Origin of the sequence: Ancylobacter mangrovi (assembly GCF_024752355.1) — a bacterium.
Taxonomy (GTDB): Bacteria; Pseudomonadota; Alphaproteobacteria; order Rhizobiales; family Xanthobacteraceae; genus Ancylobacter; species Ancylobacter mangrovi.
Map to the genome: position 1 here is coordinate 281,506 of NZ_JANTHZ010000003.1, position 52,541 is coordinate 334,046.

Annotated in this window: 46 protein-coding genes (1 of these 46 running past the window's edge); 30 read left to right on the forward strand and 16 right to left on the reverse strand. The window is 70.8% G+C overall.

The window, feature by feature from the left end; translation table 11 throughout:
* Nucleotides 1-813, reverse strand: partial view of an ABC transporter substrate-binding protein gene (locus NVS89_RS10530; RefSeq protein ID WP_258732651.1) — the 5' portion only. Its footprint begins 780 nt before the window's first position; 813 of the gene's 1,593 nt are visible here — the first part of the coding sequence; its start codon is at nt 811-813; its stop codon lies off the left edge, out of view.
* Nucleotides 814-1,207: 394 nt separating this feature from the next.
* On the opposite strand from NVS89_RS10530, the gene NVS89_RS10535 reads away from it, so the two are divergent.
* From NVS89_RS10535 to NVS89_RS10550, 4 genes are all read left to right on the forward strand, one after another.
* A complete protein-coding gene (locus NVS89_RS10535; RefSeq protein ID WP_258732652.1) occupies nt 1,208-2,386 on the forward strand; it encodes an NADH:flavin oxidoreductase/NADH oxidase in 1,179 nt (392 codons plus the stop codon).
* Between the two features lie 84 nt (nt 2,387-2,470).
* Entirely contained in the window at nt 2,471-3,796 is a 1,326-nt protein-coding gene (locus NVS89_RS10540) for an LLM class flavin-dependent oxidoreductase (protein ID WP_258732653.1), read from the forward strand.
* Between the two features lie 74 nt (nt 3,797-3,870).
* Nucleotides 3,871-4,263 (forward strand): GFA family protein, encoded by a 393-nt coding sequence (locus NVS89_RS10545; RefSeq protein WP_258732654.1) that lies wholly within the window; start codon nt 3,871-3,873, stop codon nt 4,261-4,263.
* A 163-nt stretch (nt 4,264-4,426) separates the two neighbouring features.
* Nucleotides 4,427-5,614 (forward strand): arabinose transporter, encoded by a 1,188-nt coding sequence (locus tag NVS89_RS10550; RefSeq protein ID WP_258732656.1) that lies wholly within the window; start codon nt 4,427-4,429, stop codon nt 5,612-5,614.
* Nucleotides 5,615-5,633: 19 nt separating this feature from the next.
* Here NVS89_RS10550 and NVS89_RS10555 read toward each other — a convergent pair whose 3' ends face one another.
* Entirely contained in the window at nt 5,634-6,530 is an 897-nt protein-coding gene (locus NVS89_RS10555; RefSeq protein WP_258732657.1) for a LysR family transcriptional regulator, read from the reverse strand.
* A 114-nt stretch (nt 6,531-6,644) separates the two neighbouring features.
* Here NVS89_RS10555 and NVS89_RS10560 point away from each other — a divergent pair, with 114 nt between their 5' ends.
* Complete coding sequence (locus tag NVS89_RS10560; protein WP_258732658.1) at nt 6,645-7,679, forward strand: aldo/keto reductase; 1,035 nt, start codon at nt 6,645-6,647, stop codon at nt 7,677-7,679.
* Nucleotides 7,680-7,721: 42 nt separating this feature from the next.
* Nucleotides 7,722-8,894 (forward strand): MFS transporter, encoded by a 1,173-nt coding sequence (locus tag NVS89_RS10565; RefSeq protein ID WP_258732660.1) that lies wholly within the window; start codon nt 7,722-7,724, stop codon nt 8,892-8,894.
* Between the two features lie 53 nt (nt 8,895-8,947).
* On the opposite strand, the gene NVS89_RS10570 is transcribed toward NVS89_RS10565, so the two are convergent.
* On the reverse strand, nt 8,948-9,388 hold the full coding sequence (locus tag NVS89_RS10570; protein ID WP_258732661.1) for an SRPBCC family protein: 441 nt from the start codon (nt 9,386-9,388) through the stop codon (nt 8,948-8,950).
* 318 nt (nt 9,389-9,706) lie between these two features.
* Between NVS89_RS10570 and NVS89_RS10575 the strand changes: the two genes are divergently transcribed.
* The 6 genes from NVS89_RS10575 (at nt 9,707) to NVS89_RS10600 (ending at nt 16,889) form a co-directional block, all read left to right on the forward strand.
* A complete protein-coding gene (locus NVS89_RS10575; RefSeq protein WP_258732662.1) occupies nt 9,707-10,183 on the forward strand; it encodes a MarR family winged helix-turn-helix transcriptional regulator in 477 nt (158 codons plus the stop codon).
* Nucleotides 10,184-10,335: 152 nt separating this feature from the next.
* Nucleotides 10,336-11,733 (forward strand): UbiD family decarboxylase, encoded by a 1,398-nt coding sequence (locus tag NVS89_RS10580; RefSeq protein ID WP_258732730.1) that lies wholly within the window; start codon nt 10,336-10,338, stop codon nt 11,731-11,733.
* 52 nt (nt 11,734-11,785) lie between these two features.
* The gene (locus NVS89_RS10585) at nt 11,786-12,781 is read left to right on the forward strand and encodes a TAXI family TRAP transporter solute-binding subunit (RefSeq protein WP_258732663.1); all 996 of its coding nucleotides are present in this window, start codon (nt 11,786-11,788) and stop codon (nt 12,779-12,781) included.
* Nucleotides 12,782-12,824: 43 nt separating this feature from the next.
* Nucleotides 12,825-14,750, forward strand: a complete 1,926-nt coding sequence (locus NVS89_RS10590; protein WP_258732664.1) for a TRAP transporter permease — start codon at nt 12,825-12,827, stop codon at nt 14,748-14,750.
* Between the two features lie 23 nt (nt 14,751-14,773).
* Nucleotides 14,774-16,279, forward strand: a complete 1,506-nt coding sequence (locus NVS89_RS10595) for a chlorohydrolase family protein (protein ID WP_258732665.1) — start codon at nt 14,774-14,776, stop codon at nt 16,277-16,279.
* A gap of 13 nt (nt 16,280-16,292) precedes the next feature.
* Nucleotides 16,293-16,889, forward strand: a complete 597-nt coding sequence (locus NVS89_RS10600; protein ID WP_258732667.1) for a UbiX family flavin prenyltransferase — start codon at nt 16,293-16,295, stop codon at nt 16,887-16,889.
* Between the two features lie 16 nt (nt 16,890-16,905).
* Here NVS89_RS10600 and NVS89_RS10605 read toward each other — a convergent pair whose 3' ends face one another.
* Entirely contained in the window at nt 16,906-17,544 is a 639-nt protein-coding gene (locus NVS89_RS10605) for a TetR/AcrR family transcriptional regulator (RefSeq protein ID WP_258732669.1), read from the reverse strand.
* A gap of 93 nt (nt 17,545-17,637) precedes the next feature.
* On the opposite strand from NVS89_RS10605, the gene NVS89_RS10610 reads away from it, so the two are divergent.
* The 3 genes from NVS89_RS10610 (at nt 17,638) to NVS89_RS10620 (ending at nt 20,274) form a co-directional block, all read left to right on the forward strand.
* Nucleotides 17,638-18,312 carry an O-methyltransferase gene (locus tag NVS89_RS10610; RefSeq protein ID WP_258732671.1) on the forward strand — a complete coding sequence of 225 codons (675 nt, stop codon included), beginning with the start codon at nt 17,638-17,640 and terminating at the stop codon, nt 18,310-18,312.
* A 51-nt stretch (nt 18,313-18,363) separates the two neighbouring features.
* Nucleotides 18,364-19,101 carry an SDR family oxidoreductase gene (locus NVS89_RS10615; RefSeq protein ID WP_258732673.1) on the forward strand — a complete coding sequence of 246 codons (738 nt, stop codon included), beginning with the start codon at nt 18,364-18,366 and terminating at the stop codon, nt 19,099-19,101.
* A gap of 114 nt (nt 19,102-19,215) precedes the next feature.
* Nucleotides 19,216-20,274, forward strand: a complete 1,059-nt coding sequence (locus NVS89_RS10620; RefSeq protein WP_258732675.1) for an AI-2E family transporter — start codon at nt 19,216-19,218, stop codon at nt 20,272-20,274.
* Nucleotides 20,275-20,303: 29 nt separating this feature from the next.
* Here NVS89_RS10620 and NVS89_RS10625 read toward each other — a convergent pair whose 3' ends face one another.
* Complete coding sequence (locus tag NVS89_RS10625) at nt 20,304-23,345, reverse strand: efflux RND transporter permease subunit (RefSeq protein ID WP_258732731.1); 3,042 nt, start codon at nt 23,343-23,345, stop codon at nt 20,304-20,306.
* Complete coding sequence (locus tag NVS89_RS10630) at nt 23,345-24,433, reverse strand: efflux RND transporter periplasmic adaptor subunit (protein ID WP_258732676.1); 1,089 nt, start codon at nt 24,431-24,433, stop codon at nt 23,345-23,347. Before NVS89_RS10630 ends, NVS89_RS10625 begins: the two co-directional genes overlap by 1 nt.
* A gap of 318 nt (nt 24,434-24,751) precedes the next feature.
* Between NVS89_RS10630 and NVS89_RS10635 the strand changes: the two genes are divergently transcribed.
* From NVS89_RS10635 to NVS89_RS10670, 8 genes are all read left to right on the forward strand, one after another.
* Nucleotides 24,752-25,255, forward strand: a complete 504-nt coding sequence (locus NVS89_RS10635) for a Na+/H+ antiporter subunit E (protein ID WP_258732677.1) — start codon at nt 24,752-24,754, stop codon at nt 25,253-25,255.
* Nucleotides 25,248-25,508: a monovalent cation/H+ antiporter complex subunit F gene (locus NVS89_RS10640; protein ID WP_258732678.1), complete on the forward strand. Its 261-nt coding sequence runs from the start codon at nt 25,248-25,250 to the stop codon at nt 25,506-25,508. Before NVS89_RS10635 ends, NVS89_RS10640 begins: the two co-directional genes overlap by 8 nt.
* Entirely contained in the window at nt 25,505-25,819 is a 315-nt protein-coding gene (locus tag NVS89_RS10645) for a monovalent cation/H(+) antiporter subunit G (RefSeq protein ID WP_258732679.1), read from the forward strand. The genes NVS89_RS10640 and NVS89_RS10645 overlap by 4 nt, the downstream gene beginning before the upstream one ends.
* A complete protein-coding gene (locus tag NVS89_RS10650; RefSeq protein ID WP_258732680.1) occupies nt 25,816-26,742 on the forward strand; it encodes a hydrogenase subunit MbhD domain-containing protein in 927 nt (308 codons plus the stop codon). The genes NVS89_RS10645 and NVS89_RS10650 overlap by 4 nt, the downstream gene beginning before the upstream one ends.
* The gene (locus NVS89_RS10655) at nt 26,739-27,086 is read left to right on the forward strand and encodes an NADH-quinone oxidoreductase subunit K (protein WP_258732681.1); all 348 of its coding nucleotides are present in this window, start codon (nt 26,739-26,741) and stop codon (nt 27,084-27,086) included. Before NVS89_RS10650 ends, NVS89_RS10655 begins: the two co-directional genes overlap by 4 nt.
* A gap of 1 nt (nt 27,087) precedes the next feature.
* Nucleotides 27,088-28,605: a complex I subunit 5 family protein gene (locus tag NVS89_RS10660; protein WP_258732682.1), complete on the forward strand. Its 1,518-nt coding sequence runs from the start codon at nt 27,088-27,090 to the stop codon at nt 28,603-28,605.
* 10 nt (nt 28,606-28,615) lie between these two features.
* Nucleotides 28,616-30,244, forward strand: coding sequence for a complex I subunit 5 family protein (locus tag NVS89_RS10665; RefSeq protein WP_258732684.1), 1,629 nt, complete (start codon nt 28,616-28,618; stop codon nt 30,242-30,244).
* Between the two features lie 131 nt (nt 30,245-30,375).
* Nucleotides 30,376-31,593 carry an alpha/beta hydrolase gene (locus tag NVS89_RS10670; RefSeq protein WP_258732685.1) on the forward strand — a complete coding sequence of 406 codons (1,218 nt, stop codon included), beginning with the start codon at nt 30,376-30,378 and terminating at the stop codon, nt 31,591-31,593.
* A 19-nt stretch (nt 31,594-31,612) separates the two neighbouring features.
* Here NVS89_RS10670 and NVS89_RS10675 read toward each other — a convergent pair whose 3' ends face one another.
* The 3 genes from NVS89_RS10675 to NVS89_RS10685 form a co-directional block, all read right to left on the reverse strand.
* Nucleotides 31,613-31,933 (reverse strand): hypothetical protein, encoded by a 321-nt coding sequence (locus NVS89_RS10675; protein ID WP_258732686.1) that lies wholly within the window; start codon nt 31,931-31,933, stop codon nt 31,613-31,615.
* Nucleotides 31,934-32,060: 127 nt separating this feature from the next.
* Nucleotides 32,061-33,512 (reverse strand): GntP family permease, encoded by a 1,452-nt coding sequence (locus NVS89_RS10680; RefSeq protein ID WP_258732688.1) that lies wholly within the window; start codon nt 33,510-33,512, stop codon nt 32,061-32,063.
* A gap of 3 nt (nt 33,513-33,515) precedes the next feature.
* Nucleotides 33,516-34,691, reverse strand: a complete 1,176-nt coding sequence (locus NVS89_RS10685) for a patatin-like phospholipase family protein (RefSeq protein ID WP_258732689.1) — start codon at nt 34,689-34,691, stop codon at nt 33,516-33,518.
* 410 nt (nt 34,692-35,101) lie between these two features.
* On the opposite strand from NVS89_RS10685, the gene NVS89_RS10690 reads away from it, so the two are divergent.
* The gene (locus NVS89_RS10690; RefSeq protein WP_258732690.1) at nt 35,102-36,436 is read left to right on the forward strand and encodes an MFS transporter; all 1,335 of its coding nucleotides are present in this window, start codon (nt 35,102-35,104) and stop codon (nt 36,434-36,436) included.
* A 15-nt stretch (nt 36,437-36,451) separates the two neighbouring features.
* Here NVS89_RS10690 and NVS89_RS10695 read toward each other — a convergent pair whose 3' ends face one another.
* Nucleotides 36,452-37,456: a helix-turn-helix transcriptional regulator gene (locus NVS89_RS10695; protein ID WP_258732691.1), complete on the reverse strand. Its 1,005-nt coding sequence runs from the start codon at nt 37,454-37,456 to the stop codon at nt 36,452-36,454.
* 214 nt (nt 37,457-37,670) lie between these two features.
* On the opposite strand from NVS89_RS10695, the gene NVS89_RS10700 reads away from it, so the two are divergent.
* The 4 genes from NVS89_RS10700 to NVS89_RS10715 all read left to right on the forward strand — a co-directional run bounded on the left by NVS89_RS10700 (nt 37,671) and on the right by NVS89_RS10715 (nt 43,272).
* Complete coding sequence (locus tag NVS89_RS10700) at nt 37,671-38,681, forward strand: helix-turn-helix transcriptional regulator (protein ID WP_258732692.1); 1,011 nt, start codon at nt 37,671-37,673, stop codon at nt 38,679-38,681.
* Nucleotides 38,682-38,944: 263 nt separating this feature from the next.
* Nucleotides 38,945-40,378 (forward strand): basic amino acid/polyamine antiporter, encoded by a 1,434-nt coding sequence (locus NVS89_RS10705; protein WP_258732693.1) that lies wholly within the window; start codon nt 38,945-38,947, stop codon nt 40,376-40,378.
* 27 nt (nt 40,379-40,405) lie between these two features.
* Entirely contained in the window at nt 40,406-41,641 is a 1,236-nt protein-coding gene (locus tag NVS89_RS10710; protein ID WP_258732694.1) for an arginine deiminase, read from the forward strand.
* Between the two features lie 200 nt (nt 41,642-41,841).
* On the forward strand, nt 41,842-43,272 hold the full coding sequence (locus NVS89_RS10715) for a basic amino acid/polyamine antiporter (protein WP_258732695.1): 1,431 nt from the start codon (nt 41,842-41,844) through the stop codon (nt 43,270-43,272).
* Between the two features lie 9 nt (nt 43,273-43,281).
* Here NVS89_RS10715 and NVS89_RS10720 read toward each other — a convergent pair whose 3' ends face one another.
* On the reverse strand, nt 43,282-44,196 hold the full coding sequence (locus NVS89_RS10720; protein WP_258732696.1) for a LysR family transcriptional regulator: 915 nt from the start codon (nt 44,194-44,196) through the stop codon (nt 43,282-43,284).
* Between the two features lie 117 nt (nt 44,197-44,313).
* Here NVS89_RS10720 and NVS89_RS10725 point away from each other — a divergent pair, with 117 nt between their 5' ends.
* Both NVS89_RS10725 and NVS89_RS10730 read left to right on the forward strand, forming a co-directional pair.
* Nucleotides 44,314-45,051: an SDR family oxidoreductase gene (locus tag NVS89_RS10725; protein ID WP_258732697.1), complete on the forward strand. Its 738-nt coding sequence runs from the start codon at nt 44,314-44,316 to the stop codon at nt 45,049-45,051.
* Nucleotides 45,052-45,111: 60 nt separating this feature from the next.
* Nucleotides 45,112-46,005 carry an SDR family NAD(P)-dependent oxidoreductase gene (locus NVS89_RS10730; protein WP_258732698.1) on the forward strand — a complete coding sequence of 298 codons (894 nt, stop codon included), beginning with the start codon at nt 45,112-45,114 and terminating at the stop codon, nt 46,003-46,005.
* A 22-nt stretch (nt 46,006-46,027) separates the two neighbouring features.
* Here NVS89_RS10730 and NVS89_RS10735 read toward each other — a convergent pair whose 3' ends face one another.
* The 5 genes from NVS89_RS10735 to NVS89_RS10755 all read right to left on the reverse strand — a co-directional run.
* Entirely contained in the window at nt 46,028-49,144 is a 3,117-nt protein-coding gene (locus tag NVS89_RS10735; RefSeq protein WP_258732699.1) for a multidrug efflux RND transporter permease subunit, read from the reverse strand.
* A gap of 10 nt (nt 49,145-49,154) precedes the next feature.
* On the reverse strand, nt 49,155-50,360 hold the full coding sequence (locus tag NVS89_RS10740; protein ID WP_258732701.1) for an efflux RND transporter periplasmic adaptor subunit: 1,206 nt from the start codon (nt 50,358-50,360) through the stop codon (nt 49,155-49,157).
* A gap of 138 nt (nt 50,361-50,498) precedes the next feature.
* The gene (locus tag NVS89_RS10745) at nt 50,499-51,131 is read right to left on the reverse strand and encodes an O-methyltransferase (protein ID WP_258732702.1); all 633 of its coding nucleotides are present in this window, start codon (nt 51,129-51,131) and stop codon (nt 50,499-50,501) included.
* Nucleotides 51,131-51,817, reverse strand: coding sequence for a PadR family transcriptional regulator (locus tag NVS89_RS10750; RefSeq protein ID WP_258732703.1), 687 nt, complete (start codon nt 51,815-51,817; stop codon nt 51,131-51,133). The genes NVS89_RS10745 and NVS89_RS10750 overlap by 1 nt, the downstream gene beginning before the upstream one ends.
* Before the next feature lie 203 nt (nt 51,818-52,020).
* Nucleotides 52,021-52,541 (reverse strand): NAD-binding protein (locus tag NVS89_RS10755; protein WP_258732704.1); only part of this gene is annotated, 521 nt, incomplete at its 5' end.

The following is a 52,541-nucleotide window of genomic DNA, read 5'->3' on the forward strand; positions in this document are numbered from 1 at the left end:
CTGCAGGTTGGGATCGGCCTTGGCCTCGGCGACGCGGCTCACCGGGAAGAAGTAGAAGTAGGAATAGTCGACCTCGCCGGCCTTCATCGCCAGCACGCGGGTGCCGCCGTCCGGGATGATCTTCAGGATCACCTCGTCGAGATAGGGCTTGCCCTCGCGCCAGTAGTCCTTGTTCTTCTCGAGCGTGACGTGGTCGCCATGCGCCCAGTCCTTCATCTTGAAGGGGCCGGTGCCCACGGGCTTGTCGATCGAGGCCGGGTTGCTGAGCGGGTCGGTGCCTTCGAAGATGTGCTTGGGCAGCATCGCCGCGCCGCCATAGGCGGTGAGCGAGACCAGCATCGGGCCGTAGGAGGAGGTGAGGGTGATCACCAGCGTCTCGGGATCGGGCGCCTCGATGGACTTGATCTTGGAGGCGGCGGCCTTGAAGCGGCTGCCATACTTGGCGCTCACTTCCTCCAGCGAATACTTGGCATCGGCGGAGGTGAAGTCCTTGCCGTCGTGCCACTTCGCCTTGGCGAGCTTGAAGGTATAGATCAGCCCGTCATCCGAGATGGTCCAGGAAGAGGCGAGGTTGGGGCCGGCGGTGAAGTCGGATTCGATGCGCGTCAGGCCCTCATAGATGAAGGAGCCGAGGGTCGATTCCGGCACGCTGGTGGTGAGGCTGGTGTTGCAGGAGGAGGGGTCGGCGGAGATCACCACCACGAAGCTGCCGCCCGACTTCGGCGTGCCCTCGTCGCTGGCCTGAGCGAGCGCTTCGGCATGGCCGGAGATCAGCGGCGCGGCATAGGGCGCGAGCGCTGCAGCGGCGCTCATCGTCACAAAGCCACGGCGAGTAATCAGCCCATCCTTCTTCATTCGACCCGAGTCCCCTTTGTCCGGCTTTTGTGGAAGGTTCAGTATTCGTTGATTATGGGCGCCCGGAAGGGCGCAAAAATTCCCGCGCCTTTACGCAAAGGCGTGAAATTACGTATTTACATCATCATTTTGTAGGGTATTTACGGGCTTCGGGCGGGTAAAATACATAAAACGTTGATGCTGATTTAAAAAAACCGAAGTCGATCATCATTGACATGACACCCCTATTTGGCGGCCGATAGACGGCGCGCGAGGCCCCTCGCGCGGGAGCCGGCACAGGGTCGCCGGCGCGTCGTTTCCGGCCGGTGCGCCGGGGGAGCGGTGCGAAGAAAGTAGCGGTGCGAACGACGTCATGCCTCTGCCGCGACTGTTCCAGCCGATCGCCCTGAAGGGGGTCACCGCCCGCAACCCGATCGTCGCCTCGCCGATGTGCCAATACAGATCGGTCGAGGGCAGCCCGACCGACTGGCATTTCCTGCATATGGGCCGCTACGCGCTCGGCGGCGCGGGCATCGTCTTCTACGAGGAGACGGCGGTGGAGGACCGCGGGCGCAAGACCCATGGCTGTGCCGGGCTCTACCGCGACGACCAGATCCCCGCCTTCCGGCAGGTGACCGAGCTGGTGCGCGGCCTCGGCGCGGTGCCGGCGATCCAGCTTGGCCATGCCGGCGGCAAGGCGTCCGCGCACGGCCCGCTGGCCGATCGCGCGCCGCTCACCCAGGACGACGCGCGTACCGGCCGCCCACCCTGGCGGCGCATCTCGGCGAGCGCGGTCGCCGCCGGGCGCGACCTTCCGGTGCCCGACGAGATGTCGAAGGGCGACATCGCCGACGTCGCCGCGGCCTGGGCCGAGGCGGCGCGGCGCAGCCTCGAAGCCGGGTTCGACATCCTCGAGATCCACGGCGCGCACGGCTACCTGATCCAGCAGTTCCTCTCGCCGCTGATCAACCACCGCACCGACGAATATGGCGGCGAGCGCGCCGGGCGGATGCGCTTCGCGCTGGAGGTCACGCGCGCGGTGCGCGAGGTGTGGCCCGACGACAAGCCGCTGTTCTTCCGGGTCTCCAGCATCGACGGCAAGGGCGGCGTGTGGTCGCTCGACGACACGGTGGCGCTGGCGCGCGAGCTCGTCGCCTGCGGGGTCGATGTGATCGACTGCTCGTCCGGCGGGCTCGAGGGGCCGACCGACATGCCGCTGGTACCGCGTGTTCCCGGCTTCCACCTTCCCTATGCCGGCCGCATCAAGGCCGAGCTCGGCGCGCTCACCATGGCGCCGGGGCTGATCACCACCGCCCCGCAGGCCGAGGCGATCCTCGAGAGCGGCGTGGTCGACCTGATCGGCATGGCGCGCGAGCTGATGTTCAACTCCGACTGGCCGGTGCATGCCGCGCGCGAGCTGGGCGTTCAGGACTATCTCGACCTGTTTCCGCGCGACTTCTCGTTCCGGCTCAAGGCGCGGATCGAGCAGGGCCGGATGCCGGTCAACCAGCCCGCTGCGGGCGCCGAGGGACGGGCGGCGGCGGGAGGCTGACGCAACGGGCGAAGGCGGCGGACAGGCAGGCGGCGGCGACGGGCCGCGCATCGGGCAGCAGAAGACAATCCGGCAGAAGAGAGAATGACGAAGGCACGGCACATCAAGTTCGGCACATTCCTTTCGGTCGGCGGCGAGCACGTCGCCGCCTGGCGCCATCCCGACACCGCCCCGCATCTGCATGGCAGCTTCGCCGCCAATCTGGAGCTCGCCCGCGCCGCCGAGGAGGCGCTGCTCGACCTGATCCTGGTCGCCGATGTGGGGCCGCCGATCCTGGCGCCGATGGAATCGCTGAGCACCGACCCGGTGATCGAGCGGCTCGACCCGCTGGTGACGGTGTCGGCGCTGGCGGTCTCGACCCGGCATATCGGGCTGATCTCGACCGCCTCGACCACCTTCGAGCAGCCCTACCATGTCGCGCGCCGCATCGCCTCGCTCGACCATGTGAGCGGCGGGCGCGCCGGCTGGAACTGCGTGACCAGCTCCAACGTCGCCATGGCGCTCAACTTCAGCAACCGGGAGCACCTCGCCCCGGCCGAGCGCTACGCCCGGGCGGAGGAGTTCGTCGACGTGGTGCGCGGGCTGTGGAACAGCTGGGACGACGACGCCTTCGTGCTCGACCGGGACGGGCCGCGCTATTTCGAGCCCGCCGGGCTGCACGTGCTGAACCATGCCGGGAAGTACTTCTCCGTGCGCGGCCCGCTCGACGTGGCGCGCTGCCCGCAGGGGCAGCCGGTGATCGTGCAGGCGGGCTCCTCCGAGCCCGGGCGGGCGCTGGCGGCGCGGGTGGCGGACGTGGTGTTCACCACCCACACCACCACCGAGGCGGCCTGCGCCTTCTATGCCGACATCAAGGCGCGGGCGGCTTCCTATGGGCGCGACCCGGATTCGGTGCTGGTGCTGCTGGCGCTGATGCCCTCGATCGGCCCTACCGAGGCCGAGGCGAAGGAGCGGCTCGAGGCACTTGACCGGCTGATCCCGGCGCCGATCGCGCTGGCGCGCCTGTCGGCCAAGCTCGGCAGCATCGACCTGTCGGGCTACGACCCGAACGCGCCCCTGCCCGAGGACCTGCCGGCCGGCACCGGCATGCTGAGCCGGCGCCAGCCCTTCATCGACCTCGCCAAACGCGAGGGGCTGACCATGATGGAACTCGCCGCCCGCACCGCCGGCAATCGCGGGCACTGGACCGTGGCGGGCACCGGCGTCCAGATCGCCGACGCGATCCAGCAGCGCTTCGAGGTTGGCGCGGCGGACGGCTTCCTGCTGGTGCCGCCGCTCTCGCCCTCCGGGCTCGGCGACTTCGGGCGCGAGGTGGTGCCGGTTCTGCAGGAACGCGGGCTCTACCGCACCGGCTATGACGGGGCGATGCTGCGCGAGATGCTCGGCCTGCCGCGCCCGGCCATGGCGTAGGGCCGCCGGGCCGGCCGCTTGCGGTCGCGGCCACGGCGGACGACCATGGCGCGAGCGAGCGGGGAGAGACGCAGATGGACCAGGTCACCGGCGGGTGCCTGTGCGGCAATGTGCGGATCGTGGCGCGGGGGCGCCCGTACCGGGTCGGCCTGTGCCACTGCCTCGACTGCCGCAAGCATCACGGCGCGCTGTTCCACGCCTCGGCGATCTTCCCCGAGGAGGCGGTGACGGTCGTGGGCGAGACGCGCGACTATGACGGGCGGTTCTTCTGCCCGCGCTGCGGCTCCTCCGTGTTCGGGCGCAGCGGCGACGAGATCGAGGTCAATCTCGGCGCGCTCGATGCGCCCGACCGGTTCGTGCCGACCTACGAGCTCTGGACGATACGCCGCGAATCCTGGCTGCCGCCGTTCCCGCTTGCGCACCGCTACGCGCGCGACCGCGAGGGCACGGGCCGATCCGAGGAATAGGCGCGGGTGCATTGACACCGGCGGCCCGGCCGCCTAGGGAAATTCATCCGCCAGCCCGGCTGGCCGTAAGCGTTTAACGTCAAGCAACGCACTCAACGATCCTCGTCGATCGGAGTGCGTTTTTTTGCGTCCGCTCGACCGAGGTTGTACCTCGGGACCTTCGATGCCCTTCCAGTCCATCCGCGATCCGGCGCAGGCGCGCCTGCTGCTGCTCACCTTCATTCTCTTCCTTTCCTATCTGTGCGTCGGCATGGCGCTTCCCGTCGTGCCGGTGTTCGTCACCCGCCAGCTCGGCCTCGACAATGTCTGGGCCGGGCTCGGCGTGGGCATCGCCTTCCTCGCCACCATCCTCACGCGCGGCTATGCCGGCGAGCTCGCCGACCGGCGCGGGGCGAGGCTAGCGGCGGCGCGCGGGCTCGGCTTCTACGTGGCGGGTGCGCTGACCTCGCTCGGTGCGGGGCTGCTGACCCCGGCGCCGTGGACGGCGTTCGCGATCCTGCTCGCCGGCCGGCTGCTGCTCGGGCTGGGCGAGAGCCTGGTCGCGGTCGGCGTGATCGCCTGGGGCATCGGGCTCGTCGGCCCGGCGCGCTCGGGCCGGGTGCTGGCGCTGATCGGCGCGGCGATCTACGGCGCGCTGGCGCTCGGCGGGCCGGTCGGCCTCGTGCTGCTCGACCGGTTCGGCTTTTCAGGGGCGATGGCCGCGAGCGCGGTGCTGCCCTGCCTCGGCCTCGCCGCGATCGCGCGGCTGCCCGGCGTCGCCACGGTGCCGGCGGGGGCGCGCCCGTCCTTCTGGAGCGTGGTCGGCCGGATCTGGCCGCACGGGGCGATCGTGTGCCTGCAGGGCATCGGCTTCGCCGCCATCGGGTCGTTCTTCACGCTCTATTTCCTCGACCGCGGCTGGAGCTATGCCGGGCTCGGGCTCACCGCCTTCGGCGCCGGCTTCGTGCTGGTGCGCCTGCTGCTCGGCCACCTGCCGGACCGCATCGGCGGCCTGCCCGTGGCGACCGGCTCGCTGGCGGTGGAGGCGCTCGGCCAGGCGTTGATCTGGAGCGCGCCGGGCCCGCTCACCGCCCTCGCCGGAGCGTTCCTGACCGGGCTCGGCTGCTCGATGATCTTTCCTTCCATGGGGCGGGAGGTGGTGCGGCTCGTCGCGCCGCATCTGCGCGGCACGGCGCTCGGCGGGTTCTCCGCCTTCCAGGACCTCGCCTACGGGCTGACCGGGCCGCTGGCCGGGCTGCTCGCGGACCACGCCGGCTATGGCCGCGTGTTCCTGATCGGCGCCGGCGCGGCGGCGGCCGGCCTGGTGATCGCGCTGGCGCTGCGGCGGGCGCGGTCGATGGCGTTCGAGTGAGCGGGCCGAGTGCCCGCGTTCAGCGCAGGCGCTCGGCCAGGAAGTCGACGAACACCCGTACCCGCGCCGGCATGTTGGCGCCGCCGACGAAGACGGCGTGGATCGGCTCGACGTCGCCCGGGTTGAACGCCTCGAGCAGGGGCACGAGCCGGCCGGCGGCGAGATCGTCGACCACGCCGAAATTGCCGACACGGGTGATGCCGACGCCGTCGAGCGCGAGCTGGCCCAGTGTCTCGCCATTATTGGCCTCGATGTTACCGGTCACGGTGAGCGCGTAGTCGCGCCCCTCGCGCCGGAACGGCCAGACCGGCTCGGCGCGGCGGAAGTTGAAGTTCAGGCAGTTGTGCCCGTGCAGGTCCTCGGGCACGCGCGGCGTGCCGTGCCGCGCCAGATAGGCGGGCGAGGCGACGATGCTGCGGCCGGTCTCGCCGATCCGGCGCGCGGTCAGCGCGCTGTCGGCCAGCGGGCCGAAGCGGATCGCCACGTCCGCCTGCCCGCCCGCCACGTCCACCACCGTGTCGGTCAGGCTGATGTCGACCAGTATGTGCGGGTAGCGCCGGGCGAAGTCGCCCAGCAGCGGCACCACGCACAGGCGCCCATGCGAGAACGCGGCGCTGACCCGCAGCCGCCCGCGCGGCGCGCCCTGGTCGGCGATCACGCGCTCGGCCTCGTCGAGATCGGCGAGGATGCGCCGCGCCGCGCCGAGATAGCCGAGCCCTTCCGCCGTCAGCGTCAGCGCCCGGGTGGAGCGGATCAGCAGCCGCACGCCGAGCCGCGCCTCGATGCGGTCGATGGTGCGGCTGATCGCCGAGGGGGTGAGTTGCAGCGCCCGGCCGGCGGCCGAGAAGCTGCCCGTGCGCGCCACCGCCGAGAACACTTCCAGCTCGCGCGCGCGATCCGCGCCTTCCATTCGCATCTTTGCGTCCAGATCAAAAATGTTTGGCCTCGGCCACGTCTACTGCGCCGCGGAGGCGTCGTCCATCTTTGCCGAAACGTCATCATCGACATCATCTCACTTCTGGAGGCGAGCTTGGAATATCGTCAGTTGGGTTCCTCCGGCCTGCGCGTTCCCGTCCTCAGCTTCGGCGCCGGGACCTTCGGCGGCAGCGGGCCGCTGTTCAGCGCCTGGGGCCGCACCGACGCCGCCGAGGCGCGGCGGCTGGTGGACATCTGCCTCGAGGCCGGCGTCAACCTGTTCGACACCGCCGACGTCTATTCGGACGGGGCGTCGGAGCAGGTACTGGGCGAGGCCATCAAGGGGCGCCGCGACGCGGTGCTGATCTCCACCAAGACCGGCCTGCCGGCCGGCGACGGTCCCCATGACTGGGGCGTCTCGCGCAGCCGGCTGATCCGTCAGGTCGAGGCGGCGCTGCGCCGGCTCGGCACCGACCATATCGACCTGCTGCAGCTTCACGCACTCGACGCCTCGACCCCGGTCGAGGAGGTGCTCGGCACGCTCGACACCCTCGTCGCCGCGGGCAAGGTCCGCTACACCGGCGTGTCCAACTATCCCGGCTGGCAGCTCATGAAGGCGCTCGCCGCCGCCGACCGCGACGCGCGCCCGCGCTATGTCGCGCACCAGGTCTATTACTCGCTGATCGGGCGCGCCTACGAGGCCGACCTGATGCCGCTCGGCGCCGACCAGGGCGTCGGCGCGCTGGTGTGGAGCCCGCTCGGCTGGGGCCGGCTGACCGGAAAGATCCGGCGCGGCGCGCCGATCCCCGAGGGCAGCCGCCTGCACGAGACCGCGATCTTCGCCCCGCCGGTCGAGGACGAGCATCTCTACCGCGTCGTCGACGCGCTGGAGGCGGTGGCGGGCGAGACCGGCCGGAGCGTGCCGCAGATCGCCATCAACTGGCTGCTGCAGCGCCCGACCGTCGCCTCGGTCATCATCGGCGCCCGCAATGAGGAGCAGCTTCGCCAGAATCTCGGCGCCGTCGGCTGGTCGCTGACGCCCGAGCAGATGGCGCTGCTCAATGGTGCGAGCGACGTGCTGCCGCCCTATCCGCACACGCCCTACCGCCAGCAGGAAGGCTTCGCCCGCCTCAACCCGCCGCTGGTCTGACCGCAGGCTCCTGCTGCGCCCGTCTCCTCGAAGGCTTCGTTCATGAAACTCAATCCTCCCCTTCTCGCGCTGTCCGCCGGCGCCTTCGGCATCGGCGTCACCGAGTTCGCGCCGATGGGCCTGTTGCCGGTCATCGCCGGCGATCTCGGCGTGTCGATCCCGACCGCCGGGCTGCTCATCAGCGCCTATGCCCTCGGCGTCATGCTGGGGGCGCCGCTGATGACGCTCACCACCGGCCGGGTTCCGCGCCGGACGCTGCTGATCGGCCTGATGGCGATCTTCACCCTCGGCAATCTGATGGCGGCGCTGTCGGACAGCTACGGCATGCTGCTGGCGGCGCGGCTCATCACCTCGCTGAACCACGGCGCCTTCTTCGGCGTCGGCTCGATCGTCGCCGCCGGCCTGGTGCCGGAGAACCGGCGCGCCGGCGCGGTCGCGGCGATGTTCATGGGGCTCACCATCGCCAATGTGGTCGGCGTGCCGCTGGCGACCTGGGTCGGCGACCTGATCGGCTGGCGCGCGGCCTTCTGGGGCATTGCCGGGCTCGGCGTCCTCGCCATGGCCTCGCTGCGCCTGACGCTGCCCTATGTGCCGGCCGAGGCGGGCGGGGACATGGTGTCCGAGCTCAGGGTGCTGGGGCGCGGGCCGGTGCTGCTGGCGCTCGCGCTCACCGTGCTGAGCGCCACCGCCATGTTCACCGTGTTCACCTATATCGCGCCGATCCTGCAGCAGGAGACCCATGCATCGATCTCCTTCGTCACGGCGATGCTGGTGACCTATGGCGTCGGGCTGACGGTCGGCAACTGGCTCGGCGGGCGCTTCGCCGACCGCTCGGTCGACCGCACGCTGATCGTCACGCTGACCTCGCTCGCCGCGCTGCTGGTGGCGTTCGCGCTGGCGATGCCGTTCGCCGGGCCGAGCGCGGTGCTGATCTTCCTGTGGGGGGTGGCGAGCTTCGCGCTGGTGCCGCCGCTGCAGGTGCGGGTGATGACGGCCGCTTCGGCGGCGCCGAACCTCGCCTCCTCGATGAATATCGGCGCCTTCAACCTCGGCAATGCCGCTGGCGCGGCGCTGGGCGGGGCGGTGATCGGCGGCGGGCTGGGCTATCCGGCGGTCGCGCTTGCCGGCGCGGTGGCGGCCGCCTCCGGCCTCGTGCTGGTGCTGGCCATGACGCAGCGCCAGGGCCGGCGCGTCGCCGCCTGCCCCGCGCGCTGAGCGGAAACGCGGGCCCCATCCCGGCGCGCAGTTCGCGCCGGGAGACCGGGCTCCTAGCGGATGTCCGGCTCGACCAGGCTGGCGAGGTTGCGCAGCGAATCCTGCCAGCCGAGATAGCACGCCTCGGGCGGGATGGCGTCCGGGATGCCGGCCTGCTCGATCTCGATCTCGGTGCCGACCGAGACCTTCTTCAGCGTGACGCTGACCCGCATCTCGCCGGGCAGGTTCGGGTCGTCGAAGCGGTCCGTGTAGCGCAGGCGCTCGCCCGGCACGAGCTCGTCATAAGTACCGCCGAAGGCGTGGCTGTCGCCGGTGGTGAAGTTGCGGAACGACATGCGGAAGCTGCCGCCGACCTTGGGCTCGAAATGGTGCACGGTGCAGGCGAAGCCGGCGGGCGGAAGCCATTTCGCCAGCGCATCCGGCTCGAGGAACGCACGGTAGACCTTATCCGGGCTGGTGGCCAGGACGCGATGCAGATGGATCGTGCTGGGCATTCCCGCTCCTCCTCACGACGTGGTGGCGCGGCTTCCCGGGCGCCCCGGGGCCGGCGCGGCGCAGAATGAGCGCCGCAGGTGTAAAACGCCACTCCCCAGCGTCACGTCCCGCGCGCGCCGCCGACCGGGAATCGGCCCGCGCGACGCCTCGATCCAGCGTGGCGAGCGGGCGCCGACGAGAGGGGCTGCACATTTATCGGGCCGCGGGTTCCGTTGCGTCGTCTCCGCCTCGAGGCGCGCCGGGCGCATGAAAACGCTTGGATTCCGCGCCCTTTTCGGCGAATGCGGAGGATCGGCCGGGTCCAGCGGAGCAAGCGCGTGTCGGATGATGTGAAGATCGAGGGCGAGAGCCTGTTCCGGCGTCCCGGCTTCCTGGTGCGCCGGCTCCACCAGATCTATGTCGCGATCTACCTGAAGGAGTGCGAGCGCTTCGGCACCACGCCGGTGCAGACCAGCGTCATGCAGGTGCTGCGGATGAAGCCCGGCCTCGACCAGGCGGCGCTTGCCGCCGAGATCGGCATGGACCGCACCACCACCTCCAACGTGCTGACGCGGCTGGAGAAGCGGGGCGTGGTCCGGCGCGAGGAATCGCCCAAGGACCGGCGCCTGCGGCTCGCCTTCCTGACGCCGGAGGGCGCCGCCATGCTGGCCGAGATGCAGACCGCGCTCGATGCCGCGCATACGCGGCTGATCGCCCCGCTTCCGGCCGCCGAGCGGGCGCAGTTCATCCGCCACCTGTCGCTGCTGGTGGAGTCGAATAACGGCATGGGACGGACGGTCCTGCGCAATCTCTAGGCGCCTTCTGCCGAATGTTTGGCATTGAAAGCACCTGAGTCGTCAGCAAACTGATGATCTCTGACGGCCGGCCCGGCGCTCCGGATCAAGGTGGCGCGCATGGATGGCGGCAAGAACGTCAGTATACTGACGAGTTGACGAGGTGCTTGAGCGTGACCGACCGGGTGGATGATCAGAGCCTTCGCGGCTTCCTCGCGATGGTGCAGGAGCGCTTCCCCGAGGAATTCCTGCGGGTGAGCGAGCGGGTGGATTCGCGCCTCGTGCCGACGGCGATGGTGCTGGAGCTCGACCGCGCCGGGCAGAGCCCGGTGGTGATGTTCGACCGGCTGGGCGATTTCGACATGCCCTGCGTCACCAATGTCGCCGCCAACCGCCGGCTGCTGGCCGCCTGCCTCGGCGTCGAGCCCTCGGCGCTGCCGACCGCCTTCCGCGACCGCAGCCAGAACCCGATCCCCTGCGAGGTGGTGGAGCGGGCCGCGTGGGACGAGGTGGTGCTGGAGGGCGACGCGCTCGACCTGACGAAGCTGCCCATCCCCTACCAGTTCACGGTCGACGCGGCGCCCTACATCACCGCCGGCCAGGTCACGGCGCGCGACCCGCTCACCGGCGTCGACACGACCGGGTTCCACCGCCTGATGCTGAAGGACAAGAACCGGCTCGGCGTCTCGCTGCATTCGCGCCGGCGCATGTACGAGTATCACCGCCGGGCCGAGGAGCGCGGTGAATCGCTGCCCGCCGCCATCACCATCGGCGTGCACCCGCTCCACTATATGGGCTCGATGACCTACGCCTACGGCGCGGACGTGCGCAAATACGAGATCATCGGCGCGCTGTTCGGCGAGCCCTACCGGCTCGCCCGCTGCGGGGTCGGCGATCTCGAGGCGCCGGCCGGGGCGGAGATGGTGATCGAGGGCGAGATCCTCGCCGGCGTGCACGAGCCGGAAGGGCCGTTCGGCGAGTTCACCGGCTACGCCTCGTACCGCAGCACGCAGAACGTGTTCGTCGCCCACCGCCTGCGCATGCGCCGCGACGCCTTCTTCCACAGCGTCACCTCCGGCATGTCGAAGGACCACATCCTCATCTCCTGCGTCACCCGCGAGGGCGAGATCCTCAACGCGCTGCGCCGCAACCTGCCGAACGTGACCGGGGTGCACGTGCCGCACTCGACCTGCGGCGCGTTCCTCGCGGTGATCGCGATGAAGAAGACCGCCGAGGGCGAGCCGCAGATGGCGGCCATGGCGGCGCTCGCCACCGAGCTCTACACAAAATACGTGATCGTGGTGGACGACGACGTCGACATCTTCGACCTCAACGACGTGTTCTGGGCCATCGCCACCCGCGTCCACGCGGAGAAGGACATCTTCTTCGTGCCCGGCGCCAAGGGCGCGATCATCGACCCGAGTTCCGACCCGAAGGACTTCACCCTCACCAAGATGGGCATCGACGCCACCCGTCCCTCCGGGCGGGAATTCGCCGAGCGCCTGGTCGTTCCGGACGAGGCGCGCGAGCGCGCCCGTTCGATCCTCCGCGGAGCGGGAATCACCCTCTGACCCCGCATCGCCTCGCGCAACTGGCCAGTTCCGGCCGCCACAGGAGAAGACGATGAACAGACTGAGCGTTTTCTGCATGAGCCTGGCATTCGCGGCCACGACGGCCCTCAGCGCCGCGGTCGCGGACGAGCCCGTGAAGCTGCGCTTCGGCACGGTGGGCGTCGGCTCGGCCTGGTACAATTACGGCGCCGGCATCGCGGACCTCGTCGGTCCCAAGCTGCCCAAGGGCTCCACCATCGACGTGCTGCCGATCGCCGGCGGCGTGGGCAACATCAAGCTGATCCAGAACGGTGAGGCCGAGCTCGGCATCAGCTTCGCGGTCACCTCGGCGGAGGCCTGCGGCGGCTTCGGCACCTTCCCCGAGAAGCAGGACAAGGTGATGGGCCTGATCGGCGGGCTCGACACCTATTACTTCGGCACCTTCGTCACCAAGTCGTCCGGCGTCACCTCGTGGCAGGACATCGTCGACGGCAAGAACAAGTTCCACCTGCTGACCACCAAGGCCGGCGGCACCGGCGAGCAGGCGGTGCGCCAGGTGCTCTCGCTGATGGGCTCCAGCAAGGACGACGTCGCGGCCAAGGGCGGCATGATCGAGCCCTCCACGCGCTCGGGCACCGCCGAGATCATCAAGGACGGGCAGGCCGACGGCTGGGCCCATGTGGTGACCAAGGGCCACCCCGCCGCCACCCAGATCACCACCGTCAATGACATGATCATGATCCCGCTGCCGGACGACGTGATCAAGGGCATGGTGGAGAAGTACGGCTGGTCGGCCGTGACCGTGCCGCCGAACACCTTCAAGGGCCAGACCGAGCCGGTGAAGACGGTGCGCGCGGCCTCCAACATCCTGATCGCCAAGAGCGTGCCGGACGACGTCGCCTACACCTTCGCCAAAATGCTGGTGGAGAACGCCGCCGCGCTGCCGAAGATCCACGCCGCGCTGTCCGACTTCGATCCCAAGATGGCCGCCGACCCGGCGCTGAACGGCAATTGCCCGATCCATCCCGGCGCGGCCAAGTACTACCGCGAAGCCGGCCTGATGAAGTAGGCGCGCCAGGCGCCGGAATGAAGCTCAGCGGAGGCCAGTAGCCATGGTTCTGTCTCCCCGCCACGCGAGGCTGCTGCTGGGCGCGATCGCCCTCGGCCTCGCCGCCGTGCAGTTCATTCCGGTCTTCATGGGCCGGGCGCTCTACGAGATCTCGCTGCTCTCGGCCCATGTCGGCGCGACCACCGCCATCGTCTACCTGATGGTCGGCCAGTCCGGCCGGCGCAAGGAAGGCGAGGGGGTGCCGGTGCTCGACCTCGTCTGCGCCCTGCTCGCGCTCGCCTGCGCGGTCTATTTCTTCCGCCAGGGCGGGCGCGTGGCGGAGCGGATCGAGGGCGTCGATCCGGTCTATACCTCCGACTATGTGTTCGGCATTGTGCTGATCCTGCTGCTGGTCGAGGCCGCGCGGCGGATCGCCGGCATCGTGCTCGCCGCGCTCGCGGTACTGTTCATCGTCTATGTCTTCGCCGGCCCGTATCTGCCGGGACCGCTCGCCCATAGCGGCATGTCGCTGAAGCGCTTCATCGACCTGCAGGTGCTGTCCGACCAGGGCATCTTCGGCACGCCGATCTCGGCCTCGGCCAACATGGTGTTCTACTTCGTCATCGTCGGCGCGTTCCTGGAGCGCTCCGGGGCGGGGCGGCTGTTCGTCGATCTCGCCTATTGCGCCACCGGCCGCGCCTGGGGCGGGGCGGCGAAGGCGGGCGTGGTCTCCTCCGGCCTGTTCGGCACGGTGTCGGGCAGCGCGGTCGCCAACGTCCTGATGAGCGGGGTCGTCACCATCCCGCTGATGCGGCGCACCGGCTTCAAGGCCAATTTCGCCGGCGCGGTGGAGGCCACCGCCTCGACCGGCGGCCAGCTTGCCCCGCCGGTGATGGGGGCGGCGGCCTTCATCCTCGCCGACATCGTCGGCGTCAGCTACGGCACGGTGGCCTATGCCGCGATCGTGCCGGCGGCGCTGTTCTATCTCTCGCTCTACGTGCTGGTCGACAGCCATGCGCGCCGCCACGGCCTGGCGCCGAACAAGGACCTGCCGCTCGCCGAATCCTGGCGCGGCTTCCGCGAGCGCTGGCACGTGTTGCTTCCGCTGGTGCTGATGGTCTACCTGCTCACCTCGCAATATTCGCTGATGCGGGTCGGCGCCGTGACCATGGTGGCGATCATCGTGGTGAGCTGGCTGCGTCCCGTCACCCGGCTCGGCCTCAAGGACATCTATGCCGCGCTGGTCTCGGGCGCGCGCAGCGCGGCGGAGGTGGCGGTGCCCTCGGCGGTCGCCGGCATCATCGTCGGCGCGCTGGTGCACACCGGCATGGCGTTGCATCTCGAACGCTGGCTGCTCGACGTCGCCGGCAGCTCGCTGTTCGTCTCGCTGCTGGGGGCGATGTTCCTGACGCTGGTGTTCGGCATGGGTATGCCGACCGCCGCCGCCTATCTGGTCGCCGCCATCCTGGTCGGCCCGGCGCTGCAGAATCTCGGCGTGCCGCCGCTGGAGGCGCACCTGTTCATCTTCTACTTCTCGGTGCTGTCGATGGTGACGCCGCCGGTGGCGCTCGCCGCCTATGCCGCGGCGGGGGTGAGCGGGGGCTCGCTGTGGACCACCGGGCTGATCTCGTTCGGCCTCGCCATTCCCGGCTTCATCATCCCCTTCGCCTTCGTGTCCGATCCTTCGCTGCTGCTGCAGGGCGACGCGCTCGACATCGTGCGCACGGTCGGCACCGCGGTGGTCGGAGTGTGCGCGACCGCCGCCGCCTCGGGCGGGTTCGCGCTCGGCCGGCTGTCGACGCCCGCGCGCGCGGCGCTGTTCGCCGGCGGCGTGCTGCTGATCGTGCCGGACAACGCCTCCGAGATCGCCGGCCTCGTCCTGCTCGTGCTGGTGATGGGCTGGCAGCTGCGCTTCGCCCGCGGGCAGGCGGGCGCGGCGGGCGGCGGGGCGGCAAAGCCCGACGCCTGCTCCGAGACATCCACCTCCTGAAGAGTCCGAGGATCGCTCGTCCGATGCGTACGAAAATCGAAGCCGGCTGGATCGTCGGCCATGAGAAGGGCCACCACACGCTGCTGCGCGACGGGGTGGTGGTGTTCGAGGGCAACCGGATCATCCATGTCGGCCCGTCCTTCGAGGGCGAGGTGGACCGCACGATCGACGCCCGGGGCAAGCTCGTCACGCCCGGCTTCATCGACACCCACGTGCATTCGGGCCACCGCGCCTCGCACCGGCTGATCTCCGACACCGGCCGGCCGATCTATTACGGCCAGCCCTTCCTTGAGATCAGCGTGCCGAAGGAAGGCGCGACGGTGAGCGGGGATGCGCGCTACCTCAAGCACGGCGATCCCGGCGCGGAGGCGGCGTTCGCGCGCAACGCCACCTTCACCGTGGCCGAGCTGCTGCGCAACGGCGTGACCACCTTCATCGAGTTCGGCAGCCAGCTAAAGGTGCAGGACGCGCTGCTGGCGGAGGTCTCCCGGCTCGGCACCCGCGCCTATCTGGCGCCGGGCTATGATTGCGGGCGCTGGGTGGGCGACGAGCAGGGCCGGCTGAAGCGCGTGCGCGACGACAAGCTCGGCCTCGACGGGCTCGAAGTGGCGCTCGACTGGATCGCTCGCAATGACGGCGCCGCCGGCGGGCGGGTGCGCGGCATATTGGTGCCGCGCGAGGTGGAGACGGCGAGCCTCGAGCTGCTGCGCCGTACCCGCGAGGCGGCGGACGAGCTCGGCCTGCCGATGGCGACCCACGCTGCCTACAGCGTGATCGAGTTCTACGAGACCGTGCGCGAATACATGATGACGCCGATCGAGGTGCTGGACAGCCTCGGCATGCTGCGCCCGACGCTGAACATCGGGCACGGCAACTTCATCTCCGACAACCCGAACCTGAATTTCGCGCGCAAGGACGATCTGCGCCTGATGGGCGAGGCGGGCGTCAGCATCTCGCACTGCCCGATCAACATCGTGCGGCGCTCGCGCACGCTGGACAGCTGGGAGAGCTACCGCGCGGCGGGGGTGAACATCTCGATCGGCTCGGACACCTATCCGCGCGACATGATCATGAACATGCGCACCGCCTCCTATCTCGGCAAGGTGATGAGCCACACCTACCTCGCCGCCACGGCCGGGCAGGCGCTGGAGGCGGCGACGCTGGGCGGCGCCCGATCGGTGGGGCGCGACGACCTCGGGCGCCTCGCGCCGGGCGCGCTCGCCGACATCGTCATCATCGACCAGTCGGGCCGCAACTCGCTGCGCTACGGGCCGGTGCGCGACCCGGTCAAGAGCCTCGTCGAATGCGGCGTGGGCGACGATGTGGACACGGTGATCGTCGACGGCGAGATCCGCATGGAAAACGGCATCATCCCCGGCGTCGACTTCGGAGAGCTGAACGCCTGGGCGCAGCAGGCGGGCGAGGCGGTGTGGGACAGCCTTGCGCAATGGGACCCGCTCGGGCGCAGCGCCGAGGAGGCCTGCCCCTGGTGCTACCCCGCCGCCGGCTTCGCCTGTGAGCCGGTGTGAGGGACGCGCGCGGATGAGCGGTGGGACGAAGCCGATCGTCGTCGGCATCAGCGGCGCCTCGGGGGCGGTGCTCGGGGTGCGGCTGCTCGACGTGCTGGCGGGCCTCGGCATCGAGAGCCATCTGGTGATGACGCGCTCGGCGCAGGTGACGCTGGCGCACGAGACCGACCTGAAGGTGGCCGACGTGCATGCGCGCGCCAGCGTGGTCCATTCGGTGGACAATATCGGCGCGGCGATCTCGAGCGGCTCGTTCCCGACCGCCGGGATGATCGTCGCCCCATGCTCGATCCGCTCGATGTCGGAGATCGCCACCGGCGTGACCTCCAACCTGCTGACCCGGGCCGCCGACGTGGTGCTGAAGGAGCGCCGGCGGCTGGTGCTGCTGGTGCGCGAGACGCCGCTCCATCTCGGCCATCTGCGCTCGATGACGCAAGTGACCGAGATGGGCGCCATCGTCATGCCGCCGGTGCCCGGCTTCTATGTGCGCCCTGAGAGCGTCGACGACATCGTCGACCACACGATCGGGCGCGCGCTCGACCTGTTCGGCATCGACGCCGGCATCTTCCGGCGCTGGACCGGCGCCCGCATGCCCTCGCCGGGGCGGGACTGACGGCCGGGGGGCCTCGCTATGCCGGGCGGCGCTCGATCTCCCTCAGATAGGCGCAGAACATGTCGGCCATCGCCCCCGCATAGGCGGTGATCTCGGCCGGGCTGCGCGGGCTTTCCGAGAATTCCTTGGCGGCCGCGCCGAGCGTGGTGATGATCACCTCGCCCGCGAGTTCGCGCGTCGCCTCGCCGACGCCCGGCAGCGCCTCGCGCATGAAGCGGTGGAACAACAGGTCGCCGGAGGCCATCACCTCCTGCACCTCGGGCGCGTCGCGGTAGAGCGGGGCGGCGTCGTCGAGCGCGCCGCGCATCGGCGCCTCGTCGCATTCCGAGCGCACGAAGGCCTCGACCAGGCGTCGCAGCCGGTCGAGCGGCGGCGTGCCGCCATCCTCGAGGATGGTGCGCATCAGTTCGATGGTCTGGTGCCATTCCTCGCTCTGCAGGCGGAACAGGATCGCCGCCTTGTTGGGGAAGTACTGGTAGAGCGAGCCGATGCTCACACCCGCCTTCTCCGCCACCCGCGCGGTGGTGAAACGCGCCGCCCCCTCGCTCGCCAGAACCTGAGTCGCTGCATCCAGAATCGCCGCAACGAGTGCCTCCGAGCGCGCCTGCTGGGGACGTTTTCGAAACGATATCAGAGGCTTCGGGTGGTCGGCCACGGGGCGCTCCGGGAATGCGAATAGAGAACGCGAGTAATTCGTCGTATTTCTAACCCAACACGACATCGCATTCCTTTGCAACCGGAGACACCCATGACCACCCTGACCACGGCGCCGGTGGCGCCGCTCATCGCCGACCTGTTCGCGCAGGCCGAGAATGCCTGGTCGGCGACGCCCTCGGTCGCCACCTACTGGTCGGCGCTGACCGTGCCCGAGCGCGACCGCCTCATGCGCAGCACCACGGACTACGCCGACCTCTACGCCCGCCTGAAGGACCTGCCGCTCGCCGTCTCGCCGCAGACCGGGACGCTGCTCTACATGCTGGCGCGGGCGACGCGGGCCCGCAGCATCGTCGAGTTCGGCACCTCGTTCGGCGTCTCGACCCTGCACCTCGCGGCGGCGCTGAGGGACAATGGCGGCGGCCGGCTGATCACCGGCGAGTTCGAGCCCTCCAAGGTGGCGCGGGCGCGCGCGAACCTCGCGGCCGGCGGCCTCGACGACCTCGTCGAATTCCGGCTGGGCGACGCACTCGAGACGCTCGCCGCCGACCTTCCCGAGAGCGTCGACCTGCTGCTGCTTGACGGCGCCAAGGGCCTCTATGCCGCGGTGCTGAAGCTCGTCGAGGACCGGCTGCGGCCCGGCGCGCTGGTGGTCGCCGACAACGCCGATTTCTGCCCGGACTATCTCGAGCGCGTGCGCTCGCCCGAGCAGGGCTACCTGTCGGTGCCGTTTGGCGGCGACGTCGAGGTCTCGATGCGGATCGCCTGAACCGCTCCCCGCCGCCCGCCCCATGCCCGATGCAAGACGAGGTCATCCATCATGTCCGACACCCTTCGAACCGCGATCGTCACCGGCGCCTCAAGGGGCATCGGCGCGGCGCTCGCCCGCCGCCTCGCCGTCGACGGCTTCCGCACGGTGGTCAACTACGCTTCCAGCGCCAGTGAGGCGGAGGCGGTGGTCGCCGCCATCGAAGCGGCCGGCGGGAGCGCCATCGCCCTGCGCGCCGACGTCGCCGATCCTTCGGCCGTGGCCGATCTGTTCGACCGCGCGGAGGCCGTCTTCGGCCCGGTCGACGTGCTGGTGAACAATGCCGGCATCAGCGCGATCGCGCCGCTCGCGGCGGTCACCGACGACGACTTCCAGCGCGTCGTCGCGGTCAACCTCACCGGCGCGTTCAACGGCATGCGCGAGGGCGCGCGGCGCGTGCGCGACGGCGGGCGCATCATCAACCTCTCGACCAGCCTGATCGGCGCCTATCTTCCCGCCCACGGCGTCTATGTGGCGACCAAGGCGGCGGTGGAGGGGCTGACCCATGTGCTGGCAAAGGAGCTCGGCTCCCGCCGGGTGACGGTCAACGCGGTGGCGCCGGGCCCGGTCGGCACCGAGCTGTTCTATGCCGGCCGCTCGCCGGAGATGGTCCAGCGCCTCGTCGCCGACATCCCGCTCGGCCGGCTGGGCGAGCCCGACGACATCGCCCGCGTGGTCTCCTTCCTCGCCGGGCCGGACGGCGGCTGGGTGAGCGGACAGGTCATCAAGGCGAATGGCGGGCGCAACTGACGCCCGCGGGCGCTGATGCGCGCGCCGCCTTGTGGGCAAGTCGACCTCGGGGCGATTATCCGTGCCGCCGCTTCCCTTATCCGGCTATGGTGAGGCAATGGCCGATAGGTGTCCATGAGCGTGCGTGCCACTTCCATTCTGCTCGGTATCTGCGCCGCGGTCCTTGCCGGCGGCGCGTGCTATTTCGCCCGCGGGCTGATCGCGCCGGTGGCGTTCGCGCTGTTCGTCATCGCCCTCGTCTGGCCGCTCCAGGCCCGGTTGCAGGCGCGCATGGCGAAGCTGCCGGCGATGGCGGTCAGCCTCTCGGTGACCATCCTCGTCATCGGGGCGCTGGGCTACGCCACCGTGTGGGGGCTGAGCCAGACCGGGCGCTGGCTGATCGTCAACGCCGCCCGCTTCCAGGCCATCTACACCGAGACCACCACCTGGCTCGAGGGCCATGGCCTGTACTCCGCCGGCATGCTGGCGGACACCTTCAACGTCGGCTGGCTGATCGGCATGTTCCAGGGTCTGGCCGGGCGGCTGAACGCCATGCTCGGCTTCGCGGTGGTGACGCTGGTCTATGTGATGCTCGGCCTGCTCGAGGTCGACATCATGCGCGCCAAGCTCGCCGGCGAAGCGGGCGAGGCGGGGCGCCGGCTGCTGCGCGCGAGCGCGGCGGTGGCGGCGAAGTTCCGCACCTACATGATGGTGCGCACGGTGATGAGCGTGCTCACCGGCCTGTTCGTGTGGGCGGTGACGGCGGCGCTCGGGCTCGACCTCGCGCCAGCCTTCGGCGTGATCGCCTTCGCGCTGAACTACATCCCCTTCATCGGGCCGCTGGTGGCGACGCTGCTGCCGACCTTCTTCTCGCTGGCGCAGTTCGGCTCGTGGGAGACGGCGGTGCTGGTGTTCGTCGCCATGAACGTGATCCAGTTCTTCTCCGGCAGCTATATCGAGCCGCGCGTGGCGGGCCGGGCGCTCGCCATGTCGCCGTTCCTGGTGCTGCTGTCGGTGTTCTTCTGGTCGTTCATGTGGGGCATGGCCGGGGCCTTCATCGGCGTGCCGCTGGTGATCGCCGCGCTCACCTTCTGCGAGGAGGGCGAGGAGACGCGCTGGATCGCGCGGCTGCTGTCGGGCCGCGAGGAGCCGCCGGCCTCACCTCCCGCCGACGCGGTGGCGGGGCCGCTCTAGGCGGACGACTTCGGCGGCGCGTGGTGCGCTCAGGGCGTCGCCGGTGGGCGCCGTTCGCGGCTGGTGGCGAGATAGAGCGCCGGCAGGAACAGCAGCGTCAGCAGGGTGGCGACCAGCAGCCCGCCCATGATGGCGAACGCCATCGGCCCCCAGAACACGGTCGGCGCGATGGGGATCATGCCGAGCACGGTGGAGACGGCGGTCAGCATGATCGGCGTGAAGCGGGCGCAGGAGGCGTCGACCACCGCCTCGCGCACGGCCTTGCCGGCGGCGCGCTCGGCCTCGATCTGGCCGATCAGGATGACGGCGTTCTTGATGATCATGCCGATCAGCGCCAGCACGCCGAGAATGGCGACGAAGCCGAGCGGGCGGTTGGAGACCAGCAGCGCCAGCACCACGCCGATAAGCCCCAGCGGGGCGACGCTGAGCACGATGAAGGTGAGCGAGAAGCGGCGGAGCTGGAACATCAGCACGGTGAGCATGATGAGCAGCATCAGCGGCACCACCGCCTGCACCGAGGCGAGCGAGGAGGCGCTCTCCTCGACCGTGCCGCCGGTCTCGATGCGGTAGCCGGCCGGCAGGGTCTTGGCGAGCTCGGCGATCCTGGGGCCGAGCTGGTCCACCACCGTCTCGGGCAGCACGCCCTCGACGATGTCGGACTGGACGGTAAGGGTGGGCAGCCGGTCGCGGCGCCAGACCAGCGGCTGGGTCTGGGCGTAGTCGAAGGTGGCGAACTGGCTCAGCGGCACGGTGCGCCCGCCGGGCAGCGGCACCTGCAGCGTGCGCAGCGTGTCGAGCGAGACGCGCTGCTCGTCGGTCGCGCGCAGCACCACGTTGACGAGGTAGATGTCGTCGCGCACCTGTGTCACCGGCGCGCCGGTCACCACCGTGTTCAGCACCGCGCCGATGGCGGCGGTGGAGAGGCCGAGCAGCCGGGCCTGGTCCTGGTTCACATGGACGCGGATCTCGCGCGCGGGCTCGATCCAGTCATAGTTGACGGTGCGCGTCAGCGGGTCGGCGGCGATGACCTCGGCAAGCTTCAGCGCGATGTCGCGCACTTGGGTGAGGTCGGTGCCGACCACGCGGTACTGGATCGGCCAGCCCACCGGTGGGCCGAGCTCGAGCGGCGAGACGCGGCTCACCACCGAGGGGAAGTCCTCCGCCAGCAGCTTGACGAGGCGCGCGTGCAGGCGCTCGCGCGCCTCGACGTCCTTCGCCACCACCACCGCCTGGCCGAAGAAGTCGTTGGGGAGATGGGCGTTGAGCGGCAGGTAGAAGCGGATGGCGCCGCGCCCGACATAGCCGCTCCAGCGGTCGACGTCGGGATCGCCCTTCAGCGCGGCGTCGAGCCGCTCCATCGCCCGCTCGGTGGCGTAGATGGAGGCGTTCTGCGGGAGCTGGAGGTCGACCAGCAGCTCGGGCCGGTCGGAGGAGGGGAAGAACTGGCGCGGGATCAGCGGCATCAGCAGCACCGCGGCGACGAACAGGGCCAGCGTGATCGCCACCGTGACCCAGCGCGCGGCGAGCGCGGCCGAGAGCAGGCCGCGATAGACCCGCATCACCCGTCCCGGCTCGCCGCCGGCGCTCTTCGGCGGCTTCAGGATGACGAGGCCGATCAGTGGCGCGAACAGCACCGCCACCAGCCACGACACCAGCAGCGCGACCGCCACCACCGCGAACAGGGTGAAGGTGTATTCGCCCGCCGAGGAGGCGGCGAAGCCCACCGGCACGAAGCCGGCGATGGTCACCAGCGTGCCGGCCAGCATGGCGAAGGCATAGGTCCTGAACGCGTAGACCGCCGCCACCTCCTTGCGCTCGCCGGCCGCGAGGCGCCCGAGCGTGGCGTCGGTGGTGGTCATGGCGTCGTCCACCATCAGCGCCAGGGCGATGATGAGCGCGCCGAGCGAGATGCGCTGCATGTCGATGTTGAGCAGCCACATGACGGCGAACACGCCGGCCAGCGTCAGCGGGATGGTGAGCGCCACCATCAGCCCGGCGCGCAGGCCGAGGGCGATGAAGCTCACTACCAGGATGATGAGGATCGCCTGCCAGAGCGAGGTCATGAACTCGGTGATGGCGCTGCGCACCGTCACCGCCTGGTCGGCGACGAGGTGCGGCTCGATGCCGATCGGCAGCTCGGCCGTGATCTCGGCCATGGCCTGCTCGACATTGTGCCCGAGCTGGAGGATGTCGCCGCCCTCGCGCATCGAGATGGCGAGGCCGATCGCCGGCTCGCCATTGACGCGGAACATCGGCCGCGGCGGGTCGACATAGCCGCGCCGCACGGTGGCGATGTCGGACAGGCGCAGCATCCGCCCGCCGACGGCGAAATTGATGTTGGCGATGTCCTGCTCGGAGCCGAAGGCGCCGGTGACGTCGATCGCCAGCTTCTCGTCGCCAGTCTGGATGGTGCCGGCGGGCTGCACCACGTTCTGCGCCTGCAGCGCGGCGACCAGCGCGCTGCGGTCGATGCCGAGCGTCGCCAGCTCGCGCATCGAGAACTCGACGAAGATCTGCTCGTCCTGCTCGCCCAGCAGCTCGATCTTGGCGACGTCCGGCACGTTGAGCAGCCGCGAGCGCGCCCGCTCGACATAGTCGCGCAGCTCGCGATGGGTGAAGCCGTCGGCGGTGAAGCCGTAGATCAGGCCGAACGTGTCGCCGAACTCGTCGTTGAAGCCGGGGCCCACCACCCCCGCCGGCAGGGTGTGGCGCATGTCGCCGACGCTCTTGCGCACATGGTACCAGACGTCCGGCACCTCGGCGGCGGTGGTGCTGTCCTTGAGGTCGACGAAGATGGTGGTGACGCCGGGCCGGGTGTAGCTGCGGATATGGTCGAGATTCGGCGTCTCCTGCAGCGTGCGCTCGAGCCGCTCGGTCACCTGCTGCAGCGTGTCCTCGATGCTCGCGCCCGGCCAGGCGGCCTGCACCACCATGGTCTTGATGACGAAGGAGGGGTCCTCGGCGCGGCCGAGCCGGGAATAGGCGAACAGGCCGGCGCCGACGACCGCGATCATGAAGTAGATGACCAGCGAGCGCTCGCGCACCGCCCATTCGGAAAGGTTGAAGCGCATCACGACCCCGCGCCGAGCAGGCGGACCTTCTGCCCGGGATGCAGCGCCTGCACCCCGGCCGTGACCACCACCTCGCCGGCCGACAGGCCCGAGGCGACGCCGACCTCGGCCGGCGAGAAGCTGCCCACCTCGATATTGCGCAGCGCGACCGTCTGGCTGGATGTATCGACCACCCAGACCGCCGGCTTGCCGTTGGCCGCGGTGAGGGCGGAGGCGGGGATCTCGATCATCGGGTCGTTGGAAAGCCGCACCCGGCCGTCGACGGTGGCGCCGAGCCGCATCGCCTCGGGCGGGTTGTCGAGGCCGACGCGCACGCGGAAGGTGCGGGTCACCGGGTCGGCCTGCGGCGCCACCTCGCGCACGCGGCCGGTGGCGGTCACGCCCGGGTCGTCGCTGAGCGAGACGGTGATGACCGCGTCGGCCGGCGACGAGCGAAGCATCTGCGCGGGAACGTCGAACACCGCGTCGCGCCCGCCCTTGCGGGCGAGCTGGAGGATCATCTGCCCGGCCTGCACCACCTCGCCGGGCTCGGCGCCGCGGGCGGTCACGGTGCCCGGCGCGTCGGCGACGAGGTCGGTGTAGCCGACATTGTCCTCGGCGATCTTGAGCTGCGCCTCGGCATCGTCCACCGCGGACTGCGCCGCCTGCTGGGCGGTGCGCGCGGCGTCGTGATTGGCGCGGGTGGTGAAGCCGTTTGCGATCAGCCGGTCCTGCCGCTCGAAGGTGTTGGCCGCGGTGACGAGCTGGCTCTCGGCGGCGGTGAGCGCCGCGCGCGCCGAGCGCAGCGTGTTGAGCGCGTTCTGCGGGTCGAGGCGGGCGACCACCTGGCCCGCCTTCACCTGGTCGCCGACATTGGCGCTGCGCTCGATCATCCGTCCGCCGACGCGGAAGGAGAGCGCGGCCTGGTCCTGCGCCTCGACCTGGCCGGTGAAGGTGACGAGCTGGCCGCCCTGGCCCTTGTCGACCGTGATCACGCGGACCGGGCGCGGGGGCGGCGCCTCCGCTTCCGTCTGCTCGCCGCAGCCCGCGAGAAGAAGAGACGCGACGAGTGCAACGACACTCGCCCAGGGCCCCGCCGCCGTCGTCATGCCGTTCCGTCCTCTCGCCATGCCTCGCCCCGGGGATATGACGATCCGCCGGTTCGGCACCCGGAATCGCGGGCGCGTCCTCGCGCCTCGACGGCCGGCTGCCGCAACTGAGCGGCGCCATTATACACGGGTGAAAGGCGAAGAAAGCCGCGTTCCGTCCCGATCCTGTGCGCGATGTCCCGCCAGGCGGAGAATTCGCGTGCGGCGCACAAGACGATGGGTCGGCACTATTGCCACGGGCCGGCCTCGTTCGGCACAGTAGCTCACACCGGCGGCCGGGCGACGGTCGCCGCCGCCCCTGCGGGAGCCCGTGCCAAGGTGCCACGTCCCTCGCCCCTGTCTTCGCTCCGGCACGGCGCGCTGCGCGCCGCGGCCTTCCTCGCGCTCTGGCTGGTGCTGCACGGCGGCGGCGCGGGGGCGATGACGGTCGGCGTGCTGACCGCGCTGGCGGCGGCCCGGCTCAGCCTCGCCCTGCTGCCGTCCGGCCCCGGGCGGATCGCGTGGGGGCGGCTCGCAGGGCTCGTCGCGCGCTTTCCCGGGCAGTCGCTGCGCGCGGGGATTGAGGTCGCACGGCTCGCGCTCGCCCCCGCCTCGCGCCTGCGGCCCGGCCTCGTCGCCTGCCCGGCACGGCTTCCCGCCGGCACCGCGCGCGACGTGTTCCACGCCTATCTGAGCCTCCAGCCGGGCACGCTGCCGGTGGGAATGCGCGACGCGCGCACCGTGCTCATCCATGCGCTCGACCTCGACCGGCCGGTGACGCGCGAGGTCGCCGCCGCCGAGGCCGGTCTCGCCCGCATCCGGGAGCCGCGCGCCGATGGCTGAATTCCTGACCGCGGCCGCGCTCGTGCTGGTCGTGCTGGCGGCGGTCGGCCTCATATGGCTGCTGCGCGCGCCGAGCGTCGCCGAGCGCATGATGGCGGTGCAGCTCGCCGGCACGGCGGGCACGGGCGTCGCGCTGCTGCTCGCTATCGCTCAGGGCATGGATGCGATCGTCGACGTCGCGCTGGTGCTGGCGGTGCTCGCCGCCTTCGGCGCGGCCGCGCTCGCAAGCGCCGCCGGGACGCGCTCGTCATGAGCCTGCTGGCGGACATCTTCACCATTGTCGCGGTGACGGCAGGGCTCGGCTTCTTCCTCGCCGGTACGGCCGGGCTGCTGCGCTTTCCCGATGCTCTCTCGCGCCTGCACGCGCTGACCAAGGCCGACAATCTCGGCCTCGGCCTGATCGTGCTGGGGCTGGTGCCGCAGGCCGGAAGCCTCGGCGGCGCGCTGAAGCTGGTCGCGGTCTGGCTGCTGGCGCTCGGCGCCGGCGGCATCGCCGGGCAGATGATCGCACAGATCGTGAACGGCCGCGGGAAGCGCGCCGTTAATGGCGGGCGGGAGGGATGAACGCGACCCTCGACGCGGTGCTCGCCCTGATGCTGCCGGTGATGGCGCTGTTCAGCCTGAACGCGCGTGACGAGCGCTCGGCGGTGATCGGCTTCATGGCGCTCGGCCTGCTGCTGGCGCTCGCCTGGGTGCGGCTCGGCGCGGTCGACGTCGCGCTTACCGAGGCGGCGATCGGCGCGCTGACGGGCGTGCTGCTGCTCGGTGCCGCCTCTGCCGCCGTGTCCGTCGCCGTGCCGCGCACCGGCTCTCCGCTCCTGCGGGGGCTGCTCGCCCTCGCGGCGGCGCTGGTCGCCGCCGGCGTCGCCGTGATCGTCGCCGGCGCGCCCGACCCGGCGCCGAGCCTCGCCGCGGCGGCGGTGGCCCATCTCGGCGCGCTCGAACTCGGCAACCCGGTGACGGCGGTGCTGCTCGCCTATCGGGCCCTCGACACGCTGCTGGAGACGGTCGTCGTGCTGCTGGCGTTGATCGGCGTCTGGTCGCTGGCGGGCGAGGGGGAATGGCGCGGCGCGCCCGCCGCGCCGGGCGGCACGGCGAGCCGGCCGGTGGTGCTGCTCGCCCGGCTGCTGCCGCCGGTCGGGCTGGTGGTCGCGGTCCACCTGCTGTGGGTGGGGGCGGACGCGCCGGGCGGCAAGTTCCAGGCGGCGACGCTGATCGCCGCCATGTGGCTGCTGGTGCTGATGGCCGGGCTGCGGGCACCGCCCGAGCTCGGCGGGGCGAGGCTGCGCGGGTTGATCGCCGCCGGGCCAGCGGTGTTCATCGCCATCGGTCTCGCCGGCTTCCTCGTGCCGGGGCAGTTCCTCGCCTATCCCGAAGGCTGGGCCAAGGCGGCGATCATCGTCATCGAGGTCGCGCTCACCGCCTCGCTCGCCGCCATGCTGGCGCTGATCGTGCTGGGGCCGGGCACCGGGGAGCGGCGGACATGAGCGGGCCGCTGCTCTACGGCCTCGCCGCCGCGGCGCTGATCGGGCTCGGGCTCCACGGCGTGCTCGCCCATGCCGCGCCGCTGCGCCGGGTGCTGGCGTTCAACCTTGTGGGGGCCGGCGTCTTCCTGCTGTTCGGCGTCGGGGCGCGGCGCGGGGCGGCGGCCGGGCTGCCGGGCGATCCGGTGCCGCAGGCGCTGGTCATCACCGGGATCGTGGTCGCCTTCGCCGCCACCGCGCTCGCCATGGCGCTGATCCGGCGCCTCGCCATCCTGCGCGCGGCCGCTGCCGGCACGCCGGAGGAGGGGGCCGCGCCGGCCGCCGCCCCGCCGCGGGAGACGCGCTGAGATGGTCGGCGACGCGCTGGCGTCCTCCCCCGGCGGCTATCTGCTGGTGCTCGCCGTCCTCGTGCCGGTGATCGGCATGCTGGCGATGCCGGTGATGGGGCTGCTGCGGGTGCGGCACGCGGCGAGCCTCGCCTTCGCGACCATCGCCGTCGGGGTCGCGGTCGTCGGCGCGGTGGGATGGCGCGTCGTGGGCTCGGGCGAGGCGCTGGTCTACGGGATCGGCGGCTGGAGCCCGCCGCTCGGGCTGGCGCTGCGCGCGGACGGGCTCTCGGCGGTGATGATGGCGATGGCGGCGCTGGTGATCGCCCTCGTCGCCCTCTATGCGCGCCCGCAATTCGCGGCGGCGGAGACGGCGCCGGGCGGACGGCGCGCCTTCGGGTTCTGGGCGCTGCTGATGGGGCTGTGGAGCGCGCTGAACCTCGCCTTCGTCGGCGAGGACCTGTTCAACCTGTTCGTGGCGCTGGAGCTGCTGACCTTCGCCGCCGTGCCGCTGGTCTGCCTCGACGGCACCGCGGCGACGCTGGAGGCGGCGCTGCGCTACCTCGTCTTCGCGCTGGTCGGCTCGGTGCTCTACCTGCTCGGCGTGGCGGTGCTCTATGCGCGCTACGGCACGCTCGACATCGGCCTGCTGCACGAGCTGGCCTACCCCGATTTCGCCACCCACGCCGCGATCGCGCTGATGATCGGCGGGCTGATGGCGAAGGCGGCGCTGTTCCCGCTGCATCTGTGGCTGCCGCCGGCCCATGCCGGGGCGCCGGCGCCGGCGAGCGCGGTGCTGTCCGCGCTGGTGGTGAAGGCGCCGTTCTTCATCATCGTGCGGCTGTGGTTCGACGTGCTGCCCGGCGCCTCGCACGAGGCGGCGGCGCGCGCGCTCGCCATGCTTGGGGCGGCGGCGATCCTGGTGTGCAGCGTGGTGGCGCTGCGCCAAGCACGGCTGAAGCTGATGATCGCCTATTCGACCGTGGCGCAGGTCGGCTACCTGTTCCTGATGTTCCAGCTCACCATCGAGCCCGGCGTGCCGGCCTGGGCGACCATCGGCTGGACCGGGGGCATGCTGCAGCTTGTCTCGCATGCGCTCGCCAAGGCGGCGATGTTCCTCGCCGCCGGGCTGATCGCCGAGGCGCTCGGCCATGACCGCATCGACGAGCTCGCCGGCGCCGGGCGCGCCGTGCCGGTGAGCCTGTTCGCCTTCGGCCTCGCCGGCCTGTCGCTGATGGGGCTTCCGCCGAGCGGCGGGTTCATCGCCAAGCTGCTGCTGCTCAGCGCCGCGACGCTCAGCGGGGCGTGGTGGATCGCGGTGGTGATCAGCGTCGGCGGGCTGCTCGCCGCCGCCTATGTCACGCGGGTGCTCAAGCGCGCCATGGCGCCGCCGCCGGAAGGCATCGTCACCTCGCCGGTGGCGCGCTCGCGCGAGCTGGCGGCGCTCGCCCTTGCGCTGTGCGCGGTCGCGCTCGGCCTGGTGCCGCTCCAGCCCTTCGACCTGCTCGCCATCGGCCGGGCGGGCGTGGCGCTGCCGTGAGGGGGAGGCGATGACGCTGTCCGGGGCCCTGCTCGCCGCCACGCTCGCGACGCCGCTCGCCTTTGCCGCGCTCTGCCTGCTGGCGCCGTTCCGCCGCCGCGTCTTCGCGCTCCTCCCGCTGGCGCCACTGCCGGGGCTGGCGACCGCGCTGCTTGCGCCCGGCGGATCGCTGCTGCTGGCGCCGGCGCCGCTGCGCCTCGTGCTGGCGCTCGACGCGCCGGGCGCGATGCTGCTCGGCGGCGCGTCGCTGCTGTGGAGCTGCGCCGGCCTCTATGCCGGAAGCTATATGGGCGCGCGGGCCGGACACACCGGCTTCGCGGTGTGGTGGCTGCTGACGCTCGCCGGCAGCCTCGGCGTCTTCATCGTCGCCGACATGACGAGCTTCTACCTGATGTTCTCGCTGGTCAGCCTCGCCGCCTACGGGCTGGTGGCGCATGAGGGCACGCCGGCGGCCGAGCGGGCGGGGCTCGCCTATATGGCGCTGGCGCTGCTCGGCGAGGCGTTCCTGCTGTTCGGTTTCGTGCTGCTGGCGACCGCCGGGCCGAATGGCAACCCGCTGATCGCCGACGCGGTGGCGATGCTCGACGGCTCGCCCTGGCGGGCGGCGACGCTCACCCTCCTGATCCTCGGCTTCGGCCTGAAGATGGGGCTGGTGCCGCTGCACATATGGATGCCGCTGGCGCATCCGGTGGCGCCGATGCCGGCCTCGGCGGTGCTGAGCGGCATCGTCGTCAAGGCCGGCGTGATCGGGCTGATCCGGTTTCTGCCTTTCGACCGGGCGGCGCCGGACTGGGGCACGGCGCTGGCCGCGCTCGGCCTCTTCACCGCCTATTACGGGGTGGGCGTCGGCATCACCCAGCGCAACCCCAAGACCGTGCTGGCCTATTCCACCGTCAGCCAGATGGGGCTCGTCGCCGCCATCATCGGCGCCGGCATGGCGGCCGGCGCTGCGGATGCGACCCGGCTCGCCGCCTATTACGGGCTGCACCACCTGCTGGTGAAGGGCGCGCTGTTCATGGGCGTGGGCGTCGTCGCCGCCACCGGGGCGCGCCGGCGCCCGCTCGTGCTCGGCGTGATGGCGGTGATGGCGTTCAGCCTCGCCGGGCTGCCCTTCACCAGCGGCGCGCTCGCCAAATACGCCGCCAAGGCTGTGCTGGGCGAAGGCGCGACGGGCACGCTCGCCACCCTCTCCGCCGCCGGCAGCACGCTGCTGATGCTGCATTTCCTGCGGCTGCTGGCGGGCATCTCGAAGGCGCGCCCGCAGGACCGCGCACCCGCCGGCATGGTGGTGCCGTGGCTGGTCGCCGCGTTCGCCTCGTTCGCCGTCGCCTGGGCGCTGTTCCCGCAGGCGACCGGCGGCGGCCTCGCCGGCGTGCTGGCGCCCGCGGCGCTGTGGAAGGCGACATGGCCGATCCTGCTCGGCCTTTTGCTGGCGCCCGGCCTCGCCCGCTGGGGCGCGCGGCTGCCGGCGATCCCGGAAGGCGATATCGCCGTGCTGGCCGAGCGCGCCGGGCCGGCGGTGCGCCGGTTCGGCCATGGCGTCGAGTGGTTCGACGCCGCGATGCGGGCATGGCCGGTGGCGGGGCTGGCGCTGCTCGCCATCGTGCTGGCGCTGGGCGCGCTGCTCGCCCTGCCCTGAGCCGCCCCGTTCCATATCAGGGCACCGCCGTGACGCGCGGGCAGGGGATATGCGGCGTCGTCGCCCTCTGGTCAGGGCGCGGCGGGCACGATATTGCTCACCTTTGCTCGTGCGTGGCCGGCGGAGGCGGAATGCGTCTGGTCGTTGTCCTGTTGGCCGGCCTGTTGTGCGCCGGATGTTCCGGGCGCCCGGTCGGGGTGCTCACCCCGGTCGAGGCGTCGGTGCCGGAGGCGACGAAGGTCGACATGCTGGTCGCGACCACCCGCGCGCCCTCGACCGACAAGGCGATCCGCTACACCGGCGAGCGCGGCAAGGGGATTTCGCTCAGCGCCTTCACCATCTCGATCCCGCCGGACAGCCGGCGCGAGGTCGGCCAGGTGCAGTGGCCGCGCAGCCTGCCGGCCAACCCGCAGACCGACTTCGCCACCCTCGCGGTGAAGCCGCTCGACGGGGAGAAGGCGGCGCGGAGCTGGCTCGACGGCCACCTGCCGCCCAGCCGGCGGGTGATGATCTTCGTGCACGGCTTCAACAACCGTTTCGAGGACGCGGTCTACCGCTTCGCGCAGATCGTCCACGATTCCGGCTCGGAAGTGGCGCCGGTGCTGTTCACCTGGCCCTCGCGCGCCCGGGTGTTCGACTATCTGTTCGACCGCGAGAGCACCATCTTCTCGCGCGATGCGTTCGAGGAGACGGTCTGGCAGGTCGCGAGCGATCCGCGCGTCGAGGACGTGACCATCATGGCCCATTCCATGGGCGCGTGGCTCGCCATGGAGGGGCTGCGGCAGATGGCGATCCGGCGCGGCAAGCTGCCGGCGAAGATCAGCAACGTCATCCTCGCCTCGCCCGATGTCGACGTCGACGTGTTCGCCACCCAGTGGCAGGCGCTCAACACGCCGAAGGCTCATTTCACCCTGTTCGTCTCGCGCGACGACCGCGCGCTCCGGGTGTCGCGCCGCATCGCCGGCGGCGTCGACCGGCTGGGGCTGATCGACGCCGACCAGTATTACCGGGAACTGGAGAAGTCCGGCATCGTGGTGATCGACCTCACCGCCATGCGCAGCGGCGACGCGCTCAACCATGGCCGCTTCGCCTCCTCGCCGGAGGTGGTGCGGCTGATCGGCGAGCGGCTGGTGAACGGCCAGACGGTGACGGATTCGCAGATAAGCCTGGGCGACCGCATCGGCGCGGCGGCGATGGGCGTCGGCCAGACCGTCGGCGGGGCGGCCGGGCTGGCGCTGAGCGCGCCGATCGCCGTCATCGACCCGGCCACGCGCCGCACCTATCAGGGACAGGTGGAGCAGTTCGGCCGGGTGGTGACCGAGAACGCCGACGACCCCGCCGCCGAGTGAGCGCGGGACGGCCCGCCCGCTACCAGCTCCGCACCCAGCGGCCGGGCTCGAACACCCACTGGCCGCGCCGCAGCACCCAGCGCGGACCGGCATAGGTGAAGCCGCGCCGGTTCTCCTCCCAGTGGCCGGGCTCCCAGACCCAGTTGCGGCGCGCGGTCCAGTTCCAGTGGCCGGGCACCCAAGTGTAGCCCCGGCGCGGCGCCGGGCGCGGCTCGCGGCGCGGCGGGGGAGGGGCCGAGCGCGGCGCGGGAACGCCCTGCGCCTCGGCGCCGGCGAGCGGGAGGACGGCCGCCGGCAGGGCGGTGGCGAGGTGTCCGAGCAGCGAGCGGCGTGAGAGCATCGCACGTGTCCTTGAGGGGGGAACGGTGTCCGTAAGCGGCGGCGAGCGGCATGGCGGCCGTCGCCGAAGATGCCGGGGCGGCGTTCGCGTCCCGGGCCGGGCGGGGAAGGCGCCGTCGCGGCGGCGTTCAGAAGCTCCCCGCCACCGAGCCGATGGCGATGACCGCCACCAGCGCCAGTATGGCGCCGACGATGGCGACCATGACGATGTCGAGATAGCTCTGGCGCGGCGTCGCCCCGCAGACCGCGAGCAGCGTGACCACCGCGCCGCTGTGCGGCAGGCTGTCGAGCGTGCCGGCGCTCATCACCGCCACGCGGTGCAGGAGCGCGGGGTCGATGCCGAGTTCGCCGGCCCGCTGCAGGTAGGTCGACCCGAGCGCGTCGAGCGCGATGGTGAGCCCGCCCGAGGCCGAGCCGGTGAGGGCGGCGAGGATGTTGGTCGCGACCGCCAGCGAGACCAGCGGCCCGCCGCCGATCGAGAGCACCCAGTCGCGCACCAGCGCGAAGGCGGGCAGGGCGGCGACCACCGCGCCGAAGCCGACCAGGCTCGCCACGCTGAAGATCGGCAGCACCGAGGCGTTGGCGCCCGCATCCATGGTCTCGCGCAGCTTCGGCAGGCGGTGGCGGTTGATCGCCAGCGTGGCGAGGATGGCGACGATGAGCGCCACCGCCACCGACCACACGCCGCTGACCGCCGAGAAGGTGATGCCTCCCCAGCGCTCCTCGCCGAGGAAGGCGAAGTCGAGCCGCGGCAGGATGACGAAGGACATCAGCAGGTTGACCACGATCACCAGCGCCAGCGGCAGGGCGGCGAGGGCGATGGAGGGCCGCTCGGCGCTGAGATGGCCGTGGGCGATCTCGGCCGGGTCGAACTCGCGCGCCGTGGTGGCGCGCTCGCGCAGCACCGTGTCGTCCAGCGCCGCGTTCACCGAGGCCGCGCTCGCGCCGAATCCCTCGCCGGCGCGGCGCGCGCCCGCCTCGGCACGCGAGAGCCACCACAGGCCGAAGCCGAGCATGATCGCCGAGGCGATGATGCCGAGCCCCGGCGCGGCGAAGGGCGTGGTGCCGAAGAACGGCATCGGGATGGCGTTCTGGATCGCCGGCGTGCCGGGCAGCGCCATCATGGTGAAGGTGAAGGTGCCGAGCGCGATCGCCGGCGGCATCAGCCGGCGCGGAATGTCGGCGGCGCGGAACAGCGCCTCGGCCATCGGCGCCAGCACGAACAGGGCGACGAACAGGCTGACGCCGCCATAGGTGACGATGGCGCCGGCCAGCACCACGGCGAGGATGGCGCGCTGCGCGCCGAGCGTGCCGGTCATGAACTCGGCGATGGCGGTGACCGAGCCGCTGTCCTCCATCAGCTTGCCGAACAGCGCGCCGAGCAGGAACAGCGGGAAGAACTGTCCGACGAAGCTCGCCGCGCTGCCCATGAAGGTCTGGGTCCAGTTGGCGAGCAGCGGCTCGCCGGACAGGAAGGCGGCGATCAGCGCCGCCAGCGGCGCCAGCAGCAGGACGCTCCAGCCGCGATAGGCGAACCAGATGAGCAGGCCGAGGCCGAGGAGGATGCCGAGGAGCCCCATCGCTCACACCCCTTCCAGCAAGATGTCGAGATCGACCGAGGAGCGCCTGCCGATATTGTCGGCGTCGGCCGCGAGGAAGGCGTCGGCGGCCTTGCGTCCCTCGTCGCGCAGCATGGAGAGGAACTCCCATTCGGCGTTGAGCTTGGAGGAGTAGCCGAGCGTGCCCATGATGTCGTTGCGCACCAGATGGATGCGCATGCGCGCCCATTGCGCGCCCTCGCTATTGCCCGGATCGGCCACCTGGCGCAGCAGCGCGATCATGCGCAGCTCCTTGAGCAGCGCCGAGTTGAACGAGACCTCGTTGAGCCGGTTGAGGATCTCGGCCGCGGTGCGCGGCGTGCCGGCGCGCTCGATCGGGTTGATCGGCACCAGGATGGTGTCGTCCGATTCCAGGTCGCGCACCAGCGGGGTCATGGTCGGGTTGCCGGCATAGCCGCCGTCCCAGTAGCTCTCGCCGTCGATCTCCACCGCCTGGAACAGGGTCGGCAGGCAGGCTGAGGCCAGCAGCACGTCGGGCGTGATCTCGGCGTTGCGGAACACCCGGCCGCGCCCGGTGCGCACATTGGTGGCGGTGATGAAGAGCTTGACCGGAGAGGTCTTCAGCCGCTCGAAGTCGATCGCCTTCTCCAGCACCGCGCGCAGCGGGTTGGTGCCGGCGGGGTTGAGGTCGTAGGGCGAATAGAGCCGCGACATCAGGTCCATGGCGAGGAACAGCGGCGAGTGGTCGAGCGTCCAGCGCCCAAGCAACACGTCGAGCGGCCCGCGCCGGAACGGGCTGAAGCGGGCGGCGTCGGCGACGTGGCGCCAGTAGGCGTCGAGCGCGGCGCGCGCGCCCGGCGCGCCCCCGGCGGCATAGCCGTCGGCCATCACCGCCGCGTTCATCGCCCCGGCCGAGGTGCCGGAGACGCCGTCGATACGCAGCCATTCCTCCTCCAGCAGGCGGTCGATCACGCCCCAGGTGAAGGCGCCATGCGCGCCCCCGCCCTGCAGCGCGAGGTCGACCAGCACCGGCGCGCGCGGCCCCTTGCCGGCGGGCGAAGGCGTGTCCTGCGCGCTCGCGCCTGGCGCGGCCGGGATCGAGGCGGCGGGCGGCGCGGCTTCGGCGGTCGCTGTTCTGGATGGGGAGCGGCCGGCCCGGGAGGGGCGGCGCGGCGGGGTCGCAGGCGTCTGGCGCGGCATCGGATCGGCCTCCCGACAGGGTTGCGCCACGGTATCGCCGCGCATGCTGCATCGCAACATGATTCAAGCAACGGGCGCTTCGCGTCGTCGTCCTCGCCGCCCGTCCGCCCACGCCGATCGCGTGCGACCAGTCGAACCGCGAGATTCCATCATGAAACACCGCAGGGTTTGCAACATTCATGACGGTCGCCGCCAGCGCGTTATCGCGTAGAACCGGCACTTTGGGATGCCCGGCACAGGATCAGGATTTCATGACAACTTGGGAAAGCTGGCAGGTGGCCGGGAGCCGCGCGGCGCTTCTTCGCCCGTGCGCGCCGCCCGGGCGGGGCGAGCCGCGCCGCTCGCTCCCTTTTCCACCTGCCGCGCGTGTGGTTCAATAAAACCGGCACACTCTTTCCGATCGGGGCGCCATGCCGGTAACGCCGCAGGCACTCCCGCCTGACAGTTCCACGACGCTGGACGCGCCCGGTGCGCACGCGGATGAAGCGCATACGGCCGCCGCGCGGCGCAGGCGGGCGCTGGCCGGCGTCATGCTGTGCAACGTGCTGGAGTGGTACGACTTCGTCATCTACGGGCTGCTCGCGCTCTACCTGTCGCGCGCCTTCTTCCCCGAGGAATCGCCGCACACCGCGCTGCTCGCGACGCTGGCGGTGTTCGGCGTCAGCTTCGTGATGCGCCCGCTCGGCGGCCTCGTGCTCGGCGGGTTCGGCGACAGCCGGGGGCGCAAGCCGGCGCTGTTGCTGGCGGCGGGGCTGATGGCGGCCGGCACGCTGGCGATCGGCCTCATCCCCTCCCATGAGCGGATCGGGCCGCTGGCGCCGGTGCTGCTGCTGGCGGCGCGGATGGTGCAGGGCTTCTCGGCCGGCGGGGAGTGGGGCATTGCCAACGCCTTCCTGCTCGAATCCGCGCCCGAGGGCCGCCGCGGCTTCTCCACCAGCTTCCTGTCGGTGTCGGTGGCGCTCGGCAGCGGGCTCGCCAGCGCCGTCGCCGCGCTGCTGGCGGGGACGCTGCCGGCGGAGAGCCTGGCGGCGGGCGGGTGGAGGTTCGCCTTCGTGCTCGGCGGCGCGCTGGGCGTGGTCGCGCTGTGGCTGCGCACCGGCATCGACGAGACCCCGGCCTATCGCCGGGCGAGGGCGCCGGCGGCGGCGCCGCTGCTGCAGCGGGTCGGCCGGCCGGGCTTGACGCTGCTCGGCTTCACCATGCACTGGACGGTCTGCTACTATATCTTCCTCGTCTACATGCCGCTGTTTACCCAGCAGCATGCCGGGCTGAGCGCGGCCGAGGCCACCTGGTCGAACACGATCTGCACCGCCGCCATCGTCCTGCTGGTGCCGCTGGTCGGCCGGCTGTCGGACCGCTACGGGCGGCGCCCGTTCCTCGCCGCCTCGTGCCTTCTGGTGCTGGTGGCGGTGGTGCCGGCGCTGTGGAGCGTCCTCGCCTTTCCGAGCTTCGCGCTGGTGGTCGGCGTCCAGCTTCTGTTCGGCATCGCCATCGCGCTCTATTCGGGGCCGGGGCCCGCCGTCGCCGCCGAGCTCTTCGCCACTTCCGACCGCTCGCGCTGGTCGTCGGTCGCCTATGCGGTGGCGGCGGCGCTGTTCGGCGGCTTCGCCCCGTTCATCGCCGTGTGGCTGACGCAGGCGGTGGACGACCCGCTGGCGCCGGCCGGCTATGTGATCGCCGCCGCGCTGACCAGCCTCGCGGTGATCCGACACATGCCGGAGACGGCGCATATGCCGATCCGCTGATCCCCGTCCGCTGCCTCAGGGGCGCTCGTCGCCTCTCGCGCGGCGGCGGGGCGGGGCGTCGGCGGGCGCGGCGGCGCGGCCGTAATGGGCCTGATAGGCGCGCGCGAAGCTGGAATAGCCTTCATAGCCCACCCGCCGGGCGACCTCGCTGATGGAGAGCGCGCCCTCGTGCAGCAGCTCCTGCGCCCGTTCCATGCGGCGCATCTGCGCATAGGCGTGGGGCGTGACGCCAAACAGCGCGCGAAAGCCGGAGGTGAGCTCGTTGCGGTTCAGCCCGACCCGCAGGGCGAGCTGCTCGATGGTCGGCGGCGCGCCGATCTCACGGCGGTAGATCTCGGCCGCGCTCTCGATCGCCTCGGCGCGCGCCCGCTCGCCCAGCAGGCGCGGCGCCGCGCGCGGCTGGAGCCGGTTGAGCTGGGCGACCACGTCGCAGATGATCTCCACCGTCTTGGCGCCGACGAAGATGCCGCGCAGCGGCTCCCCATAGCGGCAGGAGAGAAGCTGGTCGACGAGGCCGATGCCGAGCGGGGAGAGCGGCAGGGTCAGCACCTCCGGCGTTCCCTCGCGCGACAGGAAGATCGGCCGGTAGGCGGGCGGCACGCGCTCGAGATTCAGCCGGTAGTGCTCGACGAAATGCCGGCGCTCGCAGACGATGAGCACGCCGCGCAGCCGCGCCCCTTCCTCGGTGTCGGAGACCGAGAGCGGCGTATTGCTGATGTGCATCAGATGCGGGCTGACGAGGTCCATGCGCTGGCCGATCCAGCGATTGTAGCGCCCGGCGATGGTGGCCTGGATGCAGACGAGGTCCGCCCGCTCCATGCGCAGGCTGTAGGGCTGCCCGGCCTCGAAGTTCAGCAGGTGCAGGAGCGTGAAGTCGTCGATGCGGCGGTAGCCGTGCTCGCGGGCGCGGAACACGTCCTCCACCGGGCCGAGCACCTCGGCCGAGCGCACGAACTCGCCGACCCCGAGCCCGGAGCGCACGGCGCGGAAGTCCAGTTCCAGCCTGCGTCGCTCGTCCATCGGCCCCTGCGTCGCCTTCCGCACCGCCCTGCCGCCGCGCGGCTGCGCAGGGCGTGCATCCGCCCGTCGCGCGGTGCCCGGCATTATTGCGCTTCTTCACCGGCTATATCCAGTCGTCACGCCCCTCTGGAACCCGGCGCGGGCGCGTGCGAGCGCGTATGTACGACGAAGGTCCGATCCGGCCTTCGCGGCAGCCAGCGGTCGAACGAAGCTCGTGCATCCGATCCTGTTCGCAACCACGGACCTGCGCCCGGACGACCAGTTCGAGGCGTTCCGCGCCGCCTATGAGCCGATCAAGGACATACGGCCGGTCGCCGGCGACGATGGCGCGTTCGACGTCTCGCAGCGGATCTGGCCGCTCGGCAAGCTCGTCCTCACCAGCACCACCCTGCCGGGCCGGGGGCACGCGCTGCGCTGGCAGCACTGGGAGCGGGCGGTTCTCGACCACTGGTACGTGATCCTGCCCTGCCGCTTCGTCGACGGCCAGGCGGTGCACCGGGAGCCGGCGATGCGCCCGCGCATCCATTCGCTGGCGCGCCCGCTCGCCGCGCAGATGCCCGACGACGGCGCGCTCGCGCTCTACATTCCGCGCGACCTGTTCGCCTCCTCCATGCTCGACGAGATGCTGGACGTGCCGCTCGAGGGCGCCGCCGGGGCGCTGCTCGCCGACATGATGCTGGCGCTCGACCGGCGGCTGCCCGAGCTCGACCCGGCCGGGCTCGACCATGTGGTGGAGGCGCTGCGCTGCTTCGTCGCCGCCTGCGCGAGCCCGTCCGCCGACCGGCGTGCAGCGGCGCAGGCGCCGATCGACCTCGCCCTGCTGGAGCGGGCGCGGCGGCTGATCCGCCGCCGGCTGGCCGAGCTCGACCTCTCCCCGGACGCGATCTGCCGCGAGCTCGGCGTATCGCGCTCGCGGCTCTACCGGCTGTTCGAGCCGCTCGGCGGCATATCGAGCTATGTGCGCCGCCAGCGCCTCATGCAGACCCGCCACGCCCTGCTCGACACGGCGGACGGGCGGCCGATCAACCGCATCGCCGAGCAGTGGGGCTTCGCCGACGCCTCGGTGTTCAGCCGCTCGTTCCGGCAGGAGTTCGGGCTGTCGCCGAAGGCGGCGCGCGAGGCGGGGCGGATCGGCATACTGCCGCCGGGCGGGGGGCGCGGTGCCGGCCTCGCCAGCGCCGACATGCCGAGCCTCGCCGACCTGCTGCGCATGCTCGCCGCCTAGGCGACGACGTGAATTTCCGGGCGTGGCCTGATAATTACGCAGGGTAATTATCAGAATCGAACTAATCGGCCATATGTTGATTGCATGCGATCTCTGATACTAATTATTCCAGATCTTCTCGCAATTGCAGCATGAAGAACGGCGTGACAATGACGTAAATTGGGATTACAGGCAAACAATTGGGATGCGTTACCCATTTCTTGTGATTGCCGCTGGTCTATAGGTGGACCGACCACGCTCCTTCCTTGCCGAACGAGGCGCACATGGCCGATCCTTCGGCGGACAAGCTGCCGCTCCCCACCCTCACCGCCATGGTCGTCGGCTCGATGGTCGGGGCCGGTATCTTCAACCTGCCGGGCCGCTTCGCCACCGCGACGGGCCCGTTCGGCGCCATCATCGCCTGGGCGATCGCGGGCACCGGCATGTACATGCTGGCGCGGGTGTTCCAGGCGCTGGCGGAGAAACGGCCGGACATCGATTCCGGCGTGTTCGCCTACGCCAAGGCCGGCTTCGGCGACTATATGGGCTTCCTGTCGGCCTTCGGCTACTGGCTGGGAAGCTGCCTCGGCAACGTCTTCTACTGGGTGCTGATCTCCTCGACACTGGGCCGCTTCTTCCCGGGCCTGTTCGGCGACGGCACCTCGGCGACAGCGATCATCGTCTCGCTGGCGGGCATCTGGGCCTTCCATTTCATGATCCTGCGCGGGGTCGAGCAGGCGACCTTCATCAACACCATCGTCACCATCGCCAAGATCGTGCCGATCATTGTGGCGATCCTCGCCTTCATCTATTTCTTCAACTACGCCCAGTTCTCCGAGAACTTCTTCGGCGGCGTCGGCATGCCGGAGAAGACGCTGGTGGCGCAGGTGCGCGACACCATGCTGATCACGGTGTTCGTGTTCCTCGGCATCGAGGGAGCGAGCGTGTATTCGCGCTACGCCAAGCGGCGCGCCGACGTCGGCACCGCCACCATCCTCGGCTTCGTCGCCGTCACCGGGCTGATGGTGGCGATCACGCTGCTGCCCTACGCGACCGCCCCGCGCGCCGACATCGCCGGCGTCGCCAACCCCTCGCTCGCCGGCGCGCTGGAGCTGGTGGTCGGCCACTGGGGCGCGGTGTTCATCTCGATCGGCGTGCTTGTCTCGGTGCTCGGAGCCTATCTCGCCTGGTCGCTGATCTGCGCCGAGGTGCTGTTCGCCGCCGCGCGGTCCAACGACATGCCGCGGCTGTTCGCGGCCCAGAACGGCAACCGCGTGCCGGCCAACGCGCTGTGGCTGACCAACATCGTGGTCTCGCTGTTCGTGATCTCGACCTACTGGTCGCGCGACGCCTTCAACGTCATGCTCGACATGACGAGCGTCACCGCGCTGCTGCCCTATCTGCTCGTCGCCGGCTATGGCGTGCTGCTGGCGCGCAGCGGCGTCGGCTACGAGACGACGCCGGGCGAGCGCGGTCGCGACCAGGTCTTCGCCTGGATCGCGGTGGTCTACACGCTGTTCATGTTCGTCGCCGCCGGCCTGAAATACGTGCTGCTGGTGACCGTGCTCTTCGTGCCCGGAACGGTGCTCTATTTCTGGGCCCGTCGCGAGCAGCGGGCGCGGCTGTTCACGCCGGTCGAACTCGCCGTGTTCGCCGTCACCCTGCTCGGCGGCGCCATCGGCGCCTATGGCCTCGCGACCGGCCTCATCACTCCCTGACATCAGGACGGATCAGGAGCCTTCACTATGGAAACCCCCTTCGGCGTGCATTCGGAGGTCGGCCAGCTCCGCAAGGTCATGGTCTGCGCCCCCGGCCGCGCCCACCAGCGCCTGACCCCGAGCAATTGCGACGCGCTGCTGTTCGACGACGTGCTGTGGGTCGACGTCGCCAAGCGCGACCATTTCGACTTCACCACCAAGATGCGCGACCGCGGCATCGAGGTGGTGGAGATGCACAACCTCCTCACCGAGACGGTGGCGATCCCCGAGGCCAAGGCGTGGATCCTCGACCACCAGGTGGTGCCCAACCAGATCGGCCTCGGCTTCGTCGACGAGGTGCGCTCCTATCTCGAGGGCCTGCCGAACCGCCAGCTTGCCGAGACGCTGATCGGCGGGCTGTCGACCTACGAGTTCCCCGACACCATCGGCGGGGAGACGCTGGCGCTGATCCGCGACGCGGCGGGGGTGAGCGAATATCTGCTGCCGCCGCTGCCCAACACGCTCTACACCCGCGACACCACCTGCTGGATCTATGGCGGGGTGACGCTGAACCCGCTCTACTGGCCGGCGCGGCACGAGGAGACCATCCTCACCACCTCGATCTACAAGTTCCACCCCGACTTCGCCGGCAAGGTGAATGTATGGTGGGGCGACCCCACGCAGGACTGGGGCCTCGCCACGCTCGAGGGCGGCGACGTGATGCCGATCGGCAAGGGGAACGTGCTGATCGGCATGAGCGAGCGCACCTCGCGCCAGGCGATCAGCCAGCTCGCCGGGGCGCTGTTCGAGAAGGGGGCGGCCGAGCGCGTCATCATCGCCGCCATGCCGAAGCTGCGCGCGGCGATGCATCTCGACACGGTGTTCACCTTCGCCGACCGCGACTGCGTGCTGCTCTATCCTGACATCGTCGACAAGATCGAGTGCTTCTCCTACCGGCCGGACGGCAATGGCGGGATCGAGCTGTCGAAGGACAAGGGCCTGGTCGAGACGGTACGCGAGGCGCTCGGGCTCAACCAGATCCGCGTGGTCGAGACCGGGGGCAACGACTACATGCGCGAGCGCACGCAGTGGGATTCCGGCGCCAACCTCGTCTGCGCCGCGCCGGGCGTGGTGTTCGCCTATGACCGCAACACCTACGCCAACACGCTGCTGCGCAAGGCCGGCATCGAGGTCATCACCATAGACGGCTCCGAGCTTGGCCGCGGGCGCGGCGGCGGCCACTGCATGACCTGCCCGATCGTGCGCGACCCGGTCGACTACTGAGCGCGGCGGCGCTCTCTCCTCGCCGGAAGAGGGTGCATGCGGTGGAAAACCGGCGGCGGGGGTGCGTCGGCGTGTCGTCGCGCTATGCTTGATGGCGTCCACGGCGCCACGCCCGGCGCGATTCCCCGCCGACCCGCCACGCGGCTACCCTCGCCGCAGGGCGGGCGGGCCGCGCCCGATTCCCCGCTCCAGAGGTCCCGATGAACGAGCCCGCCCGGCAGAGCTTCGCCCTCCCGACCCTGACCGCGATGGTGGTCGGCTCCATGGTCGGGGCGGGGATCTTCTCGCTGCCGCAGACCTTCGGGCGCGTCACCGGCGGGCTCGGCGCGCTGGTCGCCTGGGCCATCGCGGGCGGCGGGATGCTGATGCTCGCCTTCGTGTTCCAGACGCTGGCGCGGCGCAAGCCCGAGCTCGATTCCGGCGTCTACGCCTATGCCAAGGCGGGGTTCGGCAACTATCCCGGCTTTCTCTCGGCGCTCGGCTACTGGACCGTCTGCTGCCTCGGCAACGTGTCCTACTGGGTGCTGATCAAGTCGACGCTCGGCGCGCTGTTCCCGATCTTCGGCGACGGCAACACGGTGGCGGCGGTGGCGGTCTCCTCGGTCGGCGTATGGACCGTGCATTTCATGATCCTGCGCGGGGTGAAGCAGGCGGCCGGCCTCAACACCATCGTCACGGTGGCGAAGATCATCCCGATCCTCGTCTTCCTGGTGTTCGTCGGCTTCGGCTTCAAGGCGGACGTCTTCGCCGCCAATTTCCTCGGCGGGCCAGGCCTCGAAGGGGAGGGCCTGTTCACGCAGGTGCGCGGCACGATGCTGGTGACGGTGTTCGTGTTCGTCGGCATCGAGGGGGCGAGCGTCTATTCGCGCTTTGCGCGCCGGCGCGAGGATGTCGGCCTCGCCACGCTGCTCGGTTTCCTCGGCGTGCTGTGCCTGCTGGTGATGGTGACGATGCTGTCCTATGGCGTGCTGCTGCGCCCCGACCTCGCGGCGCTGCGCAACCCGTCCATGGCCGGCGTGCTGCAGGCGGTGGTCGGGCGCTGGGGCGCGGTGTTCGTCAGCATCGGGCTGATCGTCTCGGTGCTCGGCGCCTATCTCGCCTGGTCGCTGCTCGCCGCCGAGGTGCTGTTCTCGGCGGCGCGGATGGAGAGCATGCCGGCCTTCCTCTCGGCCGAGAACCGCAACCGCGTGCCCTTCGCCGCGCTGTGGCTGACCAACATCCTGATCCAGCTCTTCTTGGTGATGACGCTGTTCGCCGAACAGGCGTTCCTGCTGGCGCTGAAGCTCACCTCCTCCATGATCCTGCTGCCCTATCTGCTGGTCGCGGCCTATGCGCTGAAGCTCGCCTGGAGCGGAGAGAGCTACGAGCTCAAACCGCGCGGGCGGCGGGTCGATCTGGTGCGGGCGGGGCTGGCGACGCTCTACGCCGCCGGGCTGGTCTATGCCGGCGGGCTGAAGTTCCTGCTGCTGTCGCTGGTGATCTATGCGCCCGGCACGGCGCTGTTCGCTATCGCGCAGAAGGAGCGCGGCCACGCGGTGTTCACGCCGGCGGAGCTGCTGCTGTTCGGCGCGGTGGCGGCGGGCGCCGTGCTCGGCCTCTACGGGCTGGTGACGGGGCGCATCACCATCTGAGCGCGGGCCTCACGCCGGCTCGTGCCCGCCCGTCCCCTCGCGCCGGGCGAACTGGCGGGCCGCCCATTCGAGGAATACCCGCACCCTCGGCGAGAGCTGGCGGCTGCGCGGATAGAGCAGCGAGACCGGCGCGGAGGGCGGCGGCGTGTCCTCGAGCAGAGGCACCAGCGCCCCGCTCGCGAGGTCGCGCTCGATGTGGAAGCGCGGCACCTGCGCGAGGCCGAGCCCGAGCTTCACGCCGAGCAGGTAGCTCTCCGGCCCGGTGACGGAGAAGGGCGCCTTCATCTCCACCCGCCGCAGCCCGCCCTCGACCTGGAACTCGACCGGCGCCAGGTTGCCGGTGCTGAGCCGGCGGATGCCGACGAGGCGATGGTTCGCCAGATCGTCGATGCTCGCCGGGATGCCGTAGCGGGCGAGATAGCCCGACGTGGCGCAGGTGACGCGCTCGAGCATCGCGACGCGCCGCGCGACAAGGTCGCTGTCGGGCAGCGCGCCGTAGCGCAGCACGCAGTCGACGCCCTCCTGCACCGGGTCGACCCAGTGGTCGCGCTCGCTCATGCTCAGCTCGATGCGCGGATGGCGGGCGAAGAAGTCGGGCAGCGCCGGCATCAGGAAATGGCGCGCCAGCGTTCCCTGCACATCGACGCGCAGCATGCCGGTGGGCTCGGCGCCGCCGAAGGCGCCCTCCGCGTCCTCGATGTCGTCGAGGATGGCGAGGCAGCGGCGATAATAGGCCTCGCCGTCGAGGGTCGGGCGTACGGCGCGGGTGGTGCGCTGGAGCAGCCGTACGCCGAGCCGCTCCTCCATCTGCCGGATCACGGTGGTGGCGGTGGAGCGCGGCACGCCGGTGTCGTGCGCGGCCTCGGTGAAACTGCGCCGCTCCACGATACGGATGAAGAGGCGCATGGCGTCGAGCCGGTCCATGGATCGATTGTTCGTTCATATTGAACAGTAATGGCGATCCTAGCCCGATTATCTTCAACCCGCCAGATGGCACATCAGGCGCGTCGCCACGGTGGCGGCAGCAAGAGGAGAAGCACCATGTCGAACGAGAACAGGGTGGCCCTGGTGACCGGCGCGTCCCGGGGCATCGGCGCGGCCATCGCCGAGCGGCTGGCCGCCGACGGCCATACGGTGGTGATCAACTATGCCGGCCGGGCCGGGGAGGCCGAGGCGCTGGCGGCGAAGATCGAGAAGGCCGGCGGGCACGCGCTGACCGCGCAGGCCGACGTCAGCGACCCGCAGGCGGTGGCGCGCATGTGGGATGCGGCGGAAGCCGCGTTCGGCGGCGTCGACGTGCTGGTCAACAATGCCGGCGTCATGCGCCTCGCCACCCTCGCCGAGGCCGACGACGCGCTGGTCGACGGCCAGATCGCGATCAACCTCAAGGGCCCGATCAACACCATGCGGCTCGCCGCGCGGCGGCTGCGCGAGGGCGGGCGGATCATCAACCTGTCCTCCAGCGTGGTCGGCCTCTACCAGCCGACCTACGGCGTCTATGCCGCCACCAAGGCTGGCATCGAGGCGCTGACGCATGTGCTCGCCCGCGAGCTGCGCGGGCGCAACATCACCGTCAACGCAGTCGCGCCCGGGCCCACTGCCACGGCGCTGTTCCTCGACGGCAAGCCGCAGCAGGCGGTCGACGCGCTGGCGAAGCTCGCCCCGCTGGAGCGGCTCGGCCAGCCGGAGGACATCGCCAATACGGTCGCCTTCCTCGCCGGCCCCGATGGTGGCTGGATCAACGGGCAGGTGCTGCGCGCCAATGGCGGGATCATCTGATCCCGCCCGCACCGCCACCCGCTCAACCCCACGATTTCAGGATCGGAAAGGCATGACGCCATGTCGAAAAAGATCATTCTCATCACCGGCGCCTCCAGCGGCTTCGGCCGCCTGACCACCGAAGCGCTCGGCCGCGCCGGCCACACCGTCTACGCCTCGATGCGCGACGTCGCCGGCCGCAACGCCGCCAATGCGGGCGAACTCGCCGTCCTGCCGGACACCGACATCCGCCCGGTCGAGCTCGACGTCCAGTCCGGGCCGTCGACCGAGGCCGCTGTGGAGCGCATCATCGCCGAGGCCGGACGGATCGACGTGCTGGTGCACAATGCCGGGCACATGATGTTCGGCCCGGCCGAGAGCTTCACGCCCGAGCAATATGCCGAGCAGTACGACGTCAACGTGCTCGGCACGCAGCGCGTCAACCGGGCGGCGCTGCCGCATATGCGCGCCGCCGGGCAGGGGCTGCTGGTCTGGGTGTCGAGCTCCAGCTCGGCGGGCGGCACGCCGCCCTATCTCGCGCCCTATTTCGCCGCCAAGGCGGCGATGGACGCGCTCGCCGTGCAATATGCGCGCGAGCTCAGCCGCTGGGGCATCGAGACCACCATCGTGGTGCCGGGCGCCTTCACCAAGGGCACCAACCACTTCGCCCATTCCGGCCGGCCGGTGGACGAGGCGCGGCTCGCGGATTACGAGGCCGGGCCCTACAAGTGCTTCGGCGAGCAGGTGCAGCAGGCCTTCGCCGCCATCGTGCCGGAGGACGCGGATGCGGGCGGGGTCGCGCGGCGGATCGTCGAGGTGGTGGATGCGCCCTTCGGCACGCGCCCGTTCCGGGTCCATTACGACCCGACCGGGGATGGCGCGGATGTCGGCTTTGCGGTGCTCGACCGGCTGCGCGCCGAGATGCTGCACCGGGTCGGCCTTGCCGACCTGCTGAAGCCGGCCCGGCGCGGCTGACCGGCCGCCGCCAGCGAGGCCGCTATTCGGCGGGCACGGTTCCGGCCCCGGCGCCGGTGCCCGCCTCGGCCCGGCTCGCCAGCCAGGTCTGGAAGCGGGCGAGGTAGAGATAGACCACAGGCGTCGTGTAGAGCGTCAGCACCTGGCTGAGCGCGAGGCCGCCCACCATGGCGTAGCCGAGCGGCTGGCGCAGCTCCGCGCCGGTGCCGCTTCCCAGCATCAGCGGCACGCCGGCGAGCAGCGCCGCCATGGTCGTCATCAGGATCGGGCGGAAGCGCAGCCGGCAGGCCTCGGCGATCGCCTGCTCCGGCCCCAGCCCCCGCTCGCGCTCGGCGGCGATGGCGAAGTCGACCATCATGATGCCGTTCTTCTTCACGATGCCGATCAGCAGGATGATGCCGATGATCCCGATCACCGACAGGTCGAAGCCGCCGCCCCACAGCGCCAGCAGCGCGCCGACGCCGGCCGAGGGCAGGGTCGACAGGATGGTGAGCGGGTGGATGTAGCTCTCATAGAGCACGCCGAGGATGATGTAGACGGCGAACAGCGCGGCTGCGATCAGCGCCGGCTCACTCGCCAGCGCGCTCTGGAACACCTGCGCGCTGCCCTGGAAGCTGCCGCCGATGGTGGAGGGCGCGCCGAGCTCGGCCGAGGCGGTGTTGATGGCGGCGACCGCCTCGCCGAGCGAGACGCCGGGCTTCAGGTTGAAGGACAGCGTCACCGCCGGGAACTGCGCCTGGTGCGAGACCGAGAGCGGGCCAACCGCCTTGGCGTCGAGGCTGACGAGAGTGGAGAGCGGGATCGCCTGCCCGGTGGTCGGCGACTTCACATAGATCTCGTCCAGCGTGCCGATATGCTTCTGCTGCTCGGGCGTCGCCTCGATGATGACCGAGTAGGAATCGAGCTGGGTGAAGTACTGCGTCGCCTGGCGCTGGCCGAAGGCGTCGTTCAGCGTGGCGTCGATCACCGCCGGCTGGATGCCGAAGCGGGCGGCGCGGTCGCGGTCGATGGTGATCTTGACCTGCGGCGCGCTGCCCTGCTGGTCGCTGGTGACGTCGGTCAGCTGGGGGATCTGGCGCAGCTTGGCCAGCAGCTTGGGCGCCCATTCGTCGAGCTCGGCGAGGTCGACGTCGGTCAGCGTGTACTGGTACTGCGCACGCGAGATGCGGCCACCGACATTGATGTCCTGCGCCGGCTGCAGGAACACCGCCGCGCCGGTGACCTGCTGCAACTTCGGGCGCAGCCGGTTGATGACCTGCAGCGCCGAGGCGTCGCGCTGGTCGCGCGGCTTCAGGGCGATGAAGAAGCGCCCGGTGTTCGAGGTCTTCGCCCCGCCGGCGCCGAGCACCGAGCCGAAGGCGGCCACCGCCGGGTCCCTGGCGATCACCGCGCCGAGCGCCTGCTGCACGCGCTTCATCTCGTCGGGCGAGATGTCCTGCGCCGCTTCGGAAAGGCCGGTGATGACGCCGATGTCCTGGGTCGGGAAGAAGCCCTTGGGCACCACCACGAACAGCCAGCCGGTGAGCGCAATGGTGGCGAAGAACACCATCAGCGTGAAGAAGCGCCAGCGCAGCGCAAGGGCGAGCGTGCGTTCGTAGAAGCCGAGCAGCCCGTCGAAGCCGGCCTCGACAAAGCGGTAGACCCGGCCATGGGTGTGGCGCGGGGGCTTGAGGAAGCGCGAGCACAGCATCGGCGTCAGCGTCAGGGAGACCAGCGCCGAGACCGCGATGGCGGCGGTGACGGTGAGCGAGAATTCGCGGAACAACCGGCCGACGATGCCGCCCATCAGCAGCAGCGGGATGAACACCGCCACCAGCGAGATGCTGATCGACAATACGGTGAAGCCGATCTCGCGCGCGCCCTTCAGAGCCGCCGGATAGGCCGCCTCGCCCTCCTCCATGTGGCGCACGATGTTCTCGACCACGACGATGGCGTCATCGACCACGAAGCCGACGGCGATGGTGAGCGCCATCAGCGACAGGTTGTCGAGGCTGAAGCCGAGCGCGTACATCACCGCCGCGCTGCCGGCGAGAGAGATCGGCACCACCACCGCCGGGATCAGCGTCGCGCGGATGTTGCGCAGGAACAGCAGGATCACCATCACCACCAGCGCGATGGTCAGGATCAGGGTGAACTGCACGTCCTCCACCGAGGCACGGATGGTGGTGGTGCGGTCGACGATGGTGTCGATGGTGATGCCGGCGGGGATGATGCCGTCGAGCTTGGGCAGCGTCGCCTTGATGGCGTCGACGGTCTCGATGACGTTGGCGCCCGGCTGCTTGAACACCAGCAGCACCACCGCCCGCTTGTCGGTGCTCCAGGCGGCGACGTCGACATTCTCCGGGCCCTCCACCGCGTGGCCGACGTCGCGCACGCGGATCGGCGCGCCGTTGCGATAGGCGAGGATCACGTCGTCATAGTCCGACGCCTTCACGATCTGGTCGTTGGCGGCGATGGTGAAGCTGCGCACCGCGCCGTTGATCGCGCCCTTGGCGGCCTGCGCGGTGGAATCGGCGAGCGTTGAGCGCACGTCCTCGAAGGTCAGCCCGCTGGCGGCGAGCCGGGCCGGGTCGAGCTGCACCCGCACCGCCGGCTTCTGCTCGCCGCCGATGATGACCTGCGCCACGCCCTGCACCTGCGACAGGCGCTGGGCCAGCACGTTGTCGGCGAAGTCGTCCACCGCCGTGATCGGCATGGTGTCGGAGCGCGCGGCGAGGATCATGATCGGCGCGTCGGCCGGGTTCACCTTGCGGTAGCTCGGCGGGGTGGAGAGATCGTCGGGAAGCTGGCGCTGGGCGGCGGTGATGGCCGCCTGCACGTCCTGCGCGGCGGCGTCGATGTCGCGGTCGAGCGCGAATTGCAGCGTGATCGAGGTCGACCCCAGCGTCGAGGTCGAGGTCATCTGGGTGATGCCGGCGATCTGGCCGAAGCGCCGCTCCAGCGGCGAGGCGACGGCGGAGGCCATGGTGTCCGGGCTGGCGCCCGGCAGGCTCGCCGAGACCTGGATGGTGGGGAAGTCGACCTGCGGCAGCGGCGCCACCGGCAGCAGCTGGTAGGCGATGACGCCGAGCACCGCCAGCGCCGCCATCAGCAGCGAGGTGGCGATGGGGCGCTGGATGAAGGGGGCCGAGATGTTCATGGCCGCGCGCTCACGGCGCCGCCGGCGCGGCGGCCGAGGATAATTCCTCCTTCGGCCCGGCGTCGGTCGCGGCCACATGCGCGTTCGGGCGCAGCCGGTACTGGCCGTCGGTGACGACGCGCTCGCCTTCCGTCAGCCCCTTCTCGACCTTGGCGAAGCCGCGCGCGACCTGTCCGGTCTCGATCGGCCGCACGGTCGCCTTGTCGCCGGTGTCGATGACCCAGGCGAACAGCCCGTCCGGTCCGCGCTGCACCGCGGCCACCGGGACCGCGAGCACGTCCTTCAGCTTGTCGACGGTGAGGTCGACATGCACGAAGGCGCCCGGCCACAGGCGTTCGTCCTGGTTGGTGAAGATCGCCTTGAGCCGCAGCGTGCCGGTGCTGGTGTCGATCTGGTTGTCGACCACGGCGAGCGTGCCGGTGCCGAGCGCGCTGCCGTCCTCGCCGCGGGCGACGACGGTGAGCGGGCCCTTCGCCATCGCCCGCTGCACCGCGCCGAGGTTCTTCTCCGGCAGGGTGAAGACCACCGCCACCGGCTTCAGCGTGGTGAGCACGGCGATCGGCGTGCTGTCGGTGGCGTGGACGATGTTGCCGGCGTCGACCTGGCGGATGCCCATGTGTCCGTCGGCCGGGGCGGTGATGGTCATGTAGCCGAGCGTGGTCTGCGCGCTGCGGATGGCGGCGTCGTCGGCGGAAATGGTCGCCTTGAGCTGGTCGACCGTCGCCTGCTGCTGGTCGAGCTGCTGCTTGCTGGCGAAGTCCTTCTGCGCGAGCTCGGTGTAGCGGTTGAGGTCGGCCTCGGCGCCGCGCAGCTGCGCGGTGTCCTTCTCCTTGGTCGCCTGCGCCTGGCCGAGCGAGGCCTCGGCGAGGCGCGGGTCGAGCTTGGCGAGCACGTCGCCGGCCTTGACGTCCTGGCCCTCGGTGAAGTCGACCGATTGCAGCGTGCCGTCGACGCGGGCGTGGATGTTGATGGTCTGCGAGGCCTGGACCGTACCGAGGCCGCTCAGCACCACCGGCATGTCGCGGCGGGCGACGGTGGCCACCGTGACCGGGACGGGCGCCGCCTGCCGGGCGGCGGCGGGGTTCGGGGCGGCGGCGCGCGCGGCGCTCTCGCGCCAGACGAAGAAGCCGGCGCCCAGCACGGCGAGGCCGACGAGCAGCAGCAGCGAGCGGACGATCGCTCGACCGCGCGAAGGGGAGTCATCTCTTGCCGACATTAGGGGACCGTGTTCGCCGCTGACGATGCATGATGTTGCCCAGCAACCCTGTCATAGTCACATTAATTCGCGTTCACATGGGCTACGTTGGGGCAGGTCACGCGGCCGGGAAATCTTGCCTTTCCGCGCGGCATTACCTCAGCTTTCGAACGCCCTGAAGCGGCTGATCTCCAGCCCGTTGCCGACCGGCACCGGCAGGCTCGCCATGTCGGGCCGGCCGCGCACCGCGTCGAGATAGGCGGCGACGTCCCGCCGTCCCGGGCGGATATTGTCGGCGACGATGATGGCGCCGGGATTGAGCTTGGGGGCGAACGCCTCGAGGGCCGGCAAATAGAGCTGGTTGGGCAGGTCGAGCAGGACGAAGTCGAGCCCCGCCGGCAGATCGCTGATCATCTCCACCGCGTCGCCGACGCGGAACTCGACATGCTCGGCAAGGCCCGCCTTTGCCGACATCTCGCGGGCGAAGGCGGATTTGTAGTCCTTCGCCTCCATCGTCACGAGCCGGCCGCCGGAGGCGCGCGCGGCCTCGGCCAGCCAGATGCCGGAATAGCCGTAGGAGGTGCCGAGCTCGAGGATGGCCGGTGCGCTCAGGCTGCGCGCCAGCAGGTTGATGAAGCGGCCGGTCTGCGGGCCGACGGCGAGGAGCCGGCGGTCGATCCCGCCCTCGGCAGGGCGGGGCGCATGGCCCCGCCGCTCCCGTTCGCGCTCGTCCTGCTCGCGTCGGATCATCTCGTGATAGACGTCGAGGACGGCCTCGATCCTGTCGTCCATCAGCTCTGCTCGATGGTTTGCGCCGCGGCGTTAAGGGCATCGGCGATGGTGCCGGCGGCGGCCTCGTCGATATCGCCGCGCCGCAGGCGGTGGCGCAGCGCGCGCTTCAGCGAGTCCATGCCCTCGATCACCGGGTCCGGCACGTCGCCGTGCCGGGAGCCGGGGCCAGCACTGCCGATGCGCGCCAGCAGGGCGTCGAGGGCGGCACGGTTGGCGGTGAGGAAGGCGGTGCCCTCCTCGGTCGGACCGTAGCGCTTGCGCCCCCCGTCCTCGGCGGCGATGCGGGCATAGCCCATGTCCTCCAGCCAGGACAGCGTGGGGTAGATCACGCCCGGGCTCGGGCTGTAGCTGCCGCCCATCCGCGCCTCGATGGCGCGCATCAGCTCGTAGCCGTGGCGCGGCTGCTCGGCGAGCATGTCCAGCGTCAGCAGCCGCAGCTCGCCATAGTTGAAGGCCCGGTCGCCGCCATGGCGCCGGCGGCCATGGCCGTGACGCTCCGGGCGGTGATGTTCGGCGTCAGGCCCCTCGGGGCCGCCAGGGCCGCGCCCGTGGCGCCCTTCGCCGTGACGGTCGTGACCGTGTTCGTGATGACCGTGTTCGTGGGGGCCGTGCCCGCGATGGCGGCCGCGGCGGTGGTGCGGTTCGTGGGAAGGGTGGTCGTCGTGTTCGTTGTCGGTGTGTTTCATGCGACGGGATATATATCTCGATATATCGTAAATCAAGATATATCGAAATATGTCGCGCCACTCGCCCCGATCCGGCGCGGCCCGAGCGCTGAAAAGGCCGGCGGCCGCTGGATTGGCGCGAGGCGCGGAGCGTGCGCCGGAAAAAGTTTCGGGGGCGTCCAGCGCCCCCGAATGTCGTCATCGTCCGTGAAATCGATCGCCCGTCAGGCGTCGGGCATGACGGTGTGGTTGGCCATCATCTCCAGCGCCTTGACCAGCGCCGAGTGGTCCCACGCCGCCCCGCCATTGGCCGCACAGGCCGAGAACAGCTGCTGCGCCACCGCGGTCGCGGGAAGCGCCATCTGCAGCTGGCGCGCCCCGTTCAGCGCCAGGTTCAGGTCCTTCTGGTGCAGCTCGATCCGGAAACCGGGGTCGAAGGTCCGCTTCACCATCCGCTCGCCATGCACCTCGAGGATCCGCGAATTGGCGAAGCCCCCCATCAGCGCCTGGCGCACCTTGGCCGGGTCCGCCCCCGCCTTGGAGGCGAATAGCAGCGCCTCGCCCACCGCCTGGATGGTCAGCGCCACGATGATCTGGTTCGCCACCTTGGTGGTCTGACCGTCGCCGTTGCCGCCCACCAGCGTGATGTTCTTGCCCATCTTCTCGAACAGCGGCTTCACCGTCTCGAACGCCTTGTCCGGACCGCCGACCATGATGGTCAGCGAGGCCGCCTTGGCCCCGACCT

What these genes read in the sequence shown, in the direction of transcription:
- NVS89_RS10680 (WP_258732688.1), bottom strand. Translation starts at nt 33,512, where the DNA reads ATGGGGCTCCTCGGCATCCTCCTCGGCCTCGGCCTGCTCATCTGGTTC.
- NVS89_RS10735 (WP_258732699.1), bottom strand. Translation starts at nt 49,144, where the DNA reads ATGAACATCTCGGCCCCCTTCATCCAGCGCCCCATCGCCACCTCGCTG.
- NVS89_RS10655 (WP_258732681.1), top strand. Translation starts at nt 26,739, where the DNA reads ATGAGCGGGCCGCTGCTCTACGGCCTCGCCGCCGCGGCGCTGATCGGG.
- NVS89_RS10705 (WP_258732693.1), top strand. Translation starts at nt 38,945, where the DNA reads ATGGCCGATCCTTCGGCGGACAAGCTGCCGCTCCCCACCCTCACCGCC.
- NVS89_RS10710 (WP_258732694.1), top strand. Translation starts at nt 40,406, where the DNA reads ATGGAAACCCCCTTCGGCGTGCATTCGGAGGTCGGCCAGCTCCGCAAG.
- NVS89_RS10620 (WP_258732675.1), top strand. Translation starts at nt 19,216, where the DNA reads ATGAGCGTGCGTGCCACTTCCATTCTGCTCGGTATCTGCGCCGCGGTC.
- NVS89_RS10600 (WP_258732667.1), top strand. Translation starts at nt 16,293, where the DNA reads ATGAGCGGTGGGACGAAGCCGATCGTCGTCGGCATCAGCGGCGCCTCG.
- NVS89_RS10725 (WP_258732697.1), top strand. Translation starts at nt 44,314, where the DNA reads ATGTCGAACGAGAACAGGGTGGCCCTGGTGACCGGCGCGTCCCGGGGC.
- NVS89_RS10645 (WP_258732679.1), top strand. Translation starts at nt 25,505, where the DNA reads ATGAGCCTGCTGGCGGACATCTTCACCATTGTCGCGGTGACGGCAGGG.
- NVS89_RS10670 (WP_258732685.1), top strand. Translation starts at nt 30,376, where the DNA reads ATGCGTCTGGTCGTTGTCCTGTTGGCCGGCCTGTTGTGCGCCGGATGT.
- NVS89_RS10695 (WP_258732691.1), bottom strand. Translation starts at nt 37,456, where the DNA reads ATGGACGAGCGACGCAGGCTGGAACTGGACTTCCGCGCCGTGCGCTCC.
- NVS89_RS10660 (WP_258732682.1), top strand. Translation starts at nt 27,088, where the DNA reads ATGGTCGGCGACGCGCTGGCGTCCTCCCCCGGCGGCTATCTGCTGGTG.
- NVS89_RS10610 (WP_258732671.1), top strand. Translation starts at nt 17,638, where the DNA reads ATGACCACCCTGACCACGGCGCCGGTGGCGCCGCTCATCGCCGACCTG.
- NVS89_RS10685 (WP_258732689.1), bottom strand. Translation starts at nt 34,691, where the DNA reads ATGCCGCGCCAGACGCCTGCGACCCCGCCGCGCCGCCCCTCCCGGGCC.
- NVS89_RS10535 (WP_258732652.1), top strand. Translation starts at nt 1,208, where the DNA reads ATGCCTCTGCCGCGACTGTTCCAGCCGATCGCCCTGAAGGGGGTCACC.
- NVS89_RS10550 (WP_258732656.1), top strand. Translation starts at nt 4,427, where the DNA reads ATGCCCTTCCAGTCCATCCGCGATCCGGCGCAGGCGCGCCTGCTGCTG.
- NVS89_RS10545 (WP_258732654.1), top strand. Translation starts at nt 3,871, where the DNA reads ATGGACCAGGTCACCGGCGGGTGCCTGTGCGGCAATGTGCGGATCGTG.
- NVS89_RS10585 (WP_258732663.1), top strand. Translation starts at nt 11,786, where the DNA reads ATGAACAGACTGAGCGTTTTCTGCATGAGCCTGGCATTCGCGGCCACG.
- NVS89_RS10625 (WP_258732731.1), bottom strand. Translation starts at nt 23,345, where the DNA reads ATGCGCTTCAACCTTTCCGAATGGGCGGTGCGCGAGCGCTCGCTGGTC.
- NVS89_RS10720 (WP_258732696.1), bottom strand. Translation starts at nt 44,196, where the DNA reads ATGGACCGGCTCGACGCCATGCGCCTCTTCATCCGTATCGTGGAGCGG.
- NVS89_RS10590 (WP_258732664.1), top strand. Translation starts at nt 12,825, where the DNA reads ATGGTTCTGTCTCCCCGCCACGCGAGGCTGCTGCTGGGCGCGATCGCC.
- NVS89_RS10745 (WP_258732702.1), bottom strand. Translation starts at nt 51,131, where the DNA reads ATGGACGACAGGATCGAGGCCGTCCTCGACGTCTATCACGAGATGATC.
- NVS89_RS10690 (WP_258732690.1), top strand. Translation starts at nt 35,102, where the DNA reads ATGCCGGTAACGCCGCAGGCACTCCCGCCTGACAGTTCCACGACGCTG.
- NVS89_RS10750 (WP_258732703.1), bottom strand. Translation starts at nt 51,817, where the DNA reads ATGAAACACACCGACAACGAACACGACGACCACCCTTCCCACGAACCG.
- NVS89_RS10630 (WP_258732676.1), bottom strand. Translation starts at nt 24,433, where the DNA reads ATGACGACGGCGGCGGGGCCCTGGGCGAGTGTCGTTGCACTCGTCGCG.
- NVS89_RS10730 (WP_258732698.1), top strand. Translation starts at nt 45,112, where the DNA reads ATGTCGAAAAAGATCATTCTCATCACCGGCGCCTCCAGCGGCTTCGGC.
- NVS89_RS10570 (WP_258732661.1), bottom strand. Translation starts at nt 9,388, where the DNA reads ATGCCCAGCACGATCCATCTGCATCGCGTCCTGGCCACCAGCCCGGAT.
- NVS89_RS10650 (WP_258732680.1), top strand. Translation starts at nt 25,816, where the DNA reads ATGAACGCGACCCTCGACGCGGTGCTCGCCCTGATGCTGCCGGTGATG.
- NVS89_RS10615 (WP_258732673.1), top strand. Translation starts at nt 18,364, where the DNA reads ATGTCCGACACCCTTCGAACCGCGATCGTCACCGGCGCCTCAAGGGGC.
- NVS89_RS10555 (WP_258732657.1), bottom strand. Translation starts at nt 6,530, where the DNA reads ATGCGAATGGAAGGCGCGGATCGCGCGCGCGAGCTGGAAGTGTTCTCG.
- NVS89_RS10565 (WP_258732660.1), top strand. Translation starts at nt 7,722, where the DNA reads ATGAAACTCAATCCTCCCCTTCTCGCGCTGTCCGCCGGCGCCTTCGGC.
- NVS89_RS10640 (WP_258732678.1), top strand. Translation starts at nt 25,248, where the DNA reads ATGGCTGAATTCCTGACCGCGGCCGCGCTCGTGCTGGTCGTGCTGGCG.
- NVS89_RS10740 (WP_258732701.1), bottom strand. Translation starts at nt 50,360, where the DNA reads ATGTCGGCAAGAGATGACTCCCCTTCGCGCGGTCGAGCGATCGTCCGC.
- NVS89_RS10665 (WP_258732684.1), top strand. Translation starts at nt 28,616, where the DNA reads ATGACGCTGTCCGGGGCCCTGCTCGCCGCCACGCTCGCGACGCCGCTC.
- NVS89_RS10715 (WP_258732695.1), top strand. Translation starts at nt 41,842, where the DNA reads ATGAACGAGCCCGCCCGGCAGAGCTTCGCCCTCCCGACCCTGACCGCG.
- NVS89_RS10595 (WP_258732665.1), top strand. Translation starts at nt 14,774, where the DNA reads ATGCGTACGAAAATCGAAGCCGGCTGGATCGTCGGCCATGAGAAGGGC.
- NVS89_RS10675 (WP_258732686.1), bottom strand. Translation starts at nt 31,933, where the DNA reads ATGCTCTCACGCCGCTCGCTGCTCGGACACCTCGCCACCGCCCTGCCG.
- NVS89_RS10540 (WP_258732653.1), top strand. Translation starts at nt 2,471, where the DNA reads ATGACGAAGGCACGGCACATCAAGTTCGGCACATTCCTTTCGGTCGGC.